At 36.7% G+C, this 41,022-nt stretch carries 34 protein-coding genes and 1 pseudogene; all 35 read right to left on the reverse strand.

Going from position 1 to position 41,022, the window contains the following annotated elements:
- Positions 1-3,690 (reverse strand): RHS repeat-associated core domain-containing protein (locus HMPREF0381_RS15050; protein ID WP_008751953.1); only part of this gene is annotated, 3,690 nt, incomplete at its 3' end.
- A gap of 151 nt (positions 3,691-3,841) precedes the next feature.
- On the reverse strand, positions 3,842-4,339 hold the full coding sequence (locus tag HMPREF0381_RS10475) for a tRNA (cytidine(34)-2'-O)-methyltransferase (RefSeq protein ID WP_008751954.1): 498 nt from the start codon (positions 4,337-4,339) through the stop codon (positions 3,842-3,844).
- Positions 4,339-5,496, reverse strand: a complete 1,158-nt coding sequence (locus HMPREF0381_RS10480) for an aminotransferase class I/II-fold pyridoxal phosphate-dependent enzyme (protein ID WP_008751955.1) — start codon at positions 5,494-5,496, stop codon at positions 4,339-4,341. Before HMPREF0381_RS10480 ends, HMPREF0381_RS10475 begins: the two co-directional genes overlap by 1 nt.
- Positions 5,493-5,975, reverse strand: coding sequence for an Lrp/AsnC family transcriptional regulator (locus tag HMPREF0381_RS10485; protein WP_008751956.1), 483 nt, complete (start codon positions 5,973-5,975; stop codon positions 5,493-5,495). Before HMPREF0381_RS10485 ends, HMPREF0381_RS10480 begins: the two co-directional genes overlap by 4 nt.
- Positions 5,947-6,549, reverse strand: a complete 603-nt coding sequence (locus HMPREF0381_RS10490; RefSeq protein ID WP_008751957.1) for a hypothetical protein — start codon at positions 6,547-6,549, stop codon at positions 5,947-5,949. Before HMPREF0381_RS10490 ends, HMPREF0381_RS10485 begins: the two co-directional genes overlap by 29 nt.
- Positions 6,549-8,180: a VanW family protein gene (locus HMPREF0381_RS10495; protein WP_008751958.1), complete on the reverse strand. Its 1,632-nt coding sequence runs from the start codon at positions 8,178-8,180 to the stop codon at positions 6,549-6,551. The genes HMPREF0381_RS10490 and HMPREF0381_RS10495 overlap by 1 nt, the downstream gene beginning before the upstream one ends.
- Positions 8,181-8,186: 6 nt before the next feature.
- Positions 8,187-8,333: a hypothetical protein gene (locus HMPREF0381_RS10500; protein ID WP_008751959.1), complete on the reverse strand. Its 147-nt coding sequence runs from the start codon at positions 8,331-8,333 to the stop codon at positions 8,187-8,189.
- Between the two features lie 46 nt (positions 8,334-8,379).
- Positions 8,380-9,093 carry a 3'-5' exonuclease gene (locus HMPREF0381_RS10505; protein ID WP_008751960.1) on the reverse strand — a complete coding sequence of 238 codons (714 nt, stop codon included), beginning with the start codon at positions 9,091-9,093 and terminating at the stop codon, positions 8,380-8,382.
- Entirely contained in the window at positions 9,090-9,719 is a 630-nt protein-coding gene (gene nth / locus HMPREF0381_RS10510; RefSeq protein ID WP_008751961.1) for an endonuclease III, read from the reverse strand. The genes HMPREF0381_RS10505 and nth overlap by 4 nt, the downstream gene beginning before the upstream one ends.
- Positions 9,716-10,210, reverse strand: coding sequence for a deoxycytidylate deaminase (locus tag HMPREF0381_RS10515; RefSeq protein ID WP_008751962.1), 495 nt, complete (start codon positions 10,208-10,210; stop codon positions 9,716-9,718). The genes nth and HMPREF0381_RS10515 overlap by 4 nt, the downstream gene beginning before the upstream one ends.
- A gap of 7 nt (positions 10,211-10,217) precedes the next feature.
- Positions 10,218-11,318: an L-threonylcarbamoyladenylate synthase gene (locus HMPREF0381_RS10520; protein WP_008751963.1), complete on the reverse strand. Its 1,101-nt coding sequence runs from the start codon at positions 11,316-11,318 to the stop codon at positions 10,218-10,220.
- The gene (locus HMPREF0381_RS10525) at positions 11,319-12,338 is read right to left on the reverse strand and encodes a 3'-5' exonuclease (protein WP_008751964.1); all 1,020 of its coding nucleotides are present in this window, start codon (positions 12,336-12,338) and stop codon (positions 11,319-11,321) included. It lies immediately after the preceding gene.
- A 19-nt stretch (positions 12,339-12,357) separates the two neighbouring features.
- On the reverse strand, positions 12,358-12,606 hold the full coding sequence (gene yajC / locus HMPREF0381_RS10530; protein ID WP_456297520.1) for a preprotein translocase subunit YajC: 249 nt from the start codon (positions 12,604-12,606) through the stop codon (positions 12,358-12,360).
- A gap of 68 nt (positions 12,607-12,674) precedes the next feature.
- A complete protein-coding gene (tgt, locus tag HMPREF0381_RS10535; protein ID WP_008751966.1) occupies positions 12,675-13,805 on the reverse strand; it encodes a tRNA guanosine(34) transglycosylase Tgt in 1,131 nt (376 codons plus the stop codon).
- 7 nt (positions 13,806-13,812) lie between these two features.
- Complete coding sequence (locus tag HMPREF0381_RS10540; protein WP_008751967.1) at positions 13,813-16,281, reverse strand: protein translocase subunit SecDF; 2,469 nt, start codon at positions 16,279-16,281, stop codon at positions 13,813-13,815.
- Between the two features lie 14 nt (positions 16,282-16,295).
- A complete protein-coding gene (scfB, locus tag HMPREF0381_RS10545; protein ID WP_040461397.1) occupies positions 16,296-17,687 on the reverse strand; it encodes a thioether cross-link-forming SCIFF peptide maturase in 1,392 nt (463 codons plus the stop codon).
- A 91-nt stretch (positions 17,688-17,778) separates the two neighbouring features.
- Positions 17,779-17,925, reverse strand: a complete 147-nt coding sequence (gene scfA / locus HMPREF0381_RS10550; protein WP_007593215.1) for a six-cysteine ranthipeptide SCIFF — start codon at positions 17,923-17,925, stop codon at positions 17,779-17,781.
- A 114-nt stretch (positions 17,926-18,039) separates the two neighbouring features.
- Complete coding sequence (locus HMPREF0381_RS10555) at positions 18,040-20,541, reverse strand: Ig-like domain-containing protein (RefSeq protein WP_008751970.1); 2,502 nt, start codon at positions 20,539-20,541, stop codon at positions 18,040-18,042.
- Between the two features lie 4 nt (positions 20,542-20,545).
- The gene (locus HMPREF0381_RS10560) at positions 20,546-20,932 is read right to left on the reverse strand and encodes a hypothetical protein (RefSeq protein ID WP_008751971.1); all 387 of its coding nucleotides are present in this window, start codon (positions 20,930-20,932) and stop codon (positions 20,546-20,548) included.
- Positions 20,932-22,911 carry a serine/threonine-protein kinase gene (locus HMPREF0381_RS10565; RefSeq protein WP_008751972.1) on the reverse strand — a complete coding sequence of 660 codons (1,980 nt, stop codon included), beginning with the start codon at positions 22,909-22,911 and terminating at the stop codon, positions 20,932-20,934. The genes HMPREF0381_RS10560 and HMPREF0381_RS10565 overlap by 1 nt, the downstream gene beginning before the upstream one ends.
- Before the next feature lie 7 nt (positions 22,912-22,918).
- Positions 22,919-23,677, reverse strand: a complete 759-nt coding sequence (locus HMPREF0381_RS10570; protein WP_008751973.1) for a PP2C family protein-serine/threonine phosphatase — start codon at positions 23,675-23,677, stop codon at positions 22,919-22,921.
- A 3-nt stretch (positions 23,678-23,680) separates the two neighbouring features.
- A complete protein-coding gene (locus HMPREF0381_RS10575) occupies positions 23,681-25,102 on the reverse strand; it encodes a DUF6382 domain-containing protein (RefSeq protein WP_008751974.1) in 1,422 nt (473 codons plus the stop codon).
- 9 nt (positions 25,103-25,111) lie between these two features.
- Positions 25,112-26,167, reverse strand: coding sequence for a P-loop NTPase family protein (locus HMPREF0381_RS10580; RefSeq protein WP_008751975.1), 1,056 nt, complete (start codon positions 26,165-26,167; stop codon positions 25,112-25,114).
- A gap of 10 nt (positions 26,168-26,177) precedes the next feature.
- Complete coding sequence (locus HMPREF0381_RS10585) at positions 26,178-27,470, reverse strand: WG repeat-containing protein (protein ID WP_008751976.1); 1,293 nt, start codon at positions 27,468-27,470, stop codon at positions 26,178-26,180.
- Between the two features lie 9 nt (positions 27,471-27,479).
- Positions 27,480-28,109: a prepilin peptidase gene (locus HMPREF0381_RS10590; protein WP_008754005.1), complete on the reverse strand. Its 630-nt coding sequence runs from the start codon at positions 28,107-28,109 to the stop codon at positions 27,480-27,482.
- A 12-nt stretch (positions 28,110-28,121) separates the two neighbouring features.
- On the reverse strand, positions 28,122-29,435 hold the full coding sequence (locus HMPREF0381_RS10595; protein ID WP_008751978.1) for a hypothetical protein: 1,314 nt from the start codon (positions 29,433-29,435) through the stop codon (positions 28,122-28,124).
- A gap of 29 nt (positions 29,436-29,464) precedes the next feature.
- Positions 29,465-30,316, reverse strand: coding sequence for a hypothetical protein (locus HMPREF0381_RS10600; protein ID WP_008751979.1), 852 nt, complete (start codon positions 30,314-30,316; stop codon positions 29,465-29,467).
- A 9-nt stretch (positions 30,317-30,325) separates the two neighbouring features.
- Positions 30,326-34,132 carry a DUF5702 domain-containing protein gene (locus HMPREF0381_RS10605; protein ID WP_008751980.1) on the reverse strand — a complete coding sequence of 1,269 codons (3,807 nt, stop codon included), beginning with the start codon at positions 34,130-34,132 and terminating at the stop codon, positions 30,326-30,328.
- Positions 34,133-34,136: 4 nt separating this feature from the next.
- The gene (locus tag HMPREF0381_RS10610; RefSeq protein ID WP_008751981.1) at positions 34,137-34,823 is read right to left on the reverse strand and encodes a TadE/TadG family type IV pilus assembly protein; all 687 of its coding nucleotides are present in this window, start codon (positions 34,821-34,823) and stop codon (positions 34,137-34,139) included.
- A 23-nt stretch (positions 34,824-34,846) separates the two neighbouring features.
- Entirely contained in the window at positions 34,847-35,089 is a 243-nt protein-coding gene (locus tag HMPREF0381_RS10615) for a Flp1 family type IVb pilin (protein ID WP_008751982.1), read from the reverse strand.
- Between the two features lie 66 nt (positions 35,090-35,155).
- Entirely contained in the window at positions 35,156-36,010 is an 855-nt protein-coding gene (locus tag HMPREF0381_RS10620; RefSeq protein WP_008751983.1) for a type II secretion system F family protein, read from the reverse strand.
- A gap of 4 nt (positions 36,011-36,014) precedes the next feature.
- A complete protein-coding gene (locus HMPREF0381_RS10625; RefSeq protein ID WP_008751984.1) occupies positions 36,015-36,815 on the reverse strand; it encodes a type II secretion system F family protein in 801 nt (266 codons plus the stop codon).
- Positions 36,815-38,053 (reverse strand): CpaF family protein, encoded by a 1,239-nt coding sequence (locus HMPREF0381_RS10630; protein ID WP_008751985.1) that lies wholly within the window; start codon positions 38,051-38,053, stop codon positions 36,815-36,817. The genes HMPREF0381_RS10625 and HMPREF0381_RS10630 overlap by 1 nt, the downstream gene beginning before the upstream one ends.
- 406 nt (positions 38,054-38,459) lie before the next feature.
- The gene (locus HMPREF0381_RS10635; protein WP_008751987.1) at positions 38,460-40,640 is read right to left on the reverse strand and encodes an alpha-galactosidase; all 2,181 of its coding nucleotides are present in this window, start codon (positions 40,638-40,640) and stop codon (positions 38,460-38,462) included.
- 16 nt (positions 40,641-40,656) lie between these two features.
- Positions 40,657-40,977: pseudogene (locus HMPREF0381_RS10640) on the reverse strand (carbohydrate ABC transporter permease); the annotation flags it as partial.
- Positions 40,978-41,022 lie beyond the last annotated feature (45 nt).

The following is a 41,022-nucleotide window of genomic DNA, read 5'->3' on the forward strand; positions in this document are numbered from 1 at the left end:
TCTACCTGTGGATTTCCCCCTGTTTCTTGTATTTCCACTTGGGTCGGTATAATTGACAGGGTCATTTTCTACAAAGCTATATCCGTTTAATCCGGTTGCCAACTCAATATCTCCGCTTACACTGTCTTCCGATAAGAACACTCCATCACTCGGATCATAGTATCTTGCTCTTAGATAATATAACCCCGTACTATCCTGCCATTCACCATCAAATCCAAAACCTAATGTCGGTGTTTTTGTCTTATCATTAAATTTTTCTGTTCCACTAAAGTTTATATCTTCATTGTTTCCAAATGGTGTATACATTGAGAATGTGTATCCTTCTCCAATCTTGCCAAGTATACTTTCTCTATCATCCGTTATCAGTACATTATCTTCACCATTTGCCTCTTCAACTGTTCTTTCATTTCCATATATGAAATTTGTTTTTGAACTGTCATTATAAACAGATAGTACCTGTGTATCTTCAAAGCTTATATCATTGAGCCTGTATTTACTTTCCAAAACACCGCCGGCATTCAATTCTTTGGTAAGAATTCGCTCACCCATTGCATCATAGGTCGCTTCAAATATGGTTACATCATTTTTCTTTATTTCTATAAGGTTATCATTGATATCATATGTATAGCTAAACTTCTCACCATCGCTTACGGCAGATATACGATTACCGTTTTTATCATATGAATATGTAGAGGTTTTCTTAGGTGATTGTTTTTTAATAAGCCTGTTGCTTTCATCATATGTGAATGTAGTTACTTCTTCTTTATCACCTGTTTTTATAGTTTCACTTATTCTATTGCCTGCATTATCATATGTATAGCTTATATCTTTGATGCCTCTATCACCTGTGATACTCTCACTTTTTAGCTGTGATTTGTCTGTATAGCTGTACTGATACTCTATATCGGTAAAACCTGTAGTATCTGTTATAGCATTATCTACACTGTCAGATATAGAAGTTTGCTCTGTAGGCATACCCTCGTTGTCATTACTTAAGTCCGTACCATTGTCTTTGTCTGTAAAGGTACTTACTTTTGTATCAGGTTCCTTATTATCCTTACTTAGTACAACATGACTTTTAGATATTCTGTCATCACTGTCATACTCCAATGAAATCTTATATATGATATTTCCTGCATCATCAGTATATGTCTTATCTACCAAGTCACCGCTATCATTATATTTTTCTACTACAGTTTTATTATCTGCCAGATGTGTAATTATAGTATTTCCTACATACTCATAGCTGACAGTTTTATTATCACCATATGTTACAGATATAATTCTGTCTTCATTGTCATATGTATATACAGTTGGCGGCTCACCGGTTGCTTCAAGCTTACTTAAATTTCCCCTTTCATCATAAGTATAATTTATTGTCTTTCCGAATATATCTGTGTAATTTAAAATATTCCCACTGTTATCATACTTGTAGGTGGAAGTTCCGGTATTCCCTATAGCTTCTGATATATTCCCATTCTCATCGTAGCGGTATTCTAAAAGTTTCTTACTTTCACTACCTTCCGCTTCACTTTGAGATAGTATCCTACCCTCACTGTCAAGCTCATAAGTTAATTGCTTTCCGTCAGCTTTGACTATCCTGATTGGAGTATCGCTGTTACCATATTCATAGTACTCCACATCACCACTTGGATTTTTTCTCTCTACCACTCGCCCCTGACTATCTCTTTTAAAATATGTAGTATGTGAATTTCCGTCACTGTACTCTACTATTCCATTATCGTCAGATTTGTAGAAAATATCTCCAAGCTTGGTCTCTATAAGTTCTTTTTGTATATCATTATTTTCTTGTTTCTTATTAGGGTTTATAGAAAGCAGACGATTTCTTACACTATATGTAAAATCGGTATCCTCTTTGCCTCCTCCGGTTATTTTTGTAAGATTGCCGTTAGCATCATATGAGAATTTTTCACTCCCTGCTTTACTGTCTTTTTGTGTTATCTGCCCCTTGGCGTTATAATATAACCTGATATCATCTGCATCTGTTTTCATACCTGTTACTTGACTCTTATTATCAAGTGTATATGAAATATTTTCATATACTCCGGTATTTACATTCTTATATACCTCATTTATTAAGTTTCCTACATTGTTATAATTATAACTGTTGGCTTCTCCGGTGCTGTTATTTTCTTCTATCAGCTGACCAAGTTTATCATACTTATACTGTGCGTTATATCCGCTGCTGCTTTTCTCTTCTAAAGTATTTCCAAAAGTGTCGTAAGTATATGAGAAATCTTCACCGTCAATGCTTTCTGCTGTCACCTGACCTATTTTATCATAGGTATATATATGTCTTTTTCCACTTTGGTAACTCTCCTCTATAAGCTGTCCATACAAGTCATAGGAGTACTTTTTTTCATTCCCTTTATTATCTGTAATAGAAGTTATGTCACCAAGAGTATCATAGCTGTATTTTTCATAGTTTCCCGACGTATCTTTCTTTTCTACCAATCTACTTAGAGCGTCATAAGTATATGTTGTTTTACTGCCGTCTATATCTATGAATTCAATTATATTTCCAAGTGCATCATACTTATACTTTTCACTGCTGCCGTCAGGATATACTATCTCCGTATTTTGTCCAAGTGCATCATATCTATATACTACCGGCTGATTTTTACCATCCACATACAATATCAGATTGTCATTTATATCATATGAAAACTTTTGTATATTACCCTGTGCGTCTTTAGTTTCTACTATATTTCCTTTAGCATCATACTTATACTCACTCTTACTTCCGTCAGCTTCTTTTTCAGTCAAGAGATTGCCGGCATTATCATATGTGTACTCAATGACATCTTCTCCGCTTGCTTCTTTTATTAAATTACCTGATGTGTCATAAGTGTATTCTGTGCCGACTCCATATATATCTACACTTTTTATCAGATTGCCGGCTTCATCATATGAAAAACTCTCAGAAGTTTTATCTGCATATTCTATCTTTGTTACTCTACCCTCTGAATCATATGTATAGCTTGTCTTTTCTCCCAAGCTGTTTGTTTCCGTCAGTAGATTATTAGCACTGTCATAAGTATAGTTTTCATCTAAATCCTTGTTATCATAAAGTCTTATGATATTTCCTGCATCATCATATTGTATATTTGTAACCAGACCGTTAGCTTCTGTTTGAGTAATAACTCTCCCCTGTGAGTCATACTTATAGCTTGTTTCACTATTATCCGGCAATATAACTTTTGATAGATTTTCACCATCATAAGTATAATTTGTCTTATTTCCCAATGCATCTATATTTGCAATAAGCCTATTACTTTCATCATACTCATACTTTGTTTCAAAGTTCAGCGCATCCTTTATACTTGTTATATTACCGGCACTGTCATATGAAAACTGTACAACATCTTTACCGTTAACTTTTCTATTAATCAGATTCCCGGATTCATCATAAGTATCCTTAGTAACAGCACCATACTCATCAGTTTGCTCTTCTACAGTATCACTTGAACTTTTATCATAGGTCACAGCTTTTTTTGCCGCCTTGACTACCCTCTTTTTAGCCTCACTAAGTACATCTTGATAGTGATAATATTTTCTTACCGATTCCTTATCCTGTACTGTTCCAAAAGCCGGAACCACCTGCCCCAAAAGCAAACTGAAAGAAACCATACCTGCAACAAGACTTTTACAAACTATTCTGTTTTTCATCCTATTCACCTTTTTATATATTTTTTGTTTTATATATACAGCATAATATAAACTTCTGTCAAGATTACATTTATTTAATAACAACTCTTTTTCATCCTATCAACCCATACATTTTCAAAAAACCCTGAAACCATACGGCTTCAGAGTTTTTTTATTTATATGACAGTCTATGCAGTTCACCTGTAAGTTGCATTTTTTCAAAGCCATGCTGTGAAAGTGCTTCATACAGTATAACAGCCACCGAATTGGATAAATTCAGGCTTCTTATATCTCCCCACATAGGTATCCTTATACAGTTTTCTTCATTCTCGGCAAGTATTTCTTCAGGGATTCCCGCACTCTCCTTGCCGAACATTATATATTCATCACAGTCATATAAAACATCCTTATATGTATGATGTGCCTTGGTTGTGGCAAAATACATATGCTCTTTTGCCTTAGGATTTTTCTCATAGAAATCCTTAAGGTCGGAGTAAACCGTCAGATCAAGCTTTTCCCAGTAATCCATACCAGCTCGCTTGATCCGCTTTTCACTTAATTTAAATCCAAGAGGCTCTATAAGATGCAGTCTTGTGTTTGTTGCCACACAGCTTCTGCCTATATTGCCTGTATTATCAGGTATCTCAGGTTCAAGCAATACAATATTCATCAAAGACTCCTTACAAACTTTTCAATCCTTGAAAGTGCTTCCTTTAACCTGTCCATAGAATATGCATATGAGACTCTCACATAACCTTCACCGCTCTCGCCGAAAGCTGTCCCGGGTACTATAGCAATCTTTTGCTCCTCAAGCAGTCTTGTGGCAAACTCTTCAGAACTCATGTTAAACTTTTTTATACTTGGAAATACATAGAAAGCTCCCTGCGGCTCAAAGCATGTCATTCCAATCTCTTCAAATCTGTAAAGCAGATATCTTCTCCTTTGATTGTATGATTCTCTCATCCTTGCAACATCGGCATCACCATATATAAGTGCCTCTATGGCCGCATACTGACTTGTAGTAGGAGCGCACATAATGGCATACTGATGAATCTTTGTCATCTGTGCGATGATTTCCTTCGGACCTGTAGCATATCCGAGTCTCCAGCCGGTCATAGCATAGGACTTTGAAAAACCGTTTATCAAAACAGTTCTCTCCTTCATTCCCTCTATCTGCACTATTGAAGCATGCTCGCCTTCATATGTCAGCTCACAGTAAATCTCATCTGAAATTACATATAGATCCTTTTTGATACATACCTTTGCAATCTCTTTCAGCTCTTCAATATTTAATATGGAACCTGTAGGATTGTTGGGGAAAGGCAAAATAATTATCTTTGTCTTATCGGTTATCTTTTCAAGTATCTGACTTGCCTTCAGCTTAAATCCGTCTTCGGCCTTTAATTCTATTATTACAGGCTTTCCTCCTGCAAGTATGGTACATGGCTCATATGAGACATATGACGGCTGCGGTATAAGCACCTCATCATCTTTGTCAAGCATGGCTCTCAGTGCAATATCAATACCTTCACTGCCGCCTACAGTGATAATCATTTCATTCTTCGGATTGTACTCCACATTAAGCTTTCTTATAAGGTAATTTCTTATCTCCTCTCTAAGCTCCATCAGACCTGAATTGGATGTGTAGAATGTCTTACCCTTTTCAAGAGAATATATACCGGCATCTCTGATAAAATAAGGTGTTTCAAAATCAGGCTCACCTACACCCAAAGATATGGCATCTTCCATAGTATTTACTATATCAAAGAATTTTCTGATACCTGACGGCTTTATTGATTTTATTGTATTTGATAACGGATCTCTCATGGTGTTATAAGCTGCCTCTCATCTTTTTTCTTTGCAGATAATATTGTTCCATGGTCCTTATATTTCTTCAATACAAAATGTGTAGCGGTAGAAAGTACGGAATCCATAGGTGCAAGCTTGTCCGACACAAACTGTGCCACATCTCTCATTGTTCTGCCCTCTATAAATACTGTAAAATCAAATGATCCGCTCATTAAGTATACTGCATTCACTTCTGAAAACTGATATATCCGCTCCGCGATATTGTCAAAGCCCATTCCCCTTTGAGGTGTAACTCTTACCTCAATAAGTGCATTCACCTTCTCATTGGCTGTTTTGTCCCAATTTATAAGTGTGTGATAACCGCATATTATGCCTTCTTTTTCCATATCGGCTATTTCATTTGCAATAGCAGCCTCATCTTCACCCAGCAAAATAGCCAGTTCACCAATATCAATTCTGGAGTTTTTTTCAATTACCGATAATATCTTCTCTCTCATATTTTATCACCTTAAAAATTTCATCCTGTGTAGGCCTGTTTACATATTCTATAACTTCTTTATCCACTATCAGTTTATCTAAGCCGTCACCTAAGTGACCTATTATGCTTGTCGCTATTCCTCTATCCTCCAACAGCTTACAAGTATATATCGGATCTTCCGCCGTTATCAGCTTTCCTTCACTCAAAAGTCTGTATATATTTATTCCGAAATACTCACAAACCTCAATACAGATTTGAATCGTGCTTATCTTTTTAATTTCTATCTCAAAACCGCATCTTTTAAGCTTTGCAAGCTCATAAACAGACTTTAATATACCGCCTTCGCCTACTTCCGCTATGTTATCACTAAAGCCTGCAAATATATCGTTTATATTTACAGGCTCCCTATCAGGTCTGTCATTATTTATGGGAGATAAATATCTCCCATAATAACCTCTGTCTTGAATATGACTGACCACACTCTCTAAGTATATCTTATTAAAATATCTGCCAAGCTCACTATAACGACTTTCTATAATCTTTAGAGAGCCTTTCAGTCCCGCATATCCGCAAAATATTATATATCTTATCATTACTCTCCGGAATTCAGATTAGGGTCAAATGCCGGTCCCACCTCTTGAGCCTGAGTCTCTGCCGGTGCAGGAGCTTCCTGAGTATCTGCCGGTCCGGAATTGTCAGATTCACCTGCCTGTGTCTCTATAGGAGCCGGTGTAGGTGCAGGTGCCGCCGCAGGTGCAGGTGCGGAATGTCTTGCACCTCTGATATATATATCATCCGCCTTTCTGTAAGTATCACTTGAAATCAAGTCCTTACTTATTTCAACTCCGTTTTCCTTTACAACTTTCCAAAGTTTTGAAACTCTACCCTTATGACCTTCGGACTCTCTTTTTACATAACCTCTGGGCTTTGAATCATCCTCTATATATGTTCTGCCCTTTGGAGTCTCACTGAGTACCTCAGACACAAACTCAACCGTTCTGTTTGCCGGTCTGTCTTCTTTACCCCAAATAGTAAATGTAACATCTCTTCCTACAGTAGTGGCCTCCACATATATAGGTGTACTCCTGTTGTTTGTGACCTTAATGTCCTTATAATCTCCGGCTATTGCGGCATCACCGCTTGGTTGTACATATCCGACTATCATAGAGTGATTCTTTCTCTCTGTAATCTTTATCTCGGCTCTAAGTGCCGCCTGATAAAGTGTGGTGGCTATCTGACACGCTCCGCCGCCGACACTGTCTATTACAAGGCCGTCCTGATATGCCTTAGCCATTTTATATCCGTTCTCTATAGTAAAAGGTTGCATTTTCTCATATCCGGACAAGGTCTCACCCGGCATCAAAAGCACACCGTCCATCTTTGCGGTTCCTACCGCAATATTTGTAGCTCTCTCAGATGTGGATGATGAATAATTGGTGGTAAATGTTCCAAGCACATCTTTAATACTGCTTAATTCTTCAGCTGTTACCTTAGGTTTTTGCTTTGTAACATCAGCTACTATAGTTTCCTCTCCGTCCTTTAAAATTGCATCCTTAAGCTTTGCTACTGTAGACTCGGAGTCTATTTCATAGCCTTCCTTTTCAGGAGTTATCTCAAAAGCACCGTTTACTCTTTTTATAGTTGCATTTACAGGAGCATCCGGATTTTTTCCGTTTGCATTTTTTAAAAATGCCTTCACCGCATCATCATTGAAAACTATATCAGGAGTTATATTCTCCGGCTTTTCAAGCAGTTCGGAACTTTTTTCAAATCTCTCAAGCATATTTCCGGAAGTAAACTTTTCCGCTTCAGCCAATATAAAGTCCTTATTGGATATGCCTGCTCCAAGTTTGGCAAAACTGCTCTCTATCTTTTCTCCTTTTACATCCAAAATAAACTTCTTTGCATCTAATTTTTCTTGCAGTGAATTAAGTGCATTACCCAATGCATCCAGTGTTGCAACATTATCACCCAGTCCTTCTACACCGAATCCCTTTGGAAGTCTTTTCTCCGCCGCAATATTTATTTGTGCCTCACTCTCGGTAGCTGTCATATCGGCAGCTTTACTTTCGGTATTCTCCCCTCCGGTATTTGCCTTTTGTGCTTTTACTTCCTGCTTTGCGGCAATCGCATCAATTCTGCCTGCTCCGCTACTGATACCCAAACCTGAAATTGCCATAAATGCAGCAACTGCAACTGTTATATTACCTATTTTCTTTCTCAATTTTCATTACCCTCTTACTGTAATCAATGCTGAAACTACTACCGGAACCACCATTGCCAAAACTAATATTGTAACTATTGCTATTGAAACAATTCGTCTTTTATTATTCTTCATATAAACCTCTTTTCTGTTTGAGATAAATACATTTTGCATAATCTCAGTAAAATATTTTAAGCTTACAAACAAAATATTACAGTGTTTACGCCTTATAAGCAAAATCACTGTTCCCCGCCTTGATTTTATCTATCATCCTCCTGGCTTCGGATTCTGAAAGCAAGTCAACATTTACCTTGCAAACAATTCTATGACACTTTAGTAATTTCTGCAAGTCCTCTTTTGTTCTTTTTCTAATTGGAACATTTTTTTTCAACTTTACCTTCATTATCTCACTGATTATCTCAAGTTCTTTAAAATTTGTCAGTATCTCCTGATATAGCATATGTGTAAAATATGCATCGGAAAATGCCCTATGCATATTTTTCCTCTCTATTCCAAAGTATGCACAGGCATCCGTCAGATTCTTTTGTATATAAGGAGGCAATATCTTCTTACACAGCTTGTATGTGTCAATACCTCTTTTTTCAAAGTTCAAACCTGCATTATTTGCTTCTTTCTTTATAAAGCTGTAATCAAAAATTGTATTGTGTCCAATTAAGTCAAAGCCGTCACAAAACTCTACTATATCTCCTATCACATCCTGTATATATCTTGCCGTCTTTATCTCATTTTCATCTATGCCTGTAAGATTTAATATTTTGGTACTTACAGGCATATTCGGATTTATTATACAGGAAAACATTTCTTCAATATGAGAGTTTATCACCTTTATCAGTCCAACCTCTATTATCTTATCCTTTGAAACACTTATTCCTGTAGTTTCAAGGTCAATTGCTACATAATCTTTAATTCTCATACCTTTGCACTTGGGCATTCCTCTCTCAAAAAGCATATATCACATTTTTCTCTCCTTGCAATACATATAGTCCTTCCAAGTGTTATAAGATCTGTATTCCACAGTATCCAATGATCCTTAGGCAAAATCTCCATCAGTTCAAACTCTATCTTTACCGGGTCTTCACTTTCTGTAAGTCCAAGTTTTTTTGTAATCCTCTTTACATGTGTATCTACAACAATACTTGGCATATCAAAGATATTTCCTCTTATAACATTGGCAGTCTTTCTCCCCACACCCGGCAAAGTCAAAAGACTGTCAAGATCACTTGGTACTTCCCCGTTAAAATCCGAAAGCAACTTTCTCGCACAGGCTATCAAATTCTTTGCCTTATTGTGATAAAAGCCGATTGAATGAATATCTCTTTCCATCTCGACTATACTTGCAGAGGCAAATTTTTCCAAACTGTCATATTTTTTATACAGATCTCTTGTAACTATATTTACTCTTGCATCCGTACACTGTGCACTGAGTATAGTGGCAAAAAGCAACTGCCAGGGAGTATTATACTCCAAATACATCTTTTTTTCTGTACCATATGCTTTATCAAGTTTATCTAATATATTTTGTAATCTACTGTCTGTCATACTGTTATCTCTATTTTTCTGCCGCTTGGCTGATATTCATAGTACCTTACGCCTGCCGCATTTAACATCCTCTTGCTTGCTCTTACAGACGGACTGTCGGCATACTTGTCATCCTCATATATGATTGTCTTTATTCCCGCCTGTATTATAGCTTTTGCACATTCATTGCATGGAAAAAGTGTTACATATATCTTGCTGCCCTCAAGTGAACCGCCTCTATAGTTCAAAATGGCATTCAACTCGCTATGTGTAGAATACAGATACTTTGCATTGTAAGGGTCGCTGATTTCAAGGTCCTTCCCCCATGGAAACTCCTCATCTGAGCATCCCCTTGGAAAACCGTTGTAGCCCATAGAGAGTATCTTATTGTCCTCACTCACTATACAGGCACCCACCTGTGTATTGGGATCCTTTGATCTTTTTGCACTAAGTTTTGCCACACCTATAAAATATTCATCCCAATTAATATAATCTTCTCTTTTTTCACTCATAATTCACCTATACATCTATTATTTCAAAGCCGGCAGCCTTCTTTAACCTGTTCATTATCGCTTTTCCTATACCTCTTTCATCAAAGGATTCTGAAAATATATACTCTACACCAAGTTCATCACATTTTCTAAGTATATCAAAAAGATTGTAAGCAATACTTTCAGGATTTTTACTGCTGCCCAGACTTAAAACCTTTATATTCGACTTTTCAGATGACACTGTATCAAACATATCCTTATGTTCATCCACCGTAAGTACTGCTGTAAGTCTGTCCGAATTTTGTATCTGTCCTTTCAGATACTTTGATACATCACTCTCATTTCCCCTTACAAGTTTCATATCAGCCTTTGGTGCATAGTGTTTATACTTCATACCGGGAGCCTTCGGTGCTTCATTGCCGGTAAGCAAATGCTCTATAGCCGGGTCTATATCCACTCTTTTACAGGTATTTTCAAGCATTTCCAATGTGACCGCACCGGGTCTTAGCAATGTAGGTATATCGGATGTAAGGTCAATAATAGTTGACTCCACTCCAATTCCTACAGTACCGCCGTCTATTATCATATCTATTTTCCCATTCATATCTTCAAGGACATGTCTTGCCTTGGTAGGTGACGGTCTGCCTGAAGTATTTGCACTGGGTGCCGCTATAGGTACTCCCGACTCTTTTATAATAGCTCTTGCAATATTGTTATCTGGGAGTCTTACAGCTACCGTATCAAGTCCGCCGCTTGTAGCATCCGGGACAATATTTCTTTTTTTCAAAACAACAGTCATAGGACCCGGCCAGTATTTTTTTGCAAGTGAATAGAAGATATCAGGTATGCATTCAGCTATATCATCCACCTCTCTTATCTCTGAAATATGTACAATCAAGGGATTATCACTTGGTCTGCCTTTGGCGACATATATTTTTTTTGCAGCCTCTTCCATAAATGCATCGGCACCCAGACCGTAGACTGTCTCTGTAGGAAATGCCACCAGTCCTCCCGACTTTATTATATCAGCTGCCAATCTTATATCTTCATCCTGATACAGTTTATCTATATCTTTATTATCTATTTTCCTTACAATAGTTTTTTTTATTTCAGTTTCTTTTGTTTCCAATCAGATATCTCCCAAATTATTTAAACTCTTTCTTTTGCTCTTAATAAGTCGCTTTTTCCTGCTTTCTTCATACTTTTCTCTGACCTCCTCAAATACGGCGGCATCCACTACCTTGGTAGTCTTTATCACATAATATTTGTCATCACTTTTTCTAACTCTAATCTTACCCTTCACATAGCCATGCTCCGGGCAGATGCCGATACAATAGTAGTTTCTTTGATTTGTGGAAAACCATCTTATCTTTTTTTTCAACATCCTGTTGCATCTGTCACAGATAAGGTCGGAGTTATGCTTATCCGATATCGCCTCTTCCTTAGTATCAAATAATGTGGATACAAATTTTGAGTAGCCTGAAAAATGCAGGTAAATCTCTTCATCCGCATTTCTCGGTACACGATAGTAATCAAGTGAATAATACTCACTTACAGAAAAAAAGTCCATCCTCTGCATTACCTTAACAGTATAGCAGGCATCATCAAAAGCATGATGAAACGGTCTTTCTACCTCAATATTCAGCATATTTACAGCTCTTTCAAGCGGTATCCTCTCCTGCTGTGCATTTTGAAACTTTATATTAAAGAGTTTTTGAAGATCATAATAAAAAAAAGGATACTCAAACTTATTTTCAACATTATAAAATTTCATATTTCTTTGAAGTTCTACAAGGTCAAGATTTCCCCATGTACAAAGTATCTTTTTCTTTTGCTTGTTGTCCATCTCACAAAACTCAAAAAAATCATTGATTGCATCTACAAAGGGAACCCCCTTTTTCTTCAACTCCCAAATACCTATCTGTACCACCTCATGTACCTTAAAATGTATCTTCTTATATACTGTAGGTTTTATAACTCTGTGAAACTCATCCACTGTTTCAAGTCTTGAATTAAGTTTTATTGCTCCTATTTCTATTATTTCAAAGGGAAGATCTTTATTACTGTGTTCTCTACCGTTCGGACTTTGATTCCATTCCAAATCCAGTACTATATAATTATCCATATCCACCTTTCCAAAAAAGCACATCCGAAGATGTGCTTAGATTTTACTCGCTTTTCTCATTTTTTATAATAGCGTCTTTTCTCATAGGAATACGACAATTCTTGTTATTGCCGAACTCTACTATCACAGTATCATCTGTAATATCTATCAAGACACCATAAAAACCTGCTGAAGTCTCTACAGTATCACCTACCTCAAGACTTGCAAAAAGTTCAGCTTGTTTAGCCTTCTCCTTCTTATTAGGTCTATAAGCCATAAAGTAAAAAATTGCTGCAATGAACACAACATACATCGCAAAAGCACCTACTCCAAAACCTCCACCTGCATTTGCTGCCGCTAAAATATTCATAATTCTCCTCTTTAACCCTCAAGCATTGTTCTTATTTTATTATTTTTATATTCTGTATATCTGCCTTCGCGTATAGCTGTGCGAATCTCACTCATCATTGTATTATAGAAATAAAGATTGTGCAATACACAAAGACGCATACCAAGCATTTCATTTGCTTTCAAAAGATGCCTGATATAACCTCTTGAATAGGATCTGCAAGCAGGACAAGTGCATCCCTCTTCTATAGGTCTCTTATCCAACTCAAACTTCTTATTAAAAAGATTTAACTTTCCATGATTTGTGTATACATGTCCATGTCTGCCGTTTCTGCTCGGATACACACAGTCAAAGAAGTCCACTCCTCTGTCTACCGCCTCAAGTATATTTATGGGAGTACCTACCCCCATAAGATATGTCGGCTTATTCTGCGGCAGATGTTCTACAGTCACATCCAAGATATGATACATCTCTTCATGACTCTCACCTACCGCCAGACCGCCTATTGCATAGCCGTCAAGATTCATCTCACTTATATCTTTTGCATGTGAGATTCTGATATCATCAATTATTCCGCCCTGATTGATAGCAAACAGCAACTGTTCTTTGTTGACAGTGTCCTCTAAAGAATTCAGTCTGTCCATCTCAGTCTTACATCTTTGCAACCATCTTGTAGTACGAGCCACTGAAGTCTCTATGTATTTTCTTTCGGCAAGTGCCGGAGGACATTCATCAAATGCCATAGCTATAGTGGAACCCAGGTTTGACTGTATCTGCATACTCTCCTCAGGACCCATAAAGATTTTTCTGCCGTCTATATGTGAATTGAAGTTTACTCCCTCTTCCTTTATCTTCCTTAGCTTTGCAAGTGAAAACACCTGAAAACCGCCTGAGTCGGTAAGAATCGGCCTGTCCCAGTGCATAAACTCATGCAAACCGCCAAATTCCTTAATAAGCTTATCACCTGTTCTTACATGCAGGTGATAAGTATTTGAAAGCTCCACCTGACAACCTATTTCCTTCAGGTCATCAGTGGATACGGCACCTTTTATAGCCGCTACAGTACCTACATTCATAAAGAGCGGAGTCTCTACTGTACCATGTACAGTCTCCATAGTGGCACTTTTAGCTTTTTTATCAAAAGCCTTTATTTCATATTTCATAAAATACCTAAACTACAGCACCGTTGCTGTCTTTATTTATCTCGACTTTTTTAGTCTTTTTCTTTTTCTTGGCATTCTCCGCCTTCTTCTCCTCTATCTTCTTATCAAACTTATTGCTTAACAGATACCAGAAGACGCTTGATAAAAATACTGAAGAATATGTACCTGCCACTATTCCGACCATTATCGGCAATGCAAACTCTCTGATAGAAGGAACTCCCATCAAGAAGAGTATGAAGATAGTTATAAATGTGGTAAGTGAAGAATAAATACTTCTTGTAAGTGTCTCTGTAACACTCTTATTGATAAGCTCTTCCTTGGCAGTAGACTTTGATAATATTGCCTTATTCTCTCTTATTCTGTCAAATATAACTATTGTTGCATTTATTGAATATCCGAGGATTGTAAGTATACAAGCTATAAATGTAGAACCTACACTCCAACGGAATATTGCATAACAAGATATAACTATAAATACATCATGCAAAAGTGCAAGTATTGAGCCTGCTGCAAAACTGAAGTCTCTAAATCTTATCCAAATATAGATAAGCATCAAAATTGTTGCAAGCACAGTTGCCACTACCGCATCTTTTTTCATCTCCGAACTTACAGCACCCGATATAGATTCCGCAGTAATCTTTTCCGCATCCACACCGAACTTATCTGCAAGTGCCTTATTTAACTTCTCTCTTTCATCAAGTGAAAGTGACCTTGTCTTTATAATTACCTGATTTGTACCCTGTACTTTCTGAGTCTGAGTTCCCGCCTCACCGGTTACAGATTCCACTACAGGCACAATTTCTTTTGAAATCTCTTCAAGGCTGTAGTCCTTATTGAATGTAACATTGGTTGAGGTACCGCCCTTAAAGTCAAGTCCGTAGTTAAAGAAGCCTCCAATCTGAGACTTGTTAACTCCTGCAAATATCACACCTATTATAAGTACGACCGCCGCAACGCTGAGAGTGATTTTTCTCATTCCTACAAAGTTTATAGACTCTCTGTCAGGTTTCTTTCCGTAGAACTTTACATCATCAAGACCTACATTATAGAATGCCTTAAGTATAAACTTTGTAACAAAGAGTGCGGTAAACATTGACAGGATAATACCAAGTGCCAGTGTTTGTGCAAATCCCTTTACCGTACCTGAACCGCGTACATAAAGTACCGCAGCAGCTATAAGTGTTGTCACATTTCCGTCAATAATAGCCGAAAGTGCCTTTTTAAATCCTGAATTGATAGACTCATATACACTCTTTCCAAGTGCAATTTCTTCTTTTATTCTGGTGAAAATGATGACATTCGCATCCACCGCCATACCTATTGAAAGTATGATACCCGCTATACCCGGAAGCGTCAATGTAATCTCAAATGCCGACAATAAAAGAATTTCAAGTATGATATAAAGTGCAAGTGCAATTACTGATGCCGCACCCGGAAGTAGGAATGCTCCTATCATAAATGCCGCCAAAACTACAAATCCTACCACAGCCGCCTTCATACTTGTAGATATGGCTGTCTGTCCGAGCTTGGCTCCCACAACATTGCTTCTAAGCTCTTCAAGTTCAAGTGAAAGTGAACCTATACGAATAGTAGATGCAAGATTTTTTGCTTCATCATATGAAGTCATACCTGTAATCTGTGCATTACCGCCTGTAATAGCGGTCTGAACCGTAGGATTTGAATACACTACATTATCATATATTATTGCAATTCTCTGACCGATAAGCTTTGCTGTTGCTTCTGCAAACGCCTTTGAGCCTTCATCTGTAAATGTAAGTGATACCACATACTCACTCTTACCGTTATTATCTATAATACCGGCCTTGGCTGTTGCCACCTGGTCACCTGTAAGCACTGTTTGTCCCTGCGGATCTACAAACAGCAAAGAACCCGGCTTTCCAAGTTCATCCAATATTGCATTGGCATCCGATACACCCGGAATATCGATATTTATTCTGTTTCCGCCTTCTCTGTAAACCTCAGCCTCTGTTGAATAGTTCTGAACTCTTTGCTGTAATTTATAGATAGTATCAGCCATGTCCTCATCTGACGGATTTTGCTGTACTGTTTGATAAGTGATACTTACACCGCCCGCCAAATCAAGTCCAAGCTTTATCTTTCCCATACCGAACTTGGAGGATTTGCCGTTCTCATCCTTTTTTTCATCAGCACTTTCAGGCTCTTTGCCGGGCTCGGCTTGAGAACTTTCACCACTTTGTGAACTCTCATTATTTGCCTTACTTTTATCAGCTGACGAGTTTTCCGAGGCTTTAGTACTCTCACCATTTGAAGTACTTTCTCCCGATACGGAAGACTCTGCACTTGTTATAGTAGTTTCTTCGGCAGTATGTGTCACTTTAGTTACATTACTGTGTTTGCCACCTTGCAAAACATTGAAGGCAAGGAACCCTAAAAATACCATTACCACAATTGTGATAAAAAGAGAGGTTAAGCCCTTTTGCTTATTGTCCTTCATTATCTTCTCCTATTTTACCCAGCTAACGCTGCTTTTATCATTATTGCACACTCAATTCTCTTTTTTTGAAGTTCGCAACCGATATCATAAGTATCTGTAATGGAGCCATGGAAACTGTATGAATTTGCAGCACAGCCGCCACTACAATAAAATCTTGCATAGCAATCCTTACACTTGGGTTTAGCATAAACATTGCATAGCTTAAACTCATTACTAATGTCTTTTCTCTTTAAGCCGTCAAATACATTTCCGAGTAAGAATTCATCCTTACCCACAAATTGATGACATGGATATAAATCTCCCCAAGGTGTTACCGCCAGGTACTCCGTTCCTGAGCCGCAACCTGAAAGTCTTTTTGCAACACATGGTCCTTGAGTCAAATCTATATTGAAGTGGAAGAAATTAAAACCTCTTCCCTCCTTCTTTCTCTTGATATACTCTACTGCAAGCTTATCATATTCTTTCATAATCTTCGGAATATCTTCCGCTCTGATAGCGTAGGCTTCGCTCTCCTCGCCTACTACAGGCTCCATGCTTGTCTGCTTAAAACCGAGGTCTGCAAAATGAAGTACATCTTTTGAAAACTCCAAATTATTTCTTGTAAATGTACCCCTTATATAATAGTCCTTGGTTCCTCTGCTCTTTGCAAACTTTACAAACTTCGGAACTATTGTATCATAGCTGCCCTTGCCGCCTCTGGTCGGACGCATAATATCATTTACTTCTTTTCTGCCGTCAAGGCTTAGTACTACATTTGACATCTCTTTATTGCAAAATTCCATAATTTCGTCATTAAGCAACATACCGTTAGTAGTTATTGTAAATCTGAATTTCTTATTGTTCGGCTCTTCAAGGCTTCTTCCGTACTTTACAAGTTCCTTTACAACCTGCCAGTTCATAAGCGGCTCACCGCCAAAAAAATCCACTTCCAAATTCTTTCTGTTGCCGGAGTTTGCAACAAGAAAATCAAGTGCCCTCTTGCCGATATCAAAACTCATCAAAGCTCTCCTGCCATGGTACTCGCCCTCTTGTGCAAAGCAGTACTTACATGCAAGATTGCAATCATGAGCAATATGCAGACAGAGTGCCTTTACTACAGTCTCTCTCTTTTTGAAATCATTAATATACAGCTCATAGGTATCCTTTGTATAGAGTTCTTCAGCATCTATAAGCTCCTGTATATCGGATATGGCTTCATCTATTTCTTTATCGCTATATTTGCTCTTTAAAGATGAGCTTATCTGTGACTTTATTTTATCATCCAGTTTTACAGGTGCTTCTATTTCACCGATAAGCTTCTCTCCGACAGCCATTGCATCATACATCAGCTCATCAACTACATGAACCGAGCCTGAATTGACATCTAATACTATATTATATCCGTTATTCTTATACTGGTGTAACAAATTATCCCTCTTTCTATTATAAAGCAACTAGCACAACACGAAAATCCCCCTTAACAGTCAACGACCGCAAAGGGGGTTTGATACAAGCGTCTTATCTGTTAGGGTTTTCGCAGCCCTGGTTTCCAACTGTACAAGATGTCTTGCAAGCTGACTGACAAGAAGTCTGGCACTCACCACAACCACCACGCTTTAGGCTCTCTTTAAGAGTTTTTTCATTTAATGTAACAACATGCTTCATAAACATTCTCCTTCTATGTCGATATACGACAACAAGCTTTATGCGAAGCTATTTTAGCATAGTTATATATCTTTTTCAATAAATATATTTTGTGATGTTGTGTTTAATCATATTTTACTGTTTTTTACCGTATTTACGTTTTCTATATACAACAACAAATCCTATTGACAGGCCAAGCAATATTACCGCCCATGGCAGAAGTTTGATTGAAGACAATTTAATATTCGGGATTTTGATTTCAAAGCTTACGGTTTCGATATCACTTAAGTTTCCGGCCTTATCCTTTGCCTGTACCTTAATTATGTGATTACCTTCAGTATCTACCGTAAGTTCCGCCTTGCCTTTATTAAGCTTGTATTCACCTTTACCTAAAAGCCTGTTATCAAGCCAAACGGAATCTATCTCATCACCCGGCAATTCAGTACTTAGAATAATATTTACATTTCCCTCATAGCTTTTGCCGTCTTCAACACCGTTTATTATGCATACAGGCTTTGTAGCATCATAGATAACTTCTACAGGCTTCATTGAAGATTTATTTCCTGCCGTATCACTGACTTCAAGATTAAATATATACTTGCCGTCCTTATTTATAGAATTTAAGAACCTAAGTTCACCGTCTACAAACTCATACGGTTCGTCCATACCGTTAACTGTAGCAGATACAATAGAAATCTCATCAGTGTTCCAAACCTCGATACTTGGTGTAAAAGGCTTGTTTGTATATGCACCTGCAAGCTCCTCCGGTTTGAACTTAAATGTTGCACCGTTTTTGTTTACTGAAAAATTAACTTTCTTTTCTGTAACATTTCCTGCCAGGTCATATATACTGACTGTAAGCACATAGTTGTCATCAATATATATAGGATCCAGATTCAATACATATCCGCCGCCTTGTTTCTTTGCCTTATATAAGAGTTCTCTTACCTTTCCGTCCGCAACAGATGTCAGTGTAACTTTTGATTTTACAAGATCAATATTTACATCACTGTAATTTACTACAGGTGAAACGGTTCTTGCATTTGCTGTCAAATCTTCTACACCTGAGATTGTAATATATGGTGCAGTAGAATCTACATTTACTTTTTGTTCAAACTTTACTTTATCACTTTGTGATTCGGCATTGTTTTTTACAACTGCAATTCTGTATTCTCCGTCATCATCAAATAAAATATTCGCTTTGTGACTGCCACCGTCTCTACTCCAGGAATACTTTGCATTTGACAGTACCTCTTTTCCGTCCACCTTCTTGTATACCGTTACAGAATAATTGTCGGCATCAAAGTTATCATCACTTATATTTACAGATGTTGATTTGGTATTGATAAAGCCGTTACTTCCTGAATTCTCGTTACGAATACTTACTCCGGACTTAACACCGCTATAACTGTTTTTAACAGTTCCGTTTCCCATAGGTGTAAATACTTTCTCAGTATTTGTAATATTTGCACTGTTGCCCAAATTAACATTATTTTCTACATTCGTATTCCCCTCTACATAATTGTTCTGTAAAACAGCAGGCAAAGTACTTTGACTTTCCGCTTTATTACTTGCGAACCTGTTTGTATCGCCCTCATCAGAAACTCCGTTTGATACATTAGTTCTGATATTTGATGTAACAGAGCCTGAAGAATTATGTTTACCGCTTGATGTAATATTATATGCGGTATTTGTTTCCGCCCTGCTCTCCTCTACATTATTTTGAACTTCCGATGTGGGATTTGTTTCAGCCTGTATATCCTGTCTGCTCTCTTCAGTACTTAAAACTTCATTAGTTCTTGTCTCCTCAATACTTGGCGATTCGATACTTGGTGGTTCGACACTTGTCGATTCGGCAGGCAAACGCTCTGTCCGTCTACCCTCAAATATTCTTATTTCTTCAGTACTTGATAATGTTCTGCTCATATTGGCCGATCTGATATTTTCAGAACTTGGCCTGCTTTCAGGTACTGCACTGGGCTCATTATCCTGTACTTCCTCAACAGGCGGCTGTACCGCCAGGAAAAAAATCTGATTTTTATTGCCGTTTTTAGATATAAACCGCTTCATATCGTCACTTATAACATTCAGTCGGTTTCTCTTTGCAATACGCACTCTGTTTCCTATACCGAACATTACATTACTTCTATATATTGTAATACTTGTATTTGCACTTTCTTCATTACTGAGCGGTGAAAATCCCGCCCTTATCACAAGATCACCTCCGGGTGAATTTGTACTTGTGGCTATTGACGGTGTCGCAACTGATGATGTTGCAAGTGTCGGCGGATTTGAGACATCATAGTCCTCAATATCCAAACGACCTCCATTCATTATTACCTTTTTTACATTTTCAAAGGAGTTCTCTATAAGAACAGGGCTCCAATTGGAATAGCTCTCATCATTCGTATCTCCAAGGTCTCTTGGTGTCGGCATTGTTATAGTGCCGTCACTTTCCAAAAATGATGATATATTTCTAATATGATAGCCGTTTGTATCTCTGAAAATCAGTGCTATAACTGTGTCTGAAGGTGTAGCTATGGAATCAAAACTGAAAGATCTAAAAACAATTTGTATAACAAAACATATACAAATGATTACCGCAATCACCTTCCTATCCCTACTTTTAATATTCATAAGACTACCTACCTCCTGCTATTAAATTTATTTCTTCAATAACCTCAAAATCAACATTTTTTCTATACTCCTCTAAAGTTTGACCATGATAATTTTCTAAAAGAACAGTTTCTTCAATCTCACTTTGCTTACTGTCACTTTGCCTACTTTTAACCATATGATTTCCTGCTTTTTTTTCGGTTTTGCCTGCAAACAGTCTACCTGAACGAGTCTTTCTAAGCGGCATTGTCTTATTCTTCATACCGGCATCCTCTGCCCATCTTTTCTTTGAGCCATAGTTTATAGTATCTTTGAATGCCTTTCTTATACCAAGTTTAAACCAGATAATAAAACTTATAATAAAAGTTATACTTCCTGTAAAAATCCCACTGTAATATAATATTTTATGCATCAGATACCCCCGATATTTTGTAATTTATTCTTTAATGAAACAAAATTTGAATTTGACTCAATATCCGGCAAAACACTTGCATCCTTGTAAACTTCTACAGAAGCCCTCACATCCTTCATATCTATAAGTAACATAGTGGAAAGACTTATATAAGCTGTGGCATCCGTCGGATATTTTTTTATTATATCCTTATACTGCATCGCCGCCCTGTCATATTCTCCAAGTGTTCTATATATATCTCCTATTCTGTTTTCAAACAGAATAGACTGTGTGGCTGTAGCAAATATCAGATATTGATCATAGTATGTGACAGCTTCATACAGATCATCCCTTGCTCTTTTATCCTGCAAGTTTATATTTGCTCTTCTGTAGTAGGCATCTGCCAAACCGAAATATACTTCGGGTAAATATCTGTCCTTTAACTCTTTCTCTATATAAGGACTTTTTAATATCTCATCCGCCTTATCTAAAAGCTCAATAGATTTGTCATATGGTTTTTCACCTACATTTTGTATTCCATAGGCATTAGCTCTATATATCTTTGACAATGTAGTATATATCTCTACCTTTTCTTCCTCCTTTACCCCCATGTTCAAATATTCATCAGCATTATTCATATCCTTAACTATCGCCTCCCAGTCAGTACCTATTTCTGAAAGAGATCTGGACAGCGACGAATAATACCTTGCCTGTGGATATTTTTTTGTATCCACCTTATCAAAATATCTTGCGGCGGTGCCGTAATCTACATCAAAGTCAGCATCCTTACTGTTGCCAAGAAAATATATCTGCCCCATTTTCATCATTATGTCATCATTTTTGTCCAACTCTCCTTTCCCTGATGCAATCATTGAAGAAAGCACCCTAAGTCCGTTTCTGGTTTGCCCACTTTCACAGTAATAATCAAGCATCCTTAAATATGCCTCTGTTCTTTGTGGAGCTATATTTATGGCATCGTTTAAAAACTTCAAAACCTTGCCGTCAATATCATTTTTATTGCCGTCTGATGCTATAGTCAGTGTAGCCTCTGATAAATAATTGTTGTAGACCTGTGATATCGCCTTTTTTTCCATTCCGTTTGCCGCTATGGCAATAGAAAAACTTGAAACGGAAATCATCATTGTTACTGCAAAAAGAAATATCTTTCTTTTTTGCATCCTTATATAAGAGTCATCAAGGTCTTTGTAATGCTTAAGTGCATATGACATCTCCCTACAATTTTCAAATCTCTTTTCAGGATCCTTTCTTGTGGCTCTAAGTATTATCTTTTCAAGTCCGTCTGAAAGCCTGTCATCCCATTTTCTGATAGGATATAACTCATATGGCGGTTCTGACGGATTGACTCCGGTCAACAGATGATACATGGTAGCACCCAGATTGTATATATCGGTTCTTGCATCTGTCTGTCTCAGATTTTCACCTGCAAACTGCTCCGGAGCCGCATATCCTATAGTGCCAAGACAGGTGGTATCTGAAATACTGTCATAGTTATATCTTCTGGCCGTTCCGAAATCTATCAAAGTAATCTTACCGTCAGGCTTTAAAATTATATTTGACGGTTTCAGGTCTCTATATATTATCGGAGGATTTTGCGAATGCAGGTAGTCAAGTACATCACAGAGTTGGATTGCATACTCTACCACACTTGCTTCATCAATGGTTCCCTTTTCTGATAAAATATCTGATAATGATCTGCCCTCCACATAGTCCATTACAATTATTATCGTGTCATCATTCTCAATTATGTCTGCAATACTTGGCAGGTAGGGATGTTTCAGCTCTTTTAAGAGATTTGTTTCAGTTATAAGACTCTGTCTCATAACCTCACAATTTTTATTCTTTTCCTTTCTCATCTCCTTTATAGCCCACTGTTTATTAGCCTTCTCATTCATAGCCAAATAAACAATACTCATGCCGCCCTGTCCGATTTTATTTAAAATCTTATATTTACCATCTAAAAGGCTACCAATCTCCAACATATCCCACCTATCTCACTTTTATTAAAGCTACAGAAATATTATCCTGTTCCCTTCTTTTCAGATTCAGGTCTATCAATGCTCTCAGTCTGTCATTAAACTTTAAATTATCACATCCTTTAAGTGCCTTTAAAACTTCTTTTTCACTTATTTCATGTCTAAAGCCGTCACTGCAAAGCAATAATATATCTCCACTTTTTACTTCTCCGCAAAAGATATCAGGAGTTACATCCTTGGTTGCACCTATACATTGTAAAAGTACATTCCTTCTGGGATCAGTCCTTGCATCTTTCGGACTGAGCCTTCCCTCTGCCATCTCTCTGGCAATAACCGTGTGATCATTTGTCAGTTGTATCATTCCGGCTTCAGATATCTTATACAGTCTGGTATCACCTACATGACAAACAAAGAATTTATTTTCCGCCAAAAGCACTGCCGTGATTGTAGTTCCAAGATATATACCATGCTCTTTACCGTAATGTAGCAGCCCCTCATTTTCAGAACTTAGGATATTTGTAAAATCCGTTCTCATTTGATTTTCATCCCAAATATTTTTATAACCGCTATAATGATGTAAAAACCAGTCTGAAACCGCTTCAACTATACTTTTACTGGCAAATTCGCCACAGGATAGACCGCCCATTCCGTCACAAATTACTCCAAGACAAACTTCACTGCCTCTAAACTTTGCTCTTTTTAAGATAACACTGTCTTGATTACAATTTTTCTTTAACCCTACCTCAGTCTGTGCCGCCAAAAAATAATTCATATTTTATCCTATGTGAAATTCAAACTCTTCATTTGCCAAACTTATAATATCATTATCCCAAAGTTCCACTTCTATACTTGGAGATACTTTCTCACCGTTTACTCTGGTAAAATTCAAAGACCTCAAATCTCTGATAAAATATGCCCCGTCCTTTTGAATAATCTCGGCATGATTTCTTCCCACTGAGGAATTATCATCTATACAAAAATCCACATAATTTTTTTCTCTTCCTATTCTAAAATCAGATTTATCTATTACTATCTTCTCACCTGTTCTTCTCCATATCAAAAATGATTTTATTATATTCGGTGCAAACCCAAGCAATGTGGTCTCACCCATATTTGCAGGACTTTGTAAAACTGTAGTCTCACCGTATACAGCCTTTGGAACCTGCATTACGCTCTCTGTAACTTTGTTTTCTTTCTCCTTCTTTTTTCCAAACAGTGAAATTTTCTTCTTTTCTTTTTTATTTTGATTCCCTACATTTATATTTTGATTTCCTTCATTTATATTTTGATTCCCTACATTTATAGGCTCTTCTCTACCCGGGATCAAAAGGTTATTGTTATTACTTCTATCAGAACCTGTTTCATTCAAAGAGTCTGCACTTTTTACTTTACCAAAGCCAAACAATCCTTTTTTCTTTTCAGTCTTTTGCGACTGCTTATCAAAACTTGTATCCGGCACACCGATATTTGGAATTGATATACTTTTATATGAGTTATCATTTTTTTCAAAATTAATATGCCCTTGATATTGTCTTGCTTGTACAGGTTTTGAGATATTTTCTTCTATATTAAATACTTTCCTCTCACTAAGTCCTTTTTTCTCTCTCCGTTCTTCTCTTACTTCTTCTGTCCTTGTGCCGGGCTTTTCGGTATATCTTTTGTTTTTCAGTAAATCCAACAGATTTAAAAATTTATCATATGACAGATTCTCTTCTTTTGAAAGTTGCTTTGTAATATCTGATGCAAAATATGCCGCCTTATCATTTTTTACCATCATATCAAGCAAAAGGTTTTTCAAAAATACCTTTAAAGTTATATTGCTTTTCCCATTTATTACAGGCAGTAAAATCAGTCTTATATTATTACCGTCAAAAAAGGTATAATCATTGTCAAGTATTACCTGCTCTTCAAAAAGCATATACTCTTCAATACATCTTATCCCCTTGCAAATATTTTCAAATATTTCTAAAAGATTTTCCTTTGTAAGCTCATCAGATATATATTCATTAAGAGTTTTTACCGCTCCAAGCCTGTACTTAAATTCTACTCTTGTATCATTTGTTATAATATCTATAGGAAACAGGGCTTTGATATCATTATTTTTCATCATACCGATACTGACATTGTCAATCTTCTCATTATCTAAAACTTCATATATAAGTTCAACACCTTTTTCAGTCTCATTCCTCTTAAACATATATGCCTCCTATCTCAAATTCTCCAAAAACGGAACCTGTCTCAACACATCTGTCAAATCATCATCTGAATTATACTTTTTTACAAATTCTCTTACAGAAAGGTCTGACGGTACAGATACCTGATTTACATCTTTTACCTTATTGCAAATGACAGTTATTTTATTGGTTATATCAATATTTCCGCCGTTTTCCAGCAACTGTAATGCTTTATTCAAATCCGACATCTTCTTCATACCTATAGTACTCTCTTCAAATACCAAGATTATCTTATGGGCTAACTTTGAATACAGTTTCAATCTGCTTCCCATACATAGGTCGCTGTCTATAATTATATTCCTGTATTTTCCCATCCCCTGTAACTCTTTAATCAACATTTCAATATTTTCATCATTCATCTCAAGCATATCAAGTGCTATTCTTGCCTCATTAAAGAAATCCAGACCTTCTCTACTCTTTACTACACTACTTTCTATCTTTAAAGGGACATTTTGCTTTTTACTTTTTATTGCATATATTATTTCATCAAATCCTATATTACCGTCTCCATTCATAAAGAGCTTTGAGGTATTCAAGAGTTCAAAATTCAGATATAAAGTAGGAATTCCTTGCATTGCAAGTCTTTTTCCATATGCAATAGCTAAAGATGTGGCACCTGCACCGCCGTTTACAGGCATAAATACCTCTACCAAAGTACTGTTTTTGTCACTGAACTTATACGCAATATCACCATTTGATGAATCTGCCAGGATATTTAAAATTTCCTTATATATCTTCTCAGGCTTTTTGAACTTGTTTACAGCCTTTATATTATTCTTTCTCTCTATCAAATCCCTGTCAGACAGATATGCCACGCTCATCTTTTCAGTATACCAGGATAAATCCTCTTCAATACTCTCAGACACAAGCATCACATCAATAGGTTTATTACCTCTGTTCTTCTCAAATGAATCCAATGAAGAAAATGCCATTATCTCTATTCTGTCATGATAATTTTTAATATAAAAGTCTGACAATCTCTTTCTGTAATCCTCATCACTATCTACCAAAGCCAGTCTGATTTTCATTAAAAACCTCCTATTTTACAAGTTGTATAAATTTCCATGCCGGTTTCTTAACAGCTGCAATACCGCTATTATTAAAGCTGCCTGCTTCATTAAATTCAAAATCAATAACTACAGTATTATTTTTATTTATATAGCCCCATTTTTTACCGTCACATACCGCTGCAAATCCGTTTGAAAACGGCTTTATATCACTGTATTCAGTCATCAATTCAACTTCACCTTTTTTATTTACAAATCCCCATTTACCGTCTTTTTTTATTGCTGTAGATTCATCTGAAACAAAGGCCTTTGCTTCATCAAAACCTTCATCACCTTTTACCTTTCCGTCAATATCAAAAATATGATACTTTCCGTCAAGCTTTGCGATATATACATTCTGTGAGGTGGCAAATCCGCAATCATCCAATACCACATCATCATATATGAAATCTGTGACCTGTGAAAAATCAGATTTTATAATTGCCCACTTGCCGTTATTTTTTACAGCCGCCCTCTTACCGGCAAAACCGCTTGCAAAATCATAAGTATTATTGCTTGCCTTTTTTGCATTTTCATCAATATAAGAGTACTTACCTTCGCTGCAATAAGGTGCTAAATTATTCCCATATACTCCCAGACTTTCCACACTAAAATCAAGTGCAAGTTTTTTATAGCCGTTCTTATCAATATAGTACCAATCATTATCCTTACAAACCGGTGCATACTCGGGCTCTTTGCCATAAGGATAAATCTTGTCATATATTGCCTTTATCTTCTCACTTCCGTCCGATTTTAGAAGTCCCTGCTTATTATTATCGGCAAATACATAAAAGCCGTTGCCATACATCTTGATATCATCACTTCCAAAATACACCTCCGTGTAGCTTCCTCTAAGCTTTCCTTGAAGTGCAAGGAACTCTTCATCATCTGCATTCCTTTCAAGATAGGCATTGACAAGTTTCAGTGCATTTACTGTTTGTTTCCTGTCTATATAGTAGTCTGTCATTTTTTTAGCTACATTCTTCGGATAATTATAATTTTCCAATATAGAATTTCCCTGTTTTTCAAAATCCTTATACTTTTTCAACTTCAAGTAATCATCCAACATAGCTTCCTGTACCGGTAACTTATTCCTTGCAAACTCAAGTGCCTTCTTATACTGTTCAACAGCATCTATATAGATTTCCTTTGCCTCCAAAGCCTTGGCATTTTTCATATGTTCAGTATAACTTTTATATTTTCGGGCATTTCCGCCTATTATATTTCCCCATCCCAGCACCAACAGTAAGATTATCATAGGTGCCAATATCCTCTTCATATTCATATATTGCTCCTAAAATCCCAGCATCATACAGGTTGTCACTCCAAATGCTACAAAAGGTCCAAAAGGTATCTCATCCTTTGCTGTTGCACTTTTTGAAATTATCTTAATCAGTCCATATATTGCAATAGATATAAGCGCTACTAAAAGCACACCCATCAGTGCATATGTTCTAAGGTAAAGCCCCAAGGCTCCAACCAGCTTTATATCTCCCATTCCGACACCGTTTTTACTTATCACCTTACTTGCCGCAAACAGCAAAACTCCTATAAGCATTGCAACAATAGAGTCTATAAATATTGCCAAGGCTTCCACAGTATTTGTAAATGCATTTATTATCATCAGCACACAGGCAATACTTAGAATACATACAATTGCTTCATTCGGTATTATCTTTTCTCTACAATCAATCCTTGCCGTTATCAAGGTTATAGAGATTATTGCCAATGCCTTAAAAGTCTTTAAAATATCAAATGCATATATTTTATACAAAACTCCTATTGCTATACCTACTGAAAGATATATTATACATAACAATATATTTTGTTTCAGATTATCGGCATTATACCTTTTTTTGTATATAAAGATTGTAATGACATATGCCGTCAGCATAAATGCTATGCAAAAAACTAAGTTCACCATCGCCTGCATCTCCTATTCTGTCGTATATAGTTTCAGCACTATTCCGTTTCTACTTGCGTATTCAGTTGCAGCTACTATTGCCTTTTGCTGATCTACACTAAGTTCTTTGTTTTTTAATACCAGATAATAATACTTTGTATTGTATTTATCCGGTGTAATATTTCCTTGTTCACTGAAGCCCTCCAGCTTTTTCATATCTTTTTTTATTGCCTTTAAAAACTTGCTTCCATCCTGATATTCAATCATATCTGTATCCATACTGTGAGTTCTTGCAATATATTTCTCATTTTCATTAAAAATACCTATATTTTTAAACTCATTTGAGTCAAGATTTCTTTTCACCACGGTATTGTCATAGTTGCTTATCTCTTCACCGCGTTCTTTAGTACTCTTGTCCCATACTGATGACGGAATATTCAGTTTATTGGTTGCAGGTACTACAGGAGTGATATTATCGAAATTGTCCTCATCCCCAGGCTTTTCATCTGCACCGTCTTCAAGTGCCGCACCTGCCACATTTCCTCCGGCTTCATTCGGTTCATTGAAGCTTCCGTCACCTATCCATGCTCTGGTTGAAGCTGTATTCTTCAGTCTGAAATCGAATCTATCTAAAAATGGCAGTGGGATTCTGATTTTATATGAGGCACTTATCTCAATACTTTGCATATCCAGAAAAAAGCTTGATCCCCAGTAATTTATTCCGTTTTTTCCACCCTGTACTCCAAGATTTTCAAAATAACCGCTTGGAAATCCTGAAAGGTATTTGTTTGTAACAGCTCTGCTTATCGGCATTGCCACCGCCAGCTTTATTGCATCATATGCACCGTCTTTTATTACTGCCAGTATTCCGTTGAATATAGCTTTTTCATCTGAAAAATAGTCGGTAACCGATGTATACATTGCCTGCCCGGAATCATATATTTCCTGTGCACTCTTTCCTACATTTGTCATTTGAGCCATTATGTCTTCGGGATATGCCTGTGAGCCTTCATCCAATATGTTGTTTGATACATCTGTAGCATTTTCAAGACCGTTTGCACTGGCATTGAAAAATACCTGTATTGTATTTAACATTTTCTTTGTTTTGTCAGTGAATTCTCCCGACTCATTTGATGCAGTCTGTCCTATATTATGTACACCCAGTTTCTTTGCTATATATGAATACTCAGATATTTGTTTTGCCGACTGGTCTATAGCATTTTGTATACTTGTATATGCCCTATATACATTTAGCATACTAAGCAGTGCCATATATGCCGCAATAAATATAGTCAATATAAGACTGGCTTCTACTGTAATAATACCTCCTTGCTTATCTCTAGCCATAACCTTGCTCTCCTTTTTAGTGCATATTCTTACTTCTCAAGCTTCCAGTACTCTTGAAAACTTGTAAGACCGGACATTGAAGATTCTGCTGACTTTTTTAATTTCTCGTAGTTTTCTTCCATAGTCTTTGCTTCAGCTTCATCCGACATATCCACAGGTCTAACTCCCCATACAGCCATACCCATACCAAATCCTGCTGTATTATCTACTGCACTGGCTCCTGCATCTTTTGGGCTAAAGAAATAATATGCAATATACTTAGTTCTTACCAACTCAGGATCATAAGTATAGTTCGGATCTTTCCTTGTAACATCTATATGTCCCTCTTCTCTTATAAAGTCTCTTCCACCATAGCTAGCCTTTTCTGTATTATCTACTATAACTTCATACTTCTGTTCACTGTGCATATTGTACATTCTTCCATCATTTAAAAAAGAATCCCATATACTGTCTAAACCCTTCATTGCTGAAGGTATTTTATCCAGATCTTCACTGTATTCTACATGCCAAATATTTTCTGCATCATATTTACTGACACAAACGTTTTGAAAAAAACAAGATGCAAGTTCTCCTTTATTTTCATCAAAACCCAGTACAAGATCATCTGTTTCAATAAACCCTGCCTGAGGGAACGCACTGTTTTCATCTAAATCTATCATACCGATAGTACCCAATGTTGCCTCTTGTTTAAAATCCGACCTTTTTGTCTTTTTCTTACTCACCGGCGTACTCTCAGACTTCTCACTCTTGCTTTCAGTTGATATACTTTCATTGGCTACACTATTACCTTCTGTTTCAGCATTAGCCTTACTACATCCACTACCTGCTACTGTCACCAATCCTAATAAACCCATTATCATCAGTATTTTTATATTTTTCATATATTCTCCTTAATATCCAAGTACTCCCTTATAATCTATGGGATAGCCAAACTTACCTTTTATCTTAAATTTTTCATTGTTATTATTAAATTTTGGTATTTGCATAAATACAGGCTGTATCTGTGCTTCGGCTTTTACCTGTAACATCACTGTAGCTTCTTGCATTGAGAATCCCTCTCCCGCATAGTATAGTGAACCTTCCTTATTTGCATTTGTCTGAATAAGATTTCCCATCCTGCAAATTACGCCCTTTTCATCTATAAGATATTGTATTGCAAGAAATACCATAAGATAGTCCTTATAGCTCATATTAAAGGTAGTTGCCTTTGTCTTATCAAAGCCGTTTAACTCAAGTTTGTCCTTACCTTCACCGATAGTCATTGCATCACCACCTGCACCTTCAAACTCCTTGTTGAACTCATTTATCTTATTATTGATGGCTTCCTGTGCACTACTGTTTGCAGCATCTAAAGCATTTCCAACACCTGTTTTTAGTTTATCTTGAAGCTTAGTTTTGTCTATTATTGAATTGATAGCACTTTTCATTGATTTATTTTTTTCTTTAAAAAAGTTATCAATGCTTTTATTCAAATTTTTAGTTACTTCATCAACATTATCCTTAGTAACACCTGTTGTTTGCATAATCATCTGTACTAACTTATCTTGGCTTTCACTATTATTAATAGCCTTAAATGCTTCAAGTTTTGCTTTGGCTACCAGTCCACCTGTTGATACTTCAGCTTCCATATCAGTCTGCATCTTATCAAAACATTCCTTAACAGCTGCTTTTAATCTATCTTCAAGTCCGTCTCTTGCATCTCCCACCTGTGCCATACACCAGAGCAGTTTTTCCTGTATAGGTGCCTGTATAGAAGCTATAATAGACTCGGTAGAAGTGTTCACCATATCTTCTACATAATCATCTAATGCAGTATTAAAACTTTCCTTAGCCTCATCTGTATACTCATTCATTTTCTTATACAATGTACTTGCCGCACTTTCTGCTACAGTTTTTGCAATATTTGCAAACCTGCTTCTCCAAACCTGTGGGTTCTTATAAAGCGGTACAGTCTTTCCACTTACCAGATCGTTGACATCAAATACACTCTCAGTAAGTGCCGCTGCAAGCAGAAGTATATTTTGTACTATAGGTACTCCAAAACCTGTAAGTCCTGCAATTGTAGTTGCCATAGTAAGGGTCTCAGTTCTTAATGCACTGTCGCTTGTATAAGCATATATAGCATTTAGTAAAAATCTTACTCCGAATATCCTTGTTTTTACACCTTCTACATTATTCTTCAGTTTCGGATCTCCCAGTAATATATACTCCTGTTCAGCCTGATAGGCTTCATTGTTTTTATTATTGAAAGGTACTCCTGAAAGAGTCTTTTCAGCTTTATTTCCACCTGCTTCTCTATTAGTTGTATAGCAGCTGAACATCGTAGTGGTATATGCCATTAAATACAGTTTATCTCTTCCACCTGTCAATATCTCGCCAATCCTGTCAAACCCTGAAATAGCTTTACCTGATGTTTCCAATGCCTTATCTGCCAGGTTGTTTTCATCACAGTTTTGTAAATTCTCCTGTGCATTTTCATCCATGATCTGTGCAGCCTGTGCATTTGATGCCATTACATCAGCTATTTTTACATCACTTATCTCCACAGGATCAGGCTTGTTATCAACATGCGTACCGTTAATCATTTCTTTTCGCTTTTTCTTGGCATCTGAATCTCCCTCCGGTTTAGTTGCAGAGCTGTTTCTTTCCAAGAAAGCAAAGAGTGGATCCACATAGTACTTTGAGTCGGTTTGTCCACCGTCATAACACTCCACACCTAAGAAATTTCGCAGTGACGGGTCTTTGTATTCATATTCTGAATCTATCACTTTATATCCGTTATCATTTTCTTCAGTCTCCACTACCTTAGGTATTTTACCCGGAATATTGCTTTCAAAATTAAGGAATAACATACTGTCATCTTCAGTAGGTCTGTACGCTCCCAGTGTATGTAGTGCATTCTGCTTTGACTCAACTTCTTCCTTTGTAGTAAGATTTTCACTGCCTGTTAACCCTTCGACATATGATATTATACTGTCCACCCATTCATCATCCGTTGCCTCTGAAGTAGCCGGCTTTATACCTGCATATTCAAAAGCTTCCAGATTTGCAATGACCTTTGATGAATAGTCTATAGAATTTTTAAATATCTTTATCATCTCATCCACATATCCAACTACCACACCTGTAGTCTTTGTATCATGATCCTGTTGCATATCCACTTTTACACCGGATTCAGCCATATCCCCGATATGTATATTCCAGTTTTCGGCAATCTCCTTTAATGTTTCAGATTCCGACTTCAACTTTATAAGTTCACCCTTTATAGTTTCAGCTTTAGCCTTTAGCTCACTAAACCAAACATAATATTCTCTTGCAGCTCTCATCTGTGGTGTGGCAAGAAGCTTTATATCATTTTTTAAATCATCTAAATATTTATCCCTAAGGTTATTTATATTAAAGTTTGGTCCGTACGGCTCATCTGATAATTCGCTACTTCCATAATTATCAGGCACAACCTCATTTTCACCTGTGCTGCTCCAGTTGCCTTTAAATGATTTATTGTACCAGCCTTCTACTCTGTCCCACTCATCAGTTAAAGCTTTAGATTTGTTTTCCAGCTCAGTTATCCTATTTGAATAGTCATGTTCATCATCACTGGCTGCAATTAAGCTATCTATCTCACTTTTAATATCTGCCTTATCTTTCTCATATTGTTGTTTTGAGTATATATATCTGGCATTTACTGTATGAAACCTGCTTACATTTGTCTTATACTCATTGTAATACTTTATATAATCACTGAATCTATCATATTCTAAAGAAGCGTCTCCACTTGGTGTTTTCTGTATATGATTATGTACAAGTGAACTGGTAACTGAATAAAAATCTGATCTTAATCCACTAATATCATTTTTAAACTCTGATACATCATCCTTTAGCTCACCACCCAGTGCATCTCCACTGTTATAAAGCCAATACTCATCACTACCAAGCTTCGGTAATTTATTTACTTGTACATAACTGATTGCATCCATAGTAGCATATGGAAAATTATCATCTCCTACCAAATAGACATCAGTCTTTATTTCCATTGGAGTTTTAAACCTTCCGTCAATCAGATAATCTTCATACTCTCTGGAATGCTCATATATTGATATACATAACTTCTGTATCTCCTTTAGTTTTTTTTCATAATCCTTTTTATCTTCCAATGCCTTTTGTTGAGCCGGCAATGATTTTAGAATATTCATCTTCTCCAAAAATCCATATCCTATAACCGCCGGTGCTCTGTATTTCATATAATCAAGCACCTGTGCTCTTAAAATATTTGCATTTGAAAGATTTGCACCTGCCGCCTGGCTTACTTCAAAGCCTCCGTCAGCAAGTTTCATTTTCATAATATCTGAAATTTCATCTCCATTACTTCCTGATAATGCTATATCAACAAGTTCTTTTACTAAGCCTTGATCATGCAGGCCGCTGCTTTTTAATGTAGCTTCAAAGTATACTTCCAGATTTTCCTTTAAATCATCCATATTCTTGGAAACGGCAAAGAGTCCGTATGTATCCTGAAGCACAGAGTTATAATATGTAAGCCCTGCATTCAGTGCCATATCTCCGGCGCCCGATACTACATTTCTGGCAAGTATTATTCTGCCGCCATCTATTAAAACAGTTGTAAATATCATCACCATTGTTAAGATAAGGGACATAAATATTGTCAATGATCCATGTTTATTGTAAAAAATCTTCATATACTCACCTTCCTGTCCCTCCCAGTTTGTCTCTTAATGTCTTCAGCTTATTTACATAGACATCGACCCTTTCCTTTAGATTGAATCTTTCTAAGAGGAAATCTATCAGGTCTGCACCCAGGTCGATGTCTCTCACAAATTCTGTTGCATTTGAGGAAAATGCGTAGCTGGATTCTTTAAGTGTAAACTCTTCAGGTGCACCTACAAGGCTGAGTGCCTTTGCAAGTCCTTTCGGCAATTTAATACCATACTTTGTATTAGCCTTGACTGTAGGTGTTATTATCCCGGTGATTTCTATATCTGAATCCACTGTAAGACCACTGACCATAGTATACTTTTTTAAAAGTTCATTCAGTTTATTTTCAAAACCGTTTCCCACTGCATCCTTACTTCTAAAAAATCCCGCATAAAGTTTTCTCTCTTTATAATAGCTGTCAATTCCTGATGTATTTGGAAAGCTCATAACATCTATATCAATTCCGCTGCTTGCAGGCGCCAGATACTCTTCATATCCCGGATATGCAGCTTCTCTGGCTGCCTGTGAAGCAATCTTTGTTGTACCAAACTGTACAAGGCTTTGTTCAAGCTTCAAAAGCCCAAGTACCAACATCGCTATTATTGTAAAGATAAACAGTGGATATATAAGTGCAGCTTCTATCATCAATGTCCCACGATTGTTCTCACTACGCATATCCCCTCCTTAGTTACTTTATACTACGGCTGTGTTGCTCCACGACTGTCAACGAATGATGTTAACTGTGCAAATACCTTTTCAACTGCTCCTTTAAGCTGCTGATTAAATAAAGCCGCCAGTGCTATTATGATTACTATAAGTACCATAACCGCTACCATATCAGATGCGCCGCGCTCTTCTTCCTTAAACGCCTTAAGAGCACCCTGAAGTTTCACCGCCTGTGCCATAACGAACAGATCAATAAGTTCAAACATTTTTTCCATCTTGTTTCTCCTCTCTTTGAAAAAATAATGTTTATGTAAAAGCTTTAGTCGACATAAGCTCTAACATCAAAATTTTAGACTGTTAAACATAGGTACAATTATCAAAATCAATACTCCTGCAAATATAAGCCCTATAGGCAAGAGCAGTTTGTTACTTGCTTTTTCACCTTTTCTTTTTACCTCATGTTTTTTCTCTTCCCAAGCCTCAGTACTCATATCTCTAAGAAACTCAACTACTTCATTACTACCTTTTTGAAGATTTTGTATCATCATTGTTGAAAATTTTCTGAGAGACTTTATAGAACATCTCTCACCGAATGTTTTGTACGCTTCCGCCTCTTGCATACCGTTGTAAAGCTCCATAGCCGTATTTTTCATTTCCTGATAAAGTATACCTTCATTTGTATTTGCCACCTTTATCCATGCTTCTCTTATAGGCATACCTGCATTTATAAGCAAAGTAAGTTTTGACAGCATTCCCGGATAATCTCTTAGAAGTTCATCTCTTCTGGCATTTATCTTATCATTAAGAAGTTCATCCAGATACCATATCATCAAGGCACTTACTGCTATACCGACTATTACCAGTTTGAAATTTCCGCTTATTCCCGTTATCATAAACATAAGTAGTGTAAGCACTATTCCAAATGTAATCTGACCGCCTCTTAATAAATAAAAGTAATAAGGGCCATACTGCTTTCCGTATATTTCTGAAATCAGCTTTATCTTTCCTCTGGCATTCTTGCCGTTCATATCAAAATGTATCAGTTCCATAAATCCGAATCCGATATAATATATATCGGAGAGCGGATAATCTCCATGCGGTATACCTGCCAACACATCATTAAACTTACTCTTGAACCGAAAGTGCAAATACAATACAAACAATGCAAATACTGTTGATAATATTACAAGTATCATATCTTTATATCCTTATATTGATTATTTTTCTTCCCATCATATAGGCAGCAGCAAACAAACCTATGGCGAATATCTTTACAATCACTGTAAACGGTGTATTTATTACTGCCGACATTGTTCCTATACCGCTTAATGTGACCATTATTATGAGCGGCATCACCATCATAATATTCAGCTCATTTTCTTTTTCTGTAAGCATAGTTTTGATTTCCATCTCTATTTCTATTTTGTCATTGATTATCTTTCTGCTGTCCCACACAACTTGACGTATATCTCCACCCTGTCTAAGTCCGGATTCAAATGTGGAAGTAAAACTTTCCACATCTTCAAGTCCGCATCTTTCCGCAAAATCTCTAAGCAAATCTTCAATGATTATATTATTGGTCATACCTGCTATTATAATTCTGGTTTCATTTACTATATCCGACTTTTCACCATATAGACTTAATAAGTCTTGATAGCTTTCTGCAAAGGCTTCCATAGTATTTTTACCTGATGAATAAGATGTTGTAAGTGCCTCAAGCAAATCTCTAAACTCTATAAGCAAGTCTCTCTGCCTTTTTTCTTTACGATATTTTCTATAATATTTTATTGCCGGTATTCCGCAGAAGGCTCCAACTGTTACTGCAAATATTACTACTCTAAAAAATATCATCACTACCACAAATCCAAGTGCAAACCCTATTAAAAAGCCTACAAGATAATCAATCAGTCTCATATGGTATATGTGATAATCATCCGCATTTCCCATAAGTCCATGCTTTTCTGCATAATCATCTTTCTTCTTTAAAATTCTTTCAAACATCAGATAACTCCTTTATACCCCATAAGTTTCAGTTTAAATGTATTCTTTAAAGCATTTTTCGTCCTCTTAAGCTCTCCTACCACCTTTTCCATACTGCTTTCTTTTGTTTCTTCAAAGACATACAAAGGATTTAACTCTATCTCCCCGTCTTTTAGACCTACTACTTCAGTTATCTCCATAGTTTTTCTACTGTGGTCTCTAAGTCGTGAAAGATGTATTATTATATCAACCGCCGATGCTATCTGCTGTCTGATTGCTTCAAGCGGAAGCCCTTCCGCTCCCATAAGTACCATTGTTTCAAGTCTGCTTAGCATATCTTTAGTTGAATTGGCATGGCCTGTAGAAAGTGAACCGTCATGACCTGTATTCATAGCCTGTAGCATATCAAGTGCCTCAGCCCCTCTTACCTCTCCCACTATGATTCTCTCAGGTCTCATACGCAGTGAAGTCTTTATAAGATCTCTGATAGTAATAGTTCCCTTTCCTGAAGAATTTGAATTTCTGGTCTCAAGCTTTACCAAATTGTCTATGCCTACTATTTGAAGTTCTGCCGAGTCCTCAATAGTTATTACTCTCTCTGTGTTCGGGATATAATTTGAAAGTGCATTTAAGAATGTGGTTTTACCGCTTCCTGTTCCTCCGCTTATAAAAATATTATATTTTGCTTTAACAAATGTTTCTAAAACTTTGGCTATTTGTGGGGTAATTGATTTATACTTTATGAGTTGCTCAACCGTCATCGGTGTTTTTGAAAATTTACGAATGGTTAAAGTCGGTCCTTTTAATGCTACCGGCGGCAATACGACGCTTACTCTTGAGCCGTCAGGTAATCTCGTATCCACTATAGGATTTGATTGATTTACCTCTCTGCCTGCTCTACCTACTATTCGCTGTATAATATCCTCCAGTTTTCTTTGACTCTCAAAGCTTTGATTCAGTCTTTCTATCTTTCCGCTTTTCTCAATGAAAATCTCGTCAGTACCGTTTATCATAACTTCTGTGATATCATCATCTTTTATGATCATATCCAAGAGTCCAAGACCTCTTATTGATGAATAAAGTTCGTCAGTTAAATTAACTCTTTCCTGAATTGGAACATAGACCTCACCCAATTGCTCACTGACCAATTTTTCAAGCTTTATATAAAGCTCATCATCCTTTAACCTGCTTAGATCAAAATATTTAGATATATATTCTCTTGACTTGTATAAAAAATCTTTGCGTTCCAAATCGTTCATGCTGTTTCCTCCTTAAATATAATTGTTTAATTATATCTAATATGTCTTCTGTAATACCCACAATTTGTAACAAACCTTATGGCACGATTATATCGGCCTAACTTCCCTGTGTCAATATGGTTAATTTAAGTTTGTGCATATTTTTTTGGAGAAAATTTTTTCATTGTTAGAGTTGTACAATAATTCTACTTAGTACTATAGTCAATATCTATAAAAATTTGGCCTCTTCCGTAAGGAAAAATTAAGAATTTTTGACATATAGCACTAATGACAGATTAGGGACATTTTTGCTGTAGAACATATATTCGTATCAAAAAAAGCCTGCCTTTTGGCAAGCTTTAATAAATCAAAAAATATATTTGTTATTTTTAATAAAATTGTAAGTTTTATCAAATAATGTGTAAACCTATACTCTCTTTATCTCAAACCTGAAGCTTTCATACTCCTCTTTAATTCTTGGAATAAGGAAGCCTCCACTCATCCAGACTCTTCCGGTTCTTGTCGCTCCTGCTATCTCATAGTCAAATCTTTCATCAAGACCTCTCGGATAAATATAGATATTTGACTCATTTGCTTCAAGGCTCTGAACTACCGCACTTAAGAGTCCGAAGGACTTGTCCTTATTTACTATCTGCCAAGCTGTAACCCTGTTAGAATCATATGGACTTGTAAGTCTGTAGTAATCTCCCTCATGTACCAACTCATCATACTTTAAATACTCATTTACTTGAGACTTCACCATTTCCTGCTCTTTATCTGAAATCTTGTTAAGGTCAAGCTCATATCCGAATGTACCTGCCATGGCTACGGTAGCTCTGGTCTCAAAAGGTGTTATTCTCATAGTCTGATGATTCGGTGATGCTGATACATGCGCTCCTGCACTGCCGACAGGATATGCAAAAGAACTGCCATACTGAATCTTAAGTCTCTCAACAGGATCGGTGTCGTCACTTAACCAAATCTGCGGATGATAATAAAGCATTCCAAGATCATATCTGCCGCCTCCGCCTGAGCATCCCTCAAACAATATATCGGGGAACTCTGTAGTCAACTCATCCAAAAGCTCATAAAGACCCAGTACATATCTGTAGTGGAACTCACCCATACTCTTTGCATCAAGCTTTGCAGAATACACGGCGGCCAAACTTCTGTTCATATCCCATTTTATATATGCAATATTTGCATTTTTCAGGATATTTACCATCATAGCTTTGATATAATCTCTTACATCTTTCCTTGTAAAATCAAGTACAAACTGCTCTCTGCCCTTGACTCCCTTTCTGTCAGGAACTCTGATCATAAAGTCAGGATGTTCTCTGTAAAGATTTGTGTCCTCATTAATCATCTCAGGCTCAAACCAGATACCAAGCTTCATATCTATAGCATTGATACGGTCGGACAATTCCTTAAGAGATGATCCGAGTTTCTTCTCATTTACATTCCAGTCACCAAGCCCCTTAGTATCATCATACCTCTCACCGAACCAACCGTCATCCATAACAAGCATTTCAATACCGAGACTCTTTGTCTTTGATGCAATATTAAAAAGCTTATCTGCATCAAAATCAAAATATGTAGCTTCCCAGTTATTGATAAGTATCGGTCTGTGAGTATGAACAAACTTACCTCTTTGAAGATTGGCTCTGACGGCATCATGATATGAATGTGTAAGTTTTTCAAATCCTGCATCCGAATATGTCAATGCCACTTCAGGAAGTATAAGCTCTTCTTCAGTTTTTAATATATACTCAAACTGTTCAGGATGAAGCCCTACTACAAGTCTTGTCTGATTTATTTGATCAACTTCAGCCTCAATAATAAATGAACCGCTGTATACAAATGCAGCTCCGATACACTCTCCGGATACTTCACTTGTACCTTTCTTTGCAAGGATTGCAAAAGGATTTTGTTGGTGACTTGAAGTACCGCGCTTACTCTCAAGCACCAGTTTTCCATGTGAAAGAGGGCTTCTTTCAAACTCTCTTTCCATAGCATGCTTTCCATGGAAATGAATAAGTTCAAAATTACCGTCTACCATATCAATACAGGCGGAAAGTGCCTTCTTCACTTTCAGAGTGCTTTGTGAAGTGTTTATTACCCTCACAGCTCTTGTGATAATATCGTATTTTTCAAGTACACCATATAAAAGCTCTACTCTAATACCGCTTTCTTTATCTGACAAATTTACCTGTAGGCTCTCTCCCTCATTTTCACTCCATGTAAAGCATGGCAAACCTTTAAGTTTATATTTACCTCTTGTAATTTCACATGAGTCATACTTTAAATCAAGTACATTTGTTCCGTCAGGATGTACTACCTGTATACAATCCGCTCTATAATCTCCGTTGCCGAAGGTTGAATACTCCTGCGGAAATATATCAAGTGAATAAGTTCTATCCATGGTCTCATACGGATTGCCGCAAAAGCCTCTGTCAATACTGCTGATACGATATGACATATCATCAGTAGCTTCTATTTTTTTGCCATACCAAGTATGTAAAAGATAGCCCAACTTATCAATCTTCATCTGATATGATGTGTTCATGGTAGAAAGTGTAATCAATTTATTATTTAATTTTATAGACATAAATACCTCTTATTATTTATAGTTTTCCACCTGATGTTGCTATACCTTCCACAAACTGCTTCTGGAAGATAAGATACAGAACTATCATAGGAATACAGGCAAGTAATGAAGCCGCCATAAGTTGCGGATAATTATTTGTATACTGTCCCTGCATCTTTGCAAGTGCTGCCGAAAGCGGCATAACATTCTTATTTACTATCATCGGCCACATCAAGTCCTTGTATGCAAACACTGCCGTAAATATGCCAAGTGCAATCATTCCCGAACGAACAAGAGGCATCATTATAAGCAAAAATGTCTGACCGATATTACAGCCGTCTATTCTGGCGGCCTCTTCAAAATGTTATATAAATTTGTCAATATGTAATCTGAGTGAACTACC

This window comes from Lachnoanaerobaculum saburreum DSM 3986, assembly GCF_000185385.1.
Taxonomy (GTDB): Bacteria; Bacillota; Clostridia; order Lachnospirales; family Lachnospiraceae; genus Lachnoanaerobaculum; species Lachnoanaerobaculum saburreum.

Bases quoted from the DNA above. Each gene is read 5' to 3' on its own strand.
- HMPREF0381_RS10475 (WP_008751954.1), bottom strand. From the start codon at position 4,339: ATGAATATTGTATTGCTTGAACCTGAGATACCTGATAATACAGGCAAT.
- HMPREF0381_RS10480 (WP_008751955.1), bottom strand. From the start codon at position 5,496: ATGAGAGATCCGTTATCAAATACAATAAAATCAATAAAGCCGTCAGGT.
- HMPREF0381_RS10485 (WP_008751956.1), bottom strand. From the start codon at position 5,975: ATGAGAGAGAAGATATTATCGGTAATTGAAAAAAACTCCAGAATTGAT.
- HMPREF0381_RS10490 (WP_008751957.1), bottom strand. From the start codon at position 6,549: ATGATAAGATATATAATATTTTGCGGATATGCGGGACTGAAAGGCTCT.
- HMPREF0381_RS10500 (WP_008751959.1), bottom strand. From the start codon at position 8,333: ATGCAAAATGTATTTATCTCAAACAGAAAAGAGGTTTATATGAAGAAT.
- HMPREF0381_RS10505 (WP_008751960.1), bottom strand. From the start codon at position 9,093: ATGAGAATTAAAGATTATGTAGCAATTGACCTTGAAACTACAGGAATA.
- nth (WP_008751961.1), bottom strand. From the start codon at position 9,719: ATGACAGACAGTAGATTACAAAATATATTAGATAAACTTGATAAAGCA.
- HMPREF0381_RS10515 (WP_008751962.1), bottom strand. From the start codon at position 10,210: ATGAGTGAAAAAAGAGAAGATTATATTAATTGGGATGAATATTTTATA.
- HMPREF0381_RS10525 (WP_008751964.1), bottom strand. From the start codon at position 12,338: ATGTGCTTTTTTGGAAAGGTGGATATGGATAATTATATAGTACTGGAT.
- yajC (WP_456297520.1), bottom strand. From the start codon at position 12,606: ATGTATGTTGTGTTCATTGCAGCAATTTTTTACTTTATGGCTTATAGA.
- tgt (WP_008751966.1), bottom strand. From the start codon at position 13,805: ATGAAATATGAAATAAAGGCTTTTGATAAAAAAGCTAAAAGTGCCACT.
- HMPREF0381_RS10540 (WP_008751967.1), bottom strand. From the start codon at position 16,281: ATGAAGGACAATAAGCAAAAGGGCTTAACCTCTCTTTTTATCACAATT.
- scfA (WP_007593215.1), bottom strand. From the start codon at position 17,925: ATGAAGCATGTTGTTACATTAAATGAAAAAACTCTTAAAGAGAGCCTA.
- HMPREF0381_RS10555 (WP_008751970.1), bottom strand. From the start codon at position 20,541: ATGAATATTAAAAGTAGGGATAGGAAGGTGATTGCGGTAATCATTTGT.
- HMPREF0381_RS10560 (WP_008751971.1), bottom strand. From the start codon at position 20,932: ATGCATAAAATATTATATTACAGTGGGATTTTTACAGGAAGTATAACT.
- HMPREF0381_RS10565 (WP_008751972.1), bottom strand. From the start codon at position 22,911: ATGTTGGAGATTGGTAGCCTTTTAGATGGTAAATATAAGATTTTAAAT.
- HMPREF0381_RS10570 (WP_008751973.1), bottom strand. From the start codon at position 23,677: ATGAATTATTTTTTGGCGGCACAGACTGAGGTAGGGTTAAAGAAAAAT.
- HMPREF0381_RS10575 (WP_008751974.1), bottom strand. From the start codon at position 25,102: ATGTTTAAGAGGAATGAGACTGAAAAAGGTGTTGAACTTATATATGAA.
- HMPREF0381_RS10580 (WP_008751975.1), bottom strand. From the start codon at position 26,167: ATGAAAATCAGACTGGCTTTGGTAGATAGTGATGAGGATTACAGAAAG.
- HMPREF0381_RS10585 (WP_008751976.1), bottom strand. From the start codon at position 27,470: ATGAATATGAAGAGGATATTGGCACCTATGATAATCTTACTGTTGGTG.
- HMPREF0381_RS10590 (WP_008754005.1), bottom strand. From the start codon at position 28,109: ATGGTGAACTTAGTTTTTTGCATAGCATTTATGCTGACGGCATATGTC.
- HMPREF0381_RS10595 (WP_008751978.1), bottom strand. From the start codon at position 29,435: ATGGCTAGAGATAAGCAAGGAGGTATTATTACAGTAGAAGCCAGTCTT.
- HMPREF0381_RS10600 (WP_008751979.1), bottom strand. From the start codon at position 30,316: ATGAAAAATATAAAAATACTGATGATAATGGGTTTATTAGGATTGGTG.
- HMPREF0381_RS10605 (WP_008751980.1), bottom strand. From the start codon at position 34,132: ATGAAGATTTTTTACAATAAACATGGATCATTGACAATATTTATGTCC.
- HMPREF0381_RS10610 (WP_008751981.1), bottom strand. From the start codon at position 34,823: ATGCGTAGTGAGAACAATCGTGGGACATTGATGATAGAAGCTGCACTT.
- HMPREF0381_RS10615 (WP_008751982.1), bottom strand. From the start codon at position 35,089: ATGGAAAAAATGTTTGAACTTATTGATCTGTTCGTTATGGCACAGGCG.
- HMPREF0381_RS10620 (WP_008751983.1), bottom strand. From the start codon at position 36,010: ATGATACTTGTAATATTATCAACAGTATTTGCATTGTTTGTATTGTAT.
- HMPREF0381_RS10625 (WP_008751984.1), bottom strand. From the start codon at position 36,815: ATGTTTGAAAGAATTTTAAAGAAGAAAGATGATTATGCAGAAAAGCAT.
- HMPREF0381_RS10630 (WP_008751985.1), bottom strand. From the start codon at position 38,053: ATGAACGATTTGGAACGCAAAGATTTTTTATACAAGTCAAGAGAATAT.
- HMPREF0381_RS10635 (WP_008751987.1), bottom strand. From the start codon at position 40,640: ATGTCTATAAAATTAAATAATAAATTGATTACACTTTCTACCATGAAC.